The organism is Pseudomonas sp. P1_C12, from assembly GCF_056406435.1.
Window position 1 is genome coordinate 171,722 of record NZ_JBFUAE010000001.1, and the last position, 57,214, is coordinate 228,935.

General features: G+C 60.3%; 52 protein-coding genes (1 of these 52 only partly in view). 31 read left to right on the forward strand and 21 right to left on the reverse strand.

The window, feature by feature from the left end; translation table 11 throughout:
- The 4 genes from AC1D19_RS00780 to AC1D19_RS00795 form a co-directional block, all read right to left on the reverse strand.
- Positions 1–500: the 5' end (the start) of an acetyl-CoA C-acyltransferase gene (locus tag AC1D19_RS00780; protein WP_477754234.1), read on the reverse strand. 694 nt of this gene lie to the left of the window's left edge; the window shows 500 of its 1,194 coding nt (coding positions 1–500); it begins with the start codon at positions 498–500; its stop codon lies beyond the left edge, outside the window.
- Between the two features lie 12 nt (positions 501–512).
- Positions 513–1,274: an SDR family NAD(P)-dependent oxidoreductase gene (locus AC1D19_RS00785; protein WP_477762000.1), complete on the reverse strand. Its 762-nt coding sequence runs from the start codon at positions 1,272–1,274 to the stop codon at positions 513–515.
- A gap of 16 nt (positions 1,275–1,290) precedes the next feature.
- Positions 1,291–2,955 carry an AMP-binding protein gene (locus tag AC1D19_RS00790; RefSeq protein ID WP_477762001.1) on the reverse strand — a complete coding sequence of 555 codons (1,665 nt, stop codon included), beginning with the start codon at positions 2,953–2,955 and terminating at the stop codon, positions 1,291–1,293.
- A 137-nt stretch (positions 2,956–3,092) separates the two neighbouring features.
- The gene (locus AC1D19_RS00795; RefSeq protein ID WP_477754237.1) at positions 3,093–4,016 is read right to left on the reverse strand and encodes a carbon-nitrogen hydrolase family protein; all 924 of its coding nucleotides are present in this window, start codon (positions 4,014–4,016) and stop codon (positions 3,093–3,095) included.
- An 84-nt stretch (positions 4,017–4,100) separates the two neighbouring features.
- Between AC1D19_RS00795 and AC1D19_RS00800 the strand changes: the two genes are divergently transcribed.
- The gene (locus AC1D19_RS00800) at positions 4,101–5,009 is read left to right on the forward strand and encodes a LysR family transcriptional regulator (protein ID WP_477762002.1); all 909 of its coding nucleotides are present in this window, start codon (positions 4,101–4,103) and stop codon (positions 5,007–5,009) included.
- A gap of 99 nt (positions 5,010–5,108) precedes the next feature.
- On the opposite strand, the gene AC1D19_RS00805 is transcribed toward AC1D19_RS00800, so the two are convergent.
- Positions 5,109–5,360, reverse strand: coding sequence for a hypothetical protein (locus tag AC1D19_RS00805; protein ID WP_007983592.1), 252 nt, complete (start codon positions 5,358–5,360; stop codon positions 5,109–5,111).
- 164 nt (positions 5,361–5,524) lie between these two features.
- On the opposite strand from AC1D19_RS00805, the gene AC1D19_RS00810 reads away from it, so the two are divergent.
- Positions 5,525–5,842, forward strand: coding sequence for an ElaB/YgaM/YqjD family protein (locus tag AC1D19_RS00810; RefSeq protein ID WP_477754239.1), 318 nt, complete (start codon positions 5,525–5,527; stop codon positions 5,840–5,842).
- Positions 5,843–5,927: 85 nt separating this feature from the next.
- Here the strand turns inward: AC1D19_RS00810 and AC1D19_RS00815 are convergent, their stop codons facing one another.
- Positions 5,928–6,968, reverse strand: coding sequence for an Ldh family oxidoreductase (locus AC1D19_RS00815; RefSeq protein ID WP_477762003.1), 1,041 nt, complete (start codon positions 6,966–6,968; stop codon positions 5,928–5,930).
- A gap of 234 nt (positions 6,969–7,202) precedes the next feature.
- Between AC1D19_RS00815 and AC1D19_RS00820 the strand changes: the two genes are divergently transcribed.
- On the forward strand, positions 7,203–12,035 hold the full coding sequence (locus AC1D19_RS00820; RefSeq protein WP_477762004.1) for a dermonecrotic toxin domain-containing protein: 4,833 nt from the start codon (positions 7,203–7,205) through the stop codon (positions 12,033–12,035).
- Between the two features lie 217 nt (positions 12,036–12,252).
- Positions 12,253–13,254 (forward strand): FecR family protein, encoded by a 1,002-nt coding sequence (locus AC1D19_RS00825; RefSeq protein ID WP_477762005.1) that lies wholly within the window; start codon positions 12,253–12,255, stop codon positions 13,252–13,254.
- A 57-nt stretch (positions 13,255–13,311) separates the two neighbouring features.
- On the opposite strand, the gene pvdQ is transcribed toward AC1D19_RS00825, so the two are convergent.
- Positions 13,312–15,624 (reverse strand): bifunctional acylase PvdQ, encoded by a 2,313-nt coding sequence (gene pvdQ / locus AC1D19_RS00830; protein WP_477762006.1) that lies wholly within the window; start codon positions 15,622–15,624, stop codon positions 13,312–13,314.
- Between the two features lie 752 nt (positions 15,625–16,376).
- Here pvdQ and AC1D19_RS00835 point away from each other — a divergent pair.
- Positions 16,377–16,748, forward strand: a complete 372-nt coding sequence (locus AC1D19_RS00835) for a fe2+ zn2+ uptake regulation protein (protein ID WP_477762007.1) — start codon at positions 16,377–16,379, stop codon at positions 16,746–16,748.
- An 8-nt stretch (positions 16,749–16,756) separates the two neighbouring features.
- Here the strand turns inward: AC1D19_RS00835 and AC1D19_RS00840 are convergent, their stop codons facing one another.
- Positions 16,757–16,945, reverse strand: coding sequence for a hypothetical protein (locus AC1D19_RS00840; protein ID WP_477760646.1), 189 nt, complete (start codon positions 16,943–16,945; stop codon positions 16,757–16,759).
- 156 nt (positions 16,946–17,101) lie between these two features.
- Between AC1D19_RS00840 and AC1D19_RS00845 the strand changes: the two genes are divergently transcribed.
- A complete protein-coding gene (locus AC1D19_RS00845; RefSeq protein WP_477762008.1) occupies positions 17,102–17,239 on the forward strand; it encodes a hypothetical protein in 138 nt (45 codons plus the stop codon).
- A 7-nt stretch (positions 17,240–17,246) separates the two neighbouring features.
- On the opposite strand, the gene AC1D19_RS00850 is transcribed toward AC1D19_RS00845, so the two are convergent.
- Entirely contained in the window at positions 17,247–18,170 is a 924-nt protein-coding gene (locus AC1D19_RS00850; RefSeq protein WP_477762009.1) for a LysR family transcriptional regulator, read from the reverse strand.
- 117 nt (positions 18,171–18,287) lie between these two features.
- Between AC1D19_RS00850 and AC1D19_RS00855 the strand changes: the two genes are divergently transcribed.
- Positions 18,288–19,283 carry an aldo/keto reductase gene (locus AC1D19_RS00855; RefSeq protein WP_477762010.1) on the forward strand — a complete coding sequence of 332 codons (996 nt, stop codon included), beginning with the start codon at positions 18,288–18,290 and terminating at the stop codon, positions 19,281–19,283.
- 47 nt (positions 19,284–19,330) lie between these two features.
- Here the strand turns inward: AC1D19_RS00855 and AC1D19_RS00860 are convergent, their stop codons facing one another.
- Positions 19,331–19,861 (reverse strand): hypothetical protein, encoded by a 531-nt coding sequence (locus AC1D19_RS00860; protein ID WP_477756235.1) that lies wholly within the window; start codon positions 19,859–19,861, stop codon positions 19,331–19,333.
- 384 nt (positions 19,862–20,245) lie between these two features.
- Here AC1D19_RS00860 and AC1D19_RS00865 point away from each other — a divergent pair, with 384 nt between their 5' ends.
- The 7 genes from AC1D19_RS00865 (at position 20,246) to AC1D19_RS00895 (ending at position 25,408) form a co-directional block, all read left to right on the forward strand.
- On the forward strand, positions 20,246–20,692 hold the full coding sequence (locus tag AC1D19_RS00865) for a DUF411 domain-containing protein (RefSeq protein WP_477762011.1): 447 nt from the start codon (positions 20,246–20,248) through the stop codon (positions 20,690–20,692).
- Positions 20,692–21,126 carry a YqaA family protein gene (locus tag AC1D19_RS00870; protein ID WP_477762012.1) on the forward strand — a complete coding sequence of 145 codons (435 nt, stop codon included), beginning with the start codon at positions 20,692–20,694 and terminating at the stop codon, positions 21,124–21,126. Before AC1D19_RS00865 ends, AC1D19_RS00870 begins: the two co-directional genes overlap by 1 nt.
- Before the next feature lie 83 nt (positions 21,127–21,209).
- The gene (locus AC1D19_RS00875) at positions 21,210–22,235 is read left to right on the forward strand and encodes an alpha/beta fold hydrolase (RefSeq protein WP_477762013.1); all 1,026 of its coding nucleotides are present in this window, start codon (positions 21,210–21,212) and stop codon (positions 22,233–22,235) included.
- A 13-nt stretch (positions 22,236–22,248) separates the two neighbouring features.
- Positions 22,249–23,202, forward strand: a complete 954-nt coding sequence (locus tag AC1D19_RS00880; protein WP_477762014.1) for a D-2-hydroxyacid dehydrogenase family protein — start codon at positions 22,249–22,251, stop codon at positions 23,200–23,202.
- 353 nt (positions 23,203–23,555) lie between these two features.
- Positions 23,556–24,098 (forward strand): tetratricopeptide repeat protein, encoded by a 543-nt coding sequence (locus AC1D19_RS00885; protein ID WP_477762015.1) that lies wholly within the window; start codon positions 23,556–23,558, stop codon positions 24,096–24,098.
- Between the two features lie 66 nt (positions 24,099–24,164).
- A complete protein-coding gene (locus AC1D19_RS00890) occupies positions 24,165–24,647 on the forward strand; it encodes an RNA polymerase sigma factor (protein ID WP_477762336.1) in 483 nt (160 codons plus the stop codon).
- Entirely contained in the window at positions 24,647–25,408 is a 762-nt protein-coding gene (locus AC1D19_RS00895) for an anti-sigma factor (RefSeq protein ID WP_477762016.1), read from the forward strand. Before AC1D19_RS00890 ends, AC1D19_RS00895 begins: the two co-directional genes overlap by 1 nt.
- A gap of 45 nt (positions 25,409–25,453) precedes the next feature.
- Here the strand turns inward: AC1D19_RS00895 and AC1D19_RS00900 are convergent, their stop codons facing one another.
- The 3 genes from AC1D19_RS00900 to AC1D19_RS00910 form a co-directional block, all read right to left on the reverse strand.
- Complete coding sequence (locus tag AC1D19_RS00900) at positions 25,454–25,729, reverse strand: hypothetical protein (RefSeq protein WP_477762017.1); 276 nt, start codon at positions 25,727–25,729, stop codon at positions 25,454–25,456.
- A gap of 110 nt (positions 25,730–25,839) precedes the next feature.
- Positions 25,840–27,141 carry an ATP-binding protein gene (locus AC1D19_RS00905; protein WP_477762018.1) on the reverse strand — a complete coding sequence of 434 codons (1,302 nt, stop codon included), beginning with the start codon at positions 27,139–27,141 and terminating at the stop codon, positions 25,840–25,842.
- A gap of 4 nt (positions 27,142–27,145) precedes the next feature.
- Complete coding sequence (locus AC1D19_RS00910; protein WP_007970971.1) at positions 27,146–27,847, reverse strand: response regulator; 702 nt, start codon at positions 27,845–27,847, stop codon at positions 27,146–27,148.
- 293 nt (positions 27,848–28,140) lie between these two features.
- On the opposite strand from AC1D19_RS00910, the gene AC1D19_RS00915 reads away from it, so the two are divergent.
- The 10 genes from AC1D19_RS00915 to AC1D19_RS00960 all read left to right on the forward strand — a co-directional run bounded on the left by AC1D19_RS00915 (position 28,141) and on the right by AC1D19_RS00960 (position 40,290).
- Positions 28,141–29,298 carry an efflux RND transporter periplasmic adaptor subunit gene (locus AC1D19_RS00915; protein WP_477762019.1) on the forward strand — a complete coding sequence of 386 codons (1,158 nt, stop codon included), beginning with the start codon at positions 28,141–28,143 and terminating at the stop codon, positions 29,296–29,298.
- 15 nt (positions 29,299–29,313) lie between these two features.
- Positions 29,314–32,400, forward strand: coding sequence for a multidrug efflux RND transporter permease subunit (locus AC1D19_RS00920; RefSeq protein WP_477762020.1), 3,087 nt, complete (start codon positions 29,314–29,316; stop codon positions 32,398–32,400).
- A 179-nt stretch (positions 32,401–32,579) separates the two neighbouring features.
- Complete coding sequence (locus AC1D19_RS00925) at positions 32,580–33,221, forward strand: DUF1345 domain-containing protein (RefSeq protein ID WP_477762021.1); 642 nt, start codon at positions 32,580–32,582, stop codon at positions 33,219–33,221.
- Positions 33,222–33,297: 76 nt separating this feature from the next.
- On the forward strand, positions 33,298–34,137 hold the full coding sequence (locus AC1D19_RS00930; protein WP_477762022.1) for an AraC family transcriptional regulator: 840 nt from the start codon (positions 33,298–33,300) through the stop codon (positions 34,135–34,137).
- Positions 34,138–34,189: 52 nt separating this feature from the next.
- The gene (locus AC1D19_RS00935) at positions 34,190–34,798 is read left to right on the forward strand and encodes a LysE family translocator (RefSeq protein ID WP_477754678.1); all 609 of its coding nucleotides are present in this window, start codon (positions 34,190–34,192) and stop codon (positions 34,796–34,798) included.
- 140 nt (positions 34,799–34,938) lie between these two features.
- Complete coding sequence (locus AC1D19_RS00940) at positions 34,939–35,964, forward strand: LacI family DNA-binding transcriptional regulator (protein ID WP_477754677.1); 1,026 nt, start codon at positions 34,939–34,941, stop codon at positions 35,962–35,964.
- A gap of 163 nt (positions 35,965–36,127) precedes the next feature.
- Positions 36,128–36,910, forward strand: a complete 783-nt coding sequence (locus tag AC1D19_RS00945; protein WP_477754676.1) for a sugar phosphate isomerase/epimerase family protein — start codon at positions 36,128–36,130, stop codon at positions 36,908–36,910.
- Positions 36,903–37,889, forward strand: a complete 987-nt coding sequence (locus AC1D19_RS00950) for a sugar kinase (protein ID WP_477762023.1) — start codon at positions 36,903–36,905, stop codon at positions 37,887–37,889. Before AC1D19_RS00945 ends, AC1D19_RS00950 begins: the two co-directional genes overlap by 8 nt.
- Before the next feature lie 103 nt (positions 37,890–37,992).
- Complete coding sequence (locus AC1D19_RS00955; protein WP_477762024.1) at positions 37,993–39,291, forward strand: MFS transporter; 1,299 nt, start codon at positions 37,993–37,995, stop codon at positions 39,289–39,291.
- A 21-nt stretch (positions 39,292–39,312) separates the two neighbouring features.
- On the forward strand, positions 39,313–40,290 hold the full coding sequence (locus AC1D19_RS00960) for a 2-hydroxyacid dehydrogenase (RefSeq protein ID WP_477762337.1): 978 nt from the start codon (positions 39,313–39,315) through the stop codon (positions 40,288–40,290).
- A 116-nt stretch (positions 40,291–40,406) separates the two neighbouring features.
- Here AC1D19_RS00960 and AC1D19_RS00965 read toward each other — a convergent pair whose 3' ends face one another.
- The 3 genes from AC1D19_RS00965 to AC1D19_RS00975 all read right to left on the reverse strand — a co-directional run bounded on the left by AC1D19_RS00965 (position 40,407) and on the right by AC1D19_RS00975 (position 44,147).
- Positions 40,407–41,594 carry a pyridoxal phosphate-dependent aminotransferase gene (locus tag AC1D19_RS00965; RefSeq protein WP_477762025.1) on the reverse strand — a complete coding sequence of 396 codons (1,188 nt, stop codon included), beginning with the start codon at positions 41,592–41,594 and terminating at the stop codon, positions 40,407–40,409.
- A gap of 88 nt (positions 41,595–41,682) precedes the next feature.
- Positions 41,683–42,825 (reverse strand): glycerate kinase, encoded by a 1,143-nt coding sequence (locus tag AC1D19_RS00970; protein ID WP_477762026.1) that lies wholly within the window; start codon positions 42,823–42,825, stop codon positions 41,683–41,685.
- Positions 42,826–43,022: 197 nt separating this feature from the next.
- Positions 43,023–44,147, reverse strand: a complete 1,125-nt coding sequence (locus AC1D19_RS00975; RefSeq protein ID WP_477762027.1) for a sugar diacid recognition domain-containing protein — start codon at positions 44,145–44,147, stop codon at positions 43,023–43,025.
- 170 nt (positions 44,148–44,317) lie between these two features.
- On the opposite strand from AC1D19_RS00975, the gene AC1D19_RS00980 reads away from it, so the two are divergent.
- The 3 genes from AC1D19_RS00980 to rarD all read left to right on the forward strand — a co-directional run bounded on the left by AC1D19_RS00980 (position 44,318) and on the right by rarD (position 47,878).
- Entirely contained in the window at positions 44,318–45,628 is a 1,311-nt protein-coding gene (locus AC1D19_RS00980) for an MFS transporter (RefSeq protein WP_477760642.1), read from the forward strand.
- Between the two features lie 156 nt (positions 45,629–45,784).
- On the forward strand, positions 45,785–46,798 hold the full coding sequence (locus AC1D19_RS00985) for an aldo/keto reductase (protein WP_477762028.1): 1,014 nt from the start codon (positions 45,785–45,787) through the stop codon (positions 46,796–46,798).
- A gap of 192 nt (positions 46,799–46,990) precedes the next feature.
- Positions 46,991–47,878 (forward strand): EamA family transporter RarD, encoded by an 888-nt coding sequence (rarD, locus tag AC1D19_RS00990; protein ID WP_477762029.1) that lies wholly within the window; start codon positions 46,991–46,993, stop codon positions 47,876–47,878.
- 53 nt (positions 47,879–47,931) lie between these two features.
- On the opposite strand, the gene hppD is transcribed toward rarD, so the two are convergent.
- Together hppD and AC1D19_RS01000 are read right to left on the reverse strand one after the other, a co-directional pair.
- Positions 47,932–49,008 (reverse strand): 4-hydroxyphenylpyruvate dioxygenase, encoded by a 1,077-nt coding sequence (gene hppD / locus AC1D19_RS00995; protein WP_095966635.1) that lies wholly within the window; start codon positions 49,006–49,008, stop codon positions 47,932–47,934.
- Positions 49,009–49,259: 251 nt separating this feature from the next.
- The gene (locus AC1D19_RS01000) at positions 49,260–50,204 is read right to left on the reverse strand and encodes a DMT family transporter (RefSeq protein WP_477762030.1); all 945 of its coding nucleotides are present in this window, start codon (positions 50,202–50,204) and stop codon (positions 49,260–49,262) included.
- A 78-nt stretch (positions 50,205–50,282) separates the two neighbouring features.
- Here AC1D19_RS01000 and AC1D19_RS01005 point away from each other — a divergent pair, with 78 nt between their 5' ends.
- From AC1D19_RS01005 to AC1D19_RS01015, 3 genes are all read left to right on the forward strand, one after another.
- Positions 50,283–51,155 carry a LysR family transcriptional regulator gene (locus AC1D19_RS01005; protein ID WP_477762031.1) on the forward strand — a complete coding sequence of 291 codons (873 nt, stop codon included), beginning with the start codon at positions 50,283–50,285 and terminating at the stop codon, positions 51,153–51,155.
- Between the two features lie 112 nt (positions 51,156–51,267).
- Entirely contained in the window at positions 51,268–52,800 is a 1,533-nt protein-coding gene (locus AC1D19_RS01010; RefSeq protein WP_477762032.1) for an EAL domain-containing protein, read from the forward strand.
- A gap of 233 nt (positions 52,801–53,033) precedes the next feature.
- The gene (locus AC1D19_RS01015; protein WP_008075430.1) at positions 53,034–53,399 is read left to right on the forward strand and encodes a histone-like nucleoid-structuring protein, MvaT/MvaU family; all 366 of its coding nucleotides are present in this window, start codon (positions 53,034–53,036) and stop codon (positions 53,397–53,399) included.
- A 164-nt stretch (positions 53,400–53,563) separates the two neighbouring features.
- Here the strand turns inward: AC1D19_RS01015 and AC1D19_RS01020 are convergent, their stop codons facing one another.
- Positions 53,564–54,082 carry a DUF4946 domain-containing protein gene (locus AC1D19_RS01020; protein ID WP_477755299.1) on the reverse strand — a complete coding sequence of 173 codons (519 nt, stop codon included), beginning with the start codon at positions 54,080–54,082 and terminating at the stop codon, positions 53,564–53,566.
- A 144-nt stretch (positions 54,083–54,226) separates the two neighbouring features.
- Here AC1D19_RS01020 and gloA point away from each other — a divergent pair, with 144 nt between their 5' ends.
- Entirely contained in the window at positions 54,227–54,748 is a 522-nt protein-coding gene (gene gloA, locus AC1D19_RS01025; RefSeq protein WP_477762033.1) for a lactoylglutathione lyase, read from the forward strand.
- Between the two features lie 91 nt (positions 54,749–54,839).
- Here gloA and ahpF read toward each other — a convergent pair whose 3' ends face one another.
- A complete protein-coding gene (gene ahpF, locus AC1D19_RS01030) occupies positions 54,840–56,402 on the reverse strand; it encodes an alkyl hydroperoxide reductase subunit F (RefSeq protein WP_477762034.1) in 1,563 nt (520 codons plus the stop codon).
- A 127-nt stretch (positions 56,403–56,529) separates the two neighbouring features.
- Positions 56,530–57,093, reverse strand: a complete 564-nt coding sequence (gene ahpC, locus AC1D19_RS01035; protein WP_085725808.1) for an alkyl hydroperoxide reductase subunit C — start codon at positions 57,091–57,093, stop codon at positions 56,530–56,532.
- Positions 57,094–57,214: the final 121 nt, after the last annotated feature.

Here is a 57,214-nt window from a genome sequence, read left to right on the forward strand (position 1 = left end):
TCGGCGAAGGTGCCCATCAGGCGGCCCTTGTCGTAGGCGTCTTCGAGGCCGTCCAGGAACATCGAGTCCTGCACCCGGCCATGGCCCATGCGGTAGCCGGCACGGGCACGGTCCAGCAGGTAAGGCGCGTTGGACATGCTTTCCATGCCACCGGCGACCACGACGTCGGCACTGCCCGCCACCAGCATGTCATGGGCCAGAATCGCCGCTTCCATGCCGGAACCGCACATCTTGTTCAGGGTGGTGCAGCGGGTCGATTTATCCAGCCCCGCGCCCAGCGCCGCCTGACGCGCAGGGGCCTGGCCAAGGCCTGCCGGCAGCACGCAGCCGAACAACACTTCGTCGACGGAATCGCTGGCAACGCCAGCGCGTTCCACCGCTGCCTTGATGGCCGCCGCGCCGAGTTGCGGCGCGGTCAGGCTTTTCAGTTCGCCCTGGAAACCGCCCATCGGGGTACGGACGGCGCTGACGATTACAATCGGATCGTTGGAAATAGTCATGACAAATCCTCCTTACTTGGCGGCCATGCGCAAGGCACCGTCGAGACGGATCACCTCGCCGTTGAGCATGCTGTTTTCAATAATATGCTTGACCAGCCCGGCATACTCGCCCGGTTTGCCCAGGCGTGGCGGGAACGGCACGCCAGCGGCCAGGGAATCGCGGACTTCCTGGGTCATGCCGGCCATCATCGGTGTCTCGAAGATGCCGGGGGCGATCGTCATGACACGGATGCCAAAACGCGCCAGCTCACGGGCCGCCGGCAAGGTCAGACTGACAATCGCGCCCTTGGACGCCGAGTAAGCCGCCTGACCGATCTGACCGTCATAGGCCGCAGCAGACGCGGTGTTGATGATCACGCCGCGCTCGCCGTCGGCATCCGCTTCGGTCTCGGCAATCGCCGCTGCCGCCAGGCGCAGCATGTTGAAGCTGCCGATCAGGTTGACGTTGATCACCTGGCTGAAACTGGCCAGTGCGTGTGGACCGTTCTTGCCGAGAATCTTCTCGCCACGCACGATGCCGGCGCAATTGACCAGGCCATTAAGGCCGCCAAAGGCCTTGACCGTCGCCCGCACCGCAGCTTCGGCCGCCGCTTCGTCGCTGATGTCCGCCACCACGCTGTGCGCGCCAAGGCGCTGGGCCTGGGCTGCAACGGCCTCGGCGTTCATGTCCACCAGCATCACTTTCGCGCCAGCGGCGACCAGCACCTCGGCCGTCGCTGCACCGAGGCCGGAAGCGCCACCGGTGACGATAAAAATCTTGTTCTCGATCTGCATCATTGTTTCCCTGGATTCAAGCTGGAAGGTTCTTCGCCGCGGCCTCTTGAGCCTTGGCGATTTCCTGGTTGCGCAAGATAAAGCGCTGCAATTTGCCGCTTGGGGTTTTTGGCAACTCGCTGACAAATTCGATTTCACGGGGGTACGAGTGCGCCGCCAGACGCTTGCGCACGTGCTGGCGCAGCTCTTCAGCCAGCTCGGGGGCGGCGCGGTATTGCGGGCTGAGCACGACAAACGCCTTGACCAGTTCGGTGCGCTCCGGATCGGGCTTGCCGACCACGGCGGCCTCGACCACGGCCGGGTGTTCGATCAGTGCACTTTCCACGTCGAACGGACCGACCCGGTAGCCGGAGGTGGTGATCACGTCATCGCTGCGACCGACGAAGCTGATGCTGCCGTCCGGGTTCCACTCCACGGTATCGCCACTCAGGTAGTAGTCGCCGACGAAAGCCTTGGTCGGCGCGCCTTCGTAGCCGGCGAACCAGCACATCGGCGATTGGCTGCGGTCGATGGCGAGGATGCCCGGCTGGCCAACGCCGAGTTCCTGGTATTCGTCATCCAGCACTACGATACGGTGGCCCGGCGAGGCAAATCCGGCGGCGCCCATGTGAATCGGATGTTCCAGGCCGTGGTGGTTGCACAGCACCATGCCCAGTTCGGTCTGGCCGTAATGGTCGTGGATGACCACGCCGAGGTTGTCGGCGAACCAGCGGATCACTTCCGGGTTCAGCGGCTCGCCGGCGCTGCTGACGATACGCAGCTTGCCCTTGATCGATCTGGCGAATTCTTCGCCGCCGGCAATCAGCAAACGGTAGGCCGTCGGCGAACCGGTGAGGTTGGTAATCCCGTATTTGTTGATCACCCGGCAGGTGCTTTCGAGGGTGAACGGGCCATCGTAAAAAGTAATCGGATGACCCATGGACATTGGCCCTGTGACACCGAAATAAATGCCGTAGGCCCAACCCGGATCGGCGACGTTCCAGAACGCGTCTTCCGGGCGCAGATCCACCGCATCGCGGGTGTAGCTCTGGAACGCAACGATGGCTTTGAGGGGCACCGACAGCGCTTTCGACGGGCCGGTGGTGCCGGAGGTGAACATCAGCAGGAACGGATCTTCGCCGGTCAGCAGCACCGGTTCACAGTCGGCGGAATAATTGGCCAGTTCGGCCCAGAAACTGAAATCGCCACGCACCAGGCCCTGCCCTTTGGCGCCGGTGACGGTAACGATGGTCGGGCAATCGGCGACTTCGGCGAGTTTTGGCCGGTTCACCGCATCGGTCACCACCACCTTGGCGCCAGAGCAGCCCAGGCGGTGTTCGATGGCCTTGGGGCCGAACGCGGTAAACAGCGGTTGATACACCGCGCCGATGCGCCAGGCGGCGAACACGGTGATCAACAATTCGATATTGCGTGGCAACAGGCCGGCGACCTTGTCGCCTTTCTTCACGCCCTGGGCCAGCAGGTAGTTGGCGAAACGCGCGGCCTTGTCCTGCAAGTCGGTGAAGGTGTACGTCGCACCGGTGCCGTCGCGTCCTTCCCAGAACAGCGCGATGCGACCCGGCAAGGCGTGCCGGTCACAGCATTCGACACAGGCGTTGAGGGCCGCCAGATCACCTGCGAGTGCGGCATCGACGGTGTGCTGATAATTGAACTGAGAAGTAGCAGACAAGTAATCGCGCATTGCCAGAATCCCTCTGTGTTTTTATTAGGTTGGGGGGGAACCGTAATCAACAGGGAAATACTCGCTCTGCGCGGGGTGGCGGGCAATGGTCAAAGCTATCAAGTTGTCTGACTGCTTTGGCCAAAGCCCGCAGGGCATCAAGCGATGAAGCGCACTCCGGGTTTGGCGCGCTCGTCCACGGTCAGTTCGAACACATCCGGTCGGGCGTAGTGGCCAACCACGTCAAAGTCATAACGGGCGCGTACCAGGTCGTCGGTGTCGATTTGTGCAGTGAGCAGACCGGCGCTATCACGCAACGGTCCGGCGAGGATGTCGCCCATGGGACCGACGATCACGCTGCCGCCGGCGATCAACGGCCGATCCGCCGGCCAGTTGGCGATGTCCAGGCCCAGGGCCTGCGGCGATGCCTGGACCTGACAGGCACTGACCACGAAACAGCGTCCCTCATGGGCAATGTGGCGCATGCTGACCTGCCACATCTCCCGTTCGTCCACGGTCGGCGCGCCCCACACCTCCACGCCCTTGGCGTACATCGCCGTGCGCAGCAGCGGCATCATGTTTTCCCAGCACACCAGCGCACCGACGCGCCCGACCTGGCTGTCGATCACCGGCAAGGTCGAGCCATCGCCCTTGCCCCAGATCAGCCGTTCGGTGCCGGTGGGCATCAGTTTGCGGTGTTTGGCCACCAGCCCGGCCTGCGGATCGAGGTACAGCGCGGTGCAGTACAACGTGCTGCCCGCACGCTCGATCACGCCGATCACCAGATTGGCCCCGGTGCGCGCGGACAGCGCCGCCAGCGCCTCGGTTTCCGCGCCGGGTACGTCGATGGCATTGGCAAAATAGCGGGCAAAGGCTTCGCGACCTTCCGGCAGGCGATAGCCCAATTGCGTGCCAAAGCCCTCGCCTTTGGGATAACCACCCAGCAGCGCTTCGGGCATCACCACCAACCCGGCACCGGATTCGATGATCGCGTTTTCATAGGACAGGATCTGTTCCAGGGTGTCGGCCTTGCCACCGGGCATGGCGCCGATTTGCAGGGCTGCAACGATTGATTTGGGCATCTCGCAAACTCCATTCGCATCAGGGGTTGCTCATTCTCCGGCCTCACATGATCATCAATAAAGACCGATTCACTGCTGAATGATATGAGCCAAATGAATATCACCGACGTCGACCTCAACCTGCTCAAAGTCTTCGAAGCGCTGCACGAGGAGTCCAGCGCCAGCCGTGCCGCCTTGCGCCTGGGCGTGACGCAATCGGCAGTCAGCGCAGCCTTGCGTCGGTTGCGCGAGGTGTATGCCGATCAACTGTTCGTGCGCACCGGACGCGGCCTGGCCCCCTCGCTCAAGGCCAATCAGCTCAAACCGGTGGTCAGCGATGCCCTGAACAAATGCCGGCAGAGCCTGGCGATGGTCGATCCGGCCGCGCAACAGTACGAAGGTCGCTCGGTCACCGTGGGAATGTCAGATGATTTCGAGATTGCCTACGGCCGGCGGCTGATCGAAGAAGTTGCCCGCAGCGCGCCGAAATTGCGCCTGATTTTCCGTCAGACCCACAGCCAGATCGTCGCCCAGGCGTTGATGGAGCGCAGCATTGACCTGGCGATTACCGCGGGCGGGTTTGCCGAGCGGCTGCTCAGCCGTCAGGTGCTGGGGGAAGGTGGCTATCTGTGCCTGGTGGACCCGTCGAGCCTGGTCGAGAATCAGCAGAGCATTAGCCTTGAGGAGTTTGTGGCCCGCGAACACATTCTGGTGTCGTCCGGCGGTTTTATCGGGATTACCGATGAAGGATTGGCGGCGCTGGGGCTCAGTCGACGGGTGTGCGCCTCGACCACGCACTTTGCCGCGTTGCCGCATTTGCTCAAAGGCAGCCAGGCCGTGGCGACCATTCCGGCCCATGCCGCCCAAAGCATCGCAACGCTCAGCGGACTGGCGTTGCTGCCCTGCCCTTTGGCGTTGCCGCGTTACCCGATCGAGCTGGGCTGGCGCACCAGTACCCAGCTCGACCCGGTGGTGTTGAAAGTGCGCGAGGCGATTGTCGCGAGTTTCTCGTAGGAGCTGCGGCAGACTGCGATCTTTTGATGTTTTCTTTTCGGCGACTGCTGCGCAACAAGATCAAGCTCAAGATCAACAGATCGCAGCCTTCGGCAGCTCCTACTTGGCCGCCATCAAGCGATTGACTTCACTGCGCACCATGTTGGCGAATTCCGGAGGCGACATGCCGTCCAGTTCGGCGCGTACCCATTCGGCCCATTTGCCTTTGCGTTTGGCCCGTTCGCCGAACAACCGTGCGGCCTCGCCCTTGGCTTTGCCCAGGTTGTTTTGCCAGAGTTCGAACAGACGGGATTTCTCGTCTTCAAGCGCAGCGCGCTCGGCGAGGGGTTTGTCGGCCAGATTGAAGCTCATGGGAGTTTCCTGCTGCGTAAAATAGGCGACATCTTACACTGTAGGACGAAATGTCCTGCGCCGGTTTTTCAGCAAGATGGCCTCTCCGGGCAAAATAGCTGCAACTTTTCCGACGGCGACTGACTCCATTGTTCACTATCCACTTACCTGCAAGGAGTACTTCAATGGCCCGCAAAACCGCCGCGCAAGCCGCCGAAGATCAAATCAAGGATCAAGCGTTCAGCGAGCTTCAATCGCTGATCGAAGAGTCGGAAAAGCTGCTGAAAAGCAGCGCCTCGCTGGTCGGGGAAGAAGCGGAGACCCTTCGCGGACAAATCGCCCTGAAACTCCAGCAGGCCAGGGATTCGGTAAGCAGCGTACGCGACCGGACCCTGCCCGCGGTCGAGGCCACTGAAACCTATATCGGCGGGCATCCATGGCAAACCGTGGCGATTTCTGCCGGGTTTGGACTGGTGGTGGGGTTGTTGCTGGGCCGTCGCTAAGCACGGGCAAACACTGAACCCTGTGGGAGCGGGCTTGCTCCCACAGGGGTTGCGTTAATTAGACATTATTTGCCATTACCTCGGATCACTCCCTTGCCAGCTCCCGCAAGTTCGCCAGCGTCTGCGCATCCAGCTCAATGCCATTGACCTGTGATTTGGCGCGTTGATGGTGACGCCGGTCACCGGGCAAACGCTTCAAACCGACGCCGTGCATTTGCCGCACCAGTTCCTGGCTGCGCTCGGCAAAGCTTTGCCCCACCGCTTTGCCCGGGTCGATCACGATAAGCAATTGGCCAGTCCAGGGCGTCTTGGCGCCGGGATGGTTCTTCCAGTCGAATTCGAAGGAAAAATTGCCGCCGGTCAGTGCCGCCGCGAGCAACTCGACCATCATCGACAATGCCGAGCCCTTGTGCCCGCCAAAAGGCAGCAACGCACCGCCCTCAAGAATCGCTTTCGGGTCTGTGGTCGGCTGGCCGAGGCTGTCCACGCCCATCCCTGCCGGCAAGCGTTCGCCCTCGCGTGCGGCAATTTGCACATCGCCATGGGCAATGGCACTGGTGGCCAGGTCGAAGACAATCGGTGCGCCATCGGCCCGCGGCGCAGCGAAGGCAATCGGGTTGGTGCCGAACAGCGGCCGGTCGGCGCCGTGGGGCACCACGCAGGTCATGCTGTTGACCACGCTCAAGGCCACGAGGCCTTCATCGGCGAAGGGCTCGACATCCGGCCACAAGGCAGCGAAATGGTGCGAGTTACGGATTGCCAGCACCGCAATGCCGGCACTTCGGGCCTTTTGCACCAGTAGTCCACGTGCAGCCGCCAGGGCCGGTTGCGCAAAACCGTTAGCGGCATCGACCCGCACAAACCCTGAAGCCACATCTTCGACCACCGGAACGGCCTGGCCATTGACCCAGCCGCTTTGCAGCGTCGAAACATAACCCGGAATCCGGAATACCCCGTGACTGTGCGCGCCGTCGCGCTCGGCACCGGCGCAGTTTTGCGCAAGCACCCGGGCAACGTCGGCCGACGTGCCGTGACGCAGAAAAATCTTCTCCAGCAAAGCGCTCAGCGCTTCGAATGACAGGTGTGACGAGATCGCAGTAGACGTGTGATCGTGTGGCGCAGACATCTGAAGCTCCAGACTAATTATTGGAGGGAACAACAGCGTACAAAGACCCGCCGATTAACAACGCGCGGCGAGCGACCTGTCAACCTTTCGCTCAGGGTCAATTAGGTATATGCGTGTCACGAATGCCCACGGCCCGTGCGTTATCTATTTACCGCCTGCATCATCCCGCCGGCTTTTAGTCTCGAAACTCAATCCACAGGCGCCCTTGAATGGCACCTTGAACGAGACTCGACGATGCCTGCATCTTTAACTCCGCTGTTTTTCCCCGAGGCACTGTCGTCGCCCGGCCTCTGGAGAGAACTTGGCAAAACCCACGGGCTGACGCAAAAGGACTTCGAATGGTTCAGCCATATCGAACTGGCCAGCCAGGCCCTGCGCGATGAGCAGACGCCGCCCATGCTGGCGAAAAAAATCCTGCTGAAAATACCGGGACTGGAACATTTGGCGCTGGCCGGCAGTTTTTTGCTGACCGCGACACCCGATGACAACGGCGTGATTCTCTACACCCCGTACGCCGGGATACAGAAGTTCACTGACCGTTCGGCCATGACCGAACAGCTGGTGAAACAACTCAAAGTGGCCGACGAAGACGATAATCTGCTGGCCTTCATGGCGCTGTCTCAACGCAGGACGGTAGTGGACGCCGTGACCATCGAGCTGGACTTTCAAACCATCGAAGGCGACGTGTTCGAGGACCAGCGCAACACCCTCTCCAGCCGTCAGCAGATCAATGACCAGGCCCTGCTCGATGAGCTCAAAGCGCTGCCGTCCCTGACGTCGCTGCTCGAAGCATTGCTCAGTGAACAGCTGGCTACAGCTTTTCCAGGTCTGGACCAGCGTCAGACCCAGGTGAATTTCTACCTGGCGACAACGCAAGAAAGCGCTGGAGAAAGCCATCTGACGCGACGCTGGGTCAACTCCCTGTCCCTGAGTGACGCGATACTCCTGCACTATCGTCATCAGCGTTGGCCGTCCGGACAGTCCCATGAATTTTCCCATCCGAAAAAAACCTCGGCAAAAGCCGACCAGCCAATCTGGGAAGCCGCCGTCACTACGATCTCGCGCAAACTCGTCAGCCTGCTGGTCAGGCAGCTCGAAGGTTTCTGGGCTGCGGCGAGTGTCGATGGCGCATCGCGTCGCGCATTCTTCGGCCGGGCCATCGCCGATCAGGCACAAGTGCAACTGCTGCTCAAGCGCGAAGCCGGGATCATCACCCCGGAGCAAAGCCAGGATTTGCATGCGTTGATCTCGACGGCCAGCCGGGCGAACCAATCAATGACGGTCGAAACCGTGTGTCTGTGGGAGCACCGGGCCAACTATGTTGAGTTGGCCGGCTCACTGATGGTCAGCGCCAGCGATGCGTTTCTCTACACACCCACCCGAGGCCTGCAGGTGCTCAAGGACTATCAGGACTTGCGCGATACGGTGCTGAGCAAGTTCAGCGCGGCCGGGCACGAGGACGAGCTCTATGGCCTGCTGAGCCTGGACGAACGCCAGCGCTTCATCGGTTTTGACCGGCCGAATGTGACCGGGGAAGTGATTTCCGGCGCGATCTTCCACAAGCTCTTCGACGCGATCGTCAGCAAGCAACTGCAGAACATGGAATATGCCCTGCAGGTGTTCCGTCACAGTGACGGTACCGTGAACATCCACGCCCTGTTCGACAAGGCGCTGGATATCCGCTCGATGATCAGCGAGCGGCTGCTGACACTGGAGACCGACGGACGCTGGAGCACACGGCCCGTGTTAACCGGCGATCAGCATCCTTCCGCGGTGCTGGCGGATACCGCGGCAGCTTTCGCCAAGACCTTCAGCGACATCGAAACACTGATCAACGCAGATTTTTCGGCGCAACCGGTCGCTTCGCGGGCCTTGCAACGGGTTTATCTCGAAAACATGAAAACCCGCCTGGCCCATGCGCTTTCCGTCGGCATCCGGGGCGAGGCCAGTCTGCGCAGGCTCTGCGCGACACTGCGGGATGCGGACCGGGCCATTGTCGAAACGGTATTCAACCCGGATCAGGCAGACCGGCAGAGCCGTCTGTCACTCAAGGGCTTCCGGCCTGATGCCTATTCATTGACGCTGGAGTGCTCCGCTCAGCGCGATGTCCTGCCCCTGGTCCATTGTTTGCTCTTGACCGAGCGTGGCGGGCTCGACGCCTCGCATTCCGGCCGGACGATCCTGTGGACACCCGCCGAGGGCCTGGAAGTCTTTGACACCATCAGTCGTGCACGGCTGGAACTGAACCGCCGCCTGCTCGACCCACGACAACGCCTGGCGCTGCTGGACAACCTCACCCCCACCCAGCGCGTCTTTCACCAACGCTACTCACTGGGACCGCTGCGGCTGATTGAAGGATCTGTATTGGAGCGGGTCGCGCAATCGTCAATCGAGCACTTTCTGGCTCGCTGCGAACACGTAGGCACCTTCGATCTGAGCGAAACGAAGCAGAATAAAGCCCTGAAATCCCTGAGCACAACGGCCTTCAACGCCAACCTGCAAAGAGCCACCTCGATTGCCCGTGCGATCAGCCGGCAGCAGTCCCTGCCCGCCTGGCTTGGAATGGCTCCGCTGGAAGACCAGCGTCAGCACCTTGAATTGCTGGAGCAATACCGCAACAGCGTTGATGAGGACAAAGACTATTTGCACGGAATCAAACCCCTCAGGTCGTATGTGCATGAGACGTTGACGTCATTGCTCGGCAGCCGCTTCCCTGAAAAAACGCTGGACCCCGACAACATCGAAATCACCCCCCACCTGGCCCTGGTCGGCCCCGCAAGGGGCCTCACTGAGTTCGCCCTGAACCATGTCAACATCGCACAGGGCACCGGGTTCAAAGTCAGCTCGGCAACCCTTCAAGCCCTGCCCGCTGGGTTGGACCAGGCGGCTGTCCGTCAATTGTTGCTGTCATTGAACATCGCGCAAAACTACGCCAGACAGGTCACCGACAACTTGTCGAATCAAGCAGCTGACGTCGAAAACCGAATGCTGCGTTTCGTCAAACAACTGCCCTGGCAACTACTGCAACACGCCCACGAACTTAAGCTGCGGCAACGGCTGTCCGGTAGTGCTTTCGATTTGCTTCGCCAGGTACTGGACATGCCGGACGCCATCGCCCGGGCTATTGTTCAGGGAGCACATGCGATTGTCCGGCCACTGGAACTGATCAAGACAACCGGCGCCGCCGCCGTCAAAGCGCTGGGCCTTTACCTGATCGGCCCTGGCGGTGGCAACACAGGCCCACAAATTCTCTATGCCCCCTACCATCCCGGAGGCTCGCCGTTTGTAGAGTTTGAAAATGAGGCCAGCGTTGTCTCGGCGTTCAACACGCCGGGACTCTTGCAGGAAATGTTGATACGTCGCCTGCCAGACAGTGAGCAGACAGTGTTTCGCAACCTGTTCGAATCCACCATTGGCCAGTTGAGCGAAATGACGCTTGCGTCCAACCCCATCGGCGGCAACGTACTCACCCGTTTTTTCCATGACAACACCCAACTGCTGACACGATTGCTCGGCAGCCAGTCGCATGTTTCAGGCCAGTCGGACTGGGAGGCTGCCAAACACCTGTTCAGCTCCGGAATCAATCTCTTTTCGGGGCTGTTACCGGGCAAACTCGCGTATCTGCAGTTTCTGTGGAATGCCTACAAGGACGCGCGAAACTCGGCCGAAGCGCTGCAGGACCATCACTGGAAAACTGCATTGCTGGATTTTATTGCCGGTGCGGTGCAGATCGTGACGTTGGGCCGGTTATCGCTTGAAGGATGGGCCGACAGCGCCCAGGCAACCGGTGAAGCCATCGCTCAACCGATTGCCACCCCCGTGATTGCGCAAGCCTGGTCGCAGGTCCGTTCGACAGCACCGTTGCGTACACGACTGCAACCGTTCGAAACCACCGTCGAACTGAAGAACCTGACGAAAAACCGCACTGACGGCACCTATCTCGAAGCGGCCAGCCGGAAAACCTTCGCCGCCATTGCCGGCAAGGTGTACGGCGTGAACAAGACCGGAGCGGTTTGGCGAATGGTCAAAGGCGAAGAAGAAGGCCCCGTGTTACTGACGACGCCTGACAAGCAACTGGTGACCGACCCGGACACCCACACCGTCCATTTCGGCAAAGCCCTCTCGAAAATGCACAATCAGTTTGCCAACGCCTATGTTGCCAGGCAGGTGCTGAACATCGAGGCCCGGGGGATGGAGGAAATCCGCGCGAAACATCCCGAAAAAGCCCGCATGATCGTGCAGGCCATCGACGTGGCTCGCTATTACGCGTTCAACAGCCTGCACAACCTGGTGCAACTGCGCAAACTCGTCCCGGGCACACGGCTTGATACCTTCCTCAAACAGTTCTTTGATGTTGGCCAGGTCGACAACGCACTGATCGACAAAATCAAACAGGCCATCGTTCCCGTCTGCAACGCGCTGGTCGATCCCGATGAAGACTGGATGAACTCGCAACGTTTTATCGTGGGTTCAAGCCGGAACCCGAAGGACAGCCTCGTCGCGTTTGTCCTGGACAAGGATCAACAGCGCAATGTGCATTTCACGGAAAGATTCTTCGATCAACAACTCGACTGGTACAAATCCTGTTTGACACAACCCTTCGACGTCGACGGCCACAGCCAGGCCGCGACGCTGATACACGAGTTCGCTCATTTGTTTTCCGGGGCCGTGGACATTGCATACCTTGAGGCCAGGCGACCGTTCAGCGATCTGGTGGCATCGATCACCGCCTATGGCGCAGACATGAAACAGTCTCAGATGGACTTCCAGCGAGTAGCCTTGTCGATGGAAACACCCAAGGAAGAATTGTTCGCACGCTGGAACAGTGGGCTGCAAACGTGGATCAGCCTGGATTCGATTCCGGATTCTTATCACGTCGGCAAGGCCATTCTGCGGCTGACGGGCAGCAAGACCATGGAGAAGGCACGGGAAGCTTTTTTGAACGGGCAGGATTCGAAGATCCGAACCGACGTCATTTTGCACAATGCCGACTCGATCGCCTTTCTGATCTGCCAAATGGGTCGACAACTGGACCCGGTGCCGGTCACTTCGACCACTGATACCTGATCCCGACGTAATAACGCGCAGATCTCCGGGTCTGCGCTCCACAGCGGGAATTATTTTGATCTTTTATTCACCCGTCCTATGGATACTGCTACCCAAGCAGCAAGTGTTCCAGAGGCGAGGCGTTGAAAAAAAACTACACATTGATGGTTAAATGCCATGACTGATGTTCTCGCAGACTTCCCCCCAAGGTTAGAATGCACGAAATCAGGATGAGCCAATGACCGACCACACGCTCTCGGAAGCCGAATACGACGCCATCACCGATGCCGCTGCGCATTGGTGTATGCGTTTGCACGCCAATGACTGCACCGAGCAAGAGCGCCAGGCGTTCGAGCAATGGCGTGATGCGCATCCGCTCCACGCCTTCGAGTACGAAGCGATGCTGGAGATCTGGGATGTCGCTGGCGACCTGCCGCGTCCCGAGCCCGTCGTGCCTCTGGTTCGCACTCAACCGGAAAACCCGTGGCGGCGCCTGGGTATTGCCGCGGCGATATGCGCACTGGCACTGCCTTTGGCCGGTTATGGCGGCTGGCACCTGGGCTGGGTACCGAACGCGTACCAGCATTTCGAAGCGACCGACAATGTTCGCACGGTCACCTTGAAGGACGGCAGCCAAGTGGAACTGAACCTGGGCAGCGAGCTGACCTACAGCAACTACAAGGATCAACGGCAAGTCACGCTGAAAAAAGGCGAAGCCTTTTTCAATGTCAGCCATGACACCCGTCACCCGTTTGTGGTCAAGGCCGCCGAAGGCCGGATTCGCGTGACCGGCACCCAATTCAACGTCTGGATGTATGAAGACCAGGTCAAGGTCAATCTGATCGAAGGCTCGGTACTGGTCAGCAGCAACGCCGGCCAGCCCGGTGACGGCTTGCGCCTCGACCCGGCGATGCAGGCCGGTTATCGCCACGGCGACTTCATTCCCCGCGTCAGCCAGACCTATGACAATGACAGTTCGCTGGCCTGGCGCCAGGGCAAACTGGTACTCGACGATCTGGCACTGAGCGATGCACTGCCCTTGATCAATCGCTACCTGGACAAACCGTTGATGGTCGCTGACAACAGCACCGGCTCGATCCATATCGGCGGCATCTACAACATCAGAGAGATCAACGGCCTGGTGAAGTCCTTGCCGCGGGTCCTGCCGGTCTACCTGACCCGTAACCAGAACGGCAATCTGGTGGTCAACGCGATTCCGCAAACATCCCCGAAAAGCTGAAAAGGCCGCCACCCTTGCGGGGTGCGGCCTTCAGCGTTCATGCAATGCTCCACGACCTTACTGCGCAGTCACCTTTGCATCCTGCTGACGAATCGTCTGCACCTGATAGTTCGGATCGGACAGGATCTGTTGCTCGGTAAAGGGCAGCACGCTCCATTGCTTCTTGGAAAAGGCCTGCGTCTGGTCCCGTGAAAACTTCGAGGCCGGGTCACTGGACAGCGAGAACGCGAGGAGCCCTTTGGCCTGTGGTCCGTTTTCGTCAAAGGTCACCACTTGCAGGTAACTGGTGCCGCTGACCACTTCGCGCTTGCCATCGCTGCGCGGCACGCTCTGGATGGCGTTATAGACGCCCAGCGTCCCCGGTCCGCCGTGGATTGGCGTCTGTTTCCCGCCGCTGCTGACCACCTGGATATCGCCCCAACGGCTGTCCGGCTTGAGACCTGACGCCTTGACCTGTTCAGCCGAAGCCAGCATCGCTGCCCGTAGCGCCATCGCTACGTCCGGGTGATCGACCGCGAGTCCACGCGGAGTCTGTTGCGGGTCCGGAGGATCGAACGCCACGCGCCATACGTCCGGCACTTGTTCCAAAGACTCCATGACATTCTGGAAATGCACAAAGCCCAGACCACTGTTGAGGTTGGCCTTGCGGTCCCATGCCTTGAGGCTGGCGCACAGTGGCGTCAGCGTTTTTGCATCGGCACCGAGATCCGCCTCGCAGAATTGCAGCAGGTCCGGCATCACTTGATTCGCCTGATAAACCTGATCGTCCATGACCATGTGTTGTAAATCCGCCGCCCCGACCTGGATCAAGGTACTCAAACGCTCCAGGGCAAAACGTGATCGCAAACTCAATGGCTGGCCATCCTGGCTGATCAGCGGCGAATAGCCGGTCAGCGGTTGCGCCGGGTTGGCCATCCAGGCCGAATCGTTGGAGTGTTGGACAAAATCCTTGCGCAGCAATTGCGGTAACTTGTCCGCCGCATAGATACCCTGTTGTGGCGCCTGCGGGTCGATGTCCCAGGCACAGGCGCTGTTGGAACCGTCAAGGATGATCATCTGCAGGCCGATCCGCGGATCGCTGCACTGCGCCAGCTTGTCGACACTGACGTTGGGCACCACCGAGAGGTTCATGTACAGCGTCTGCCCCTGATCGTCGGCCGCCAGCGTGTTGACCCACGGAATGCCCTGGATCTTGTGCACCGAGGCCTGGAAGTCCTTGAGGTTTTCGGCGCGGTTCATCGCATGCCACTGCTGCAGGACGCGGTCGTTATCCAGATTGGCATCACGCAGGCTGAAGGCGTACTGATGATCCCAATCCAGTTTTCCCGGCCATTGCACCACCGGACCGAACTTCGAGCTGTAGACCACCCGGGAAATCGCCTGGACCTGCCCGTCCGCCTGCCTGACGTTGACGGTCAGGGTCTGCCTGTCCATCGGCAAGGACTGGCCGTCGAGCAGGTACCGGGTCGAATCCTTGGGATCCAGTTGCAGGCGGTACAGCGTGAAGTGTTTGGACGAATCCACGGTGTGGGTCCAGGCCAGATGTTGATTGAAACCGATGTTGATCACCGGCAGGCCGGGCAATGCCGCGCCCATCACGTCCAGCTTGCCGGGAATGGTCAGGTGCATCTGATAAAAACGCATGCCGCCCACCCACGGAAAGTGCGGATTGGCCAGCAACATGCCGCGACCGTTAAAAGAACGCTCGCTGCCGACCGCGACGGCGTTGCTGCCCCGGTCCAGGGCAAAGCGCTGCATCCGCGTCGCGGCCACCTGGAACGCCGGCTGCGCGTTTGCCGCCTGGGCCACGGCTTTGGGTGGCGTGGCACCGGCCAGGGCTTCGGCAAACTGGCCGACGCCGCCTTTGACCAACAGGCGCCGGGTCAGCTTGACCAGATCCATTGCCGTGATGTCGCGCACCCAATCGCCCTGGCACTGCGGCGGCAAACCCTGGGCGCGACGTTCGCTCAAGGCGCGGTTGTACCCCGCCACATAGCCTTCAATCAGCTCACGCACTGGCGGGGTCTGGGCCTGCCAGAAACCGGCGACCGCCTGCGGAGTGTTCAGCCAGGTGAAAAACACATCGCTGACCAGGTTCTCACGCTCCTCAACGGTGAACTGATCCGGCCCGAAATACCGCGAACGTTCGCCGTTCACCGTGGTGATCTCGTTGGCCAGCAGGCACAGATTGTCCTGGGCGTAGGCATAGCCGATGCCGTAGCCGAGCCCGCGTTCGTTGTCGGCGCGGATGTGCGGCACGCCGAAACTGGTGCGGCGAATGTCCGCGCTCGCCCCAAGGCTCAGCCCCAGGCTCAAACCCAGAGTCACACCCGCCAGGCGCAACCTGGTTAACTGGCTGGAAATAATCACGCTCGCTCCTGATCGAAAAAAAGATGGCTACAGCTGCGCATACCCACTCGCACCGTGCCTCCCTGTAGGGACGAAGCTCACATCAAAAATTTAGGTTCTTCACGGAATCCCGGAGAACACATATAACGAAATATCTGTAGGGGCTGCCTTCGGCAGCTCCTACAGGGGAACGCGTGCAACACCAAACAACGAGGTCGAGCGTTAGCTCGCCTCGCGGTGCTGTTGCGGTGCACGCCCCCTCGAGAGGCCGAGCGCAGGTTCTGCGCAGTGGACAACCCGGCATGGATGCCGGGTTAGCCGCCCCCGGCCATGGATGGCCGATGGCGGCGGGCCCACGGAGCAGGACCGGAGCGAGGGCATGCCGAGCCTGGGCGAGGCACCGAACGTCAGGGGCAAGAGCCCTTGGTTACTTGGGGCCGGGCGGCGTTCCGCTTTTCCAAGTGACCCGCCGTAAAGGCGGAACCATAAGTGGCCGTTACCGCAGCAATGAATATGTACACCAGGAAGAAAATGGCCGGCCGTCAGTTGCCATCGCTGGCAAGCCAGCTCCTACAGGTATCGGTATTCCCCGGGATTGCGTGAAGAACCAAAATTTAGGATTTTACCGCGCATCGGCGCGTGGACTGACAGGTTGATCACACGATGGCGACAAATTTTCTACATTTGAGCCTTCATGATTTGCGCTGCTCATGCGTCTAGTCTTGCAAGAGCGCCCACTTTTTCCTGATCAGGCTCTGAAAAGGAGTTTTGCAATGTACAACTCGCAACTGCCAATGGACGGTAGCAATGCGCCAAAGGGTACTTCCATGGGAGTCAGCGTATTCGAGCCGCGTACCGATCGTCACCGCAACGAACGGATCAGGATCCTGCTCAAAAGCTTTGGCCTGCGCACCAGCCTGATCCGTCTGAAAGTCATCGATGCCCTGCTGACGGCCGCCGAAAGCGACCGCAGCCTTGGCGTGCGCGGCGTGCACAGCCAATTGCTGGACCTGGACATTCCCTTGTCGTTTCTCAGCGTGCGTGAAGTGCTCAAGCGCTTGTGCAGCGAAGGCGTGATTGTCCTCAATCCCGACAAAAGCTACAGCCTGCATCCCCAGGCTGCTGCCATTCTGCGCAACCAGTGATTGAATGATCAGGGCTTGACCTTGCGGCGCATCACGCCATTGACGACCACCACGACCACCGCCACGCCTATGGCGATGTACTGGAACATTTTTTCGCTGATGACGCCGGTGTTCTGCAACCAGGAAAGGCCAAACATGATCCCCAGCACCACCAGGGAGATCAGAATCGAGTATTTCAAACGTTGCGACTGAGTCATTGCGGGTTCCTGAATCTGAAAATGTATCCGGTTTGTATCGATACGCATGCCAAGTGCCTACCCTGTTTCGGGGATAAACAACTACAAGCGGGGTCTCATGTTACAGCCGATGAAGAGTTTTAGCTTCATAACGGCAATAACCATGAGGACTTTCACATGTTGCGTCGAATCACATTGCTGATGCCTCTGCTGGCCATCCTGAGCTTGAGCGGTTGCATTGTTTTCCCCCACGGGGGCTGGCACCACGATCACCACGACGACCATGGCGGACCGGGTTACTACCAACATCGTTAACAGCTATTCAACCTCCTGAATCCTTTCGATAGAAGTCATTGCCGGGCTGGGCACACAGCTCAACCAGCCAATCGACAAACACACGTACCCGCCGGGATAACTGGCGGTGCGGCGGATAAAGCGCCGTCATCGGCATGCCCGGCGGCGGCACTTCCCCAAGCACTTCACGCAATCGCCCCTCCTGCAGTTGCCGGGCGACGTGATAGTACGGCGTCTGCACCAGCCCATATCCGGCCTCGCACGCTGCCAGATAACCATCGGCACTGTTGACCGCCACCTGCTTGGGCAGATCGACCGAATGCACCTGGCCATCCACGACAAACTCCAGCCCATAGCGTTTTGCGTTGCCGGAGATGTACTCGACCATCCGGTGCCCGTCCAGGTCGTTCAAGGTATGGGGCGTTCCGTGCCGCTGCAGGTAGTCAGGACTGGCACAGGTCACCTGATCCATCATCACCAGCGGCCGTGCCACCAGCGAATCGTCCAGCGGCGAGCCTGCGCGCAACACACAATCGACACCTTCGCGAATCAGGTCCACCGGCCGGTCATTCAAACCTATTTCCAGCTCGATCAAGGGATAGCGGGCCGTGAATTGCGGCAGCGCCGGAATCACCACCAGGCGCCCCACTCCCGCCGGCATGTCCACCCGCAACAAGCCCTTTGGATTGTGGCGCGCCGCGCTGAACACCGCTTCGGTCTCTTCAAGATCCGCCAGCAAGCGCACGCAACGCGGGTAATAGGCCGCACCGTCGAGCGTCAGGCTGATCTGCCGCGTGGTGCGTTGCAGCAGTTGCACCCCCAGATGTGCCTCCAGTTGCTTGATCAGGATGGTCACCGAGGCCCGGGGCAATTGCAGGCTGTCGGCGGCCTTGGCAAAGCCACCGAGTTCGACGATTCGGGTAAAGACGCGCATGGCGTTGAAACGGTCCATTGCTGGTTCCACCGACAGATTGTTTAGATTTAACGAACAGTGATAGCCGTTTTAGCCGGTTTATCTTGTTTCTGTCGAGGCGAACAATAGCGACTCACTTCACAGGGAGCTGATTTCATGCACACACGTCAATTGGGAAAAAACGGTCCGCAGGTGTCGGCCATCGGCCTGGGCTGCATGGGCATGACCGACTTCTACACCACCGGCACGGACACCCGCGAAGCCACGGCCACCCTGCATCGCGCGCTGGAACTGGGCGTCAACCTGCTCGATACCGCCGATATGTACGGCCCGCACACCAATGAAGAACTGATTGGCAAGGCCATTGCCGGCAAGCGCGATCAGGTGTTCCTGGCCAGCAAGTTCGGTATCGTCCGCGATCCGGCCAACCCCACCGCCCGGGGCGTCAACGGTCGGCCGGAATACATTCGCCAGTCCGTCGACGGCAGCTTGAAGCGTCTCGGCGTGGACACTCTGGACCTGTATTACCAGCACCGAATCGACCCACAGGTGGCTATCGAGGAAACCGTCGGCGCCATGGCCGAACTGGTCAGTGCCGGCAAGGTGCGTTACCTGGGATTGAGCGAGGCATCGGTGGCGACCCTGGAACGGGCACACAAGGTTCATCCGATCAGTGCGTTGCAAAGTGAATATTCATTGTGGAGCCGTGACCAGGAAGAAAACGGTTGCCTGGCGGCCTGCCAGCGTCTGGGCGTCGCCTTTGTGCCTTATAGCCCGTTGGGCCGAGGGTTTCTGACCGGCGCATTGAAAAGCCCGGATGATTTCGCGGCGGACGACTACCGTCGCTTCAGCCCGCGCTTCCAGGGCGAAAACTTCACGAAAAACCTGCTACTGGTGCAGCAAGTGCAGGCGCTGGCGGCGGAAAAAGGCGTGACGGCGGGCCAACTGGCGCTGGCATGGGTGCTGGCCCAAGGCGACTACCTGATTCCGATTCCGGGCACCAAACAACGTAAATACCTGGAAGAAAACGTGGCCGCACTGCAGGTGACGCTAAGCGCCGAAGAACTGCAAGCGCTGGAGGCGGTCTTTGCAGCGAATGCCACCGCAGGCCTGCGTTATCCGGAAGAAGTCATGAAACTGCTCGACCGCTAAGGGTTGCCGGCCCGCTCGATGAACCGGGCGGGCCGGGCAACATGGCGTCAGGCCTCTTCCGAGAGAACACTGCCGGGCCTCACCATGGGGCCGTTGTTCTTGCCGTAGGTTTCCAGGTTTTGCAGCACGTAGATCGCTTTTTTGAACTCGGGAACCAGGTAGTTGGCGTACTTGTTACCCTTGAGATTGTTATTCTGGATGTTCTCCAGTTGCGTGGCGAAATATTCCAGTGCATTGAACTTCGCATCAGGGTCCTTGATGCCAAACCGGTCGAACTTGTCACCGGCATTGCTCAGCGTGACCGCCGTCACATCACTGATCAGGCCGCGCTCTTTCAGAAAGACACTGAGACTGCCCATGGACTTGACTGAAATATCAGTAGGATCAAAACCCTTCATCTGCTTGCGCAATTTCATCTTGTCCATCTTGACTGTATCCAGCTCGACTGGATTGTTGCCCACCAGGTCAAGCATCTGCCTGACCTTGACGCTCTGGGGAACAGGCTTTGATCTGCTGGCGGTATCTCGCACCAACAGGCCCGCTTTCGCAGTCCAGGCGCCGGTATAACCGATAGTCATTGAAAACTCCTTGCTTGACCAAGTTAGGAGGTCAGGAGTATCGGCCGGAGCACTTGAGGCCACCAAACTTTAATTCGGAGTTTTAACAATTATCGTACAATTCAGATACATGCTGTAAAACTTCTTGTTTATTGGGTATTAGCACCTTGAAGAATGGTCCTTCAGACTTTTCTTACATGGCGACTAGTTGGTTTTCATCAACACCGATACTTACCCTCGGCATTTCAACCTGACGATTTTGTAATGCGCCCCTCATCTGCCTGACAGCGATGATCTACCATCATCTAACAGCGGATCTTTGTAGCAATTAGAAACACTCCTTGAATACCCGCCCAATAAAAAGGGTCAAAATGCGTTTTTTTGCCCGTTAACCGAGACGAACCCATGCGAAACCCTCTGCGTCTGATCGCCCTGAGCGCCCTGTTCATGTCCTCCCTGGCCCAGGCCGCCGACCTCATCCCGATTGAGGTTCATCGCGACGCCAACTGTGGCTGCTGCAAAAAATGGATCACTCATCTGCAGGCCAATGGCTTCAAGGTCGAAGACCACGTCGAAGCCAACATGAGTGAGTTCAAGCAACAGCATGGTGTGCCGCCGCGCCTGGCGTCGTGCCACACCGCGTTGATCAACGGCAAATTCGTCGAAGGTCATGTCCCGGCCGACCAGGTCCTGGCCCTGAGCAAGCGCGACGATCTGTTGGGCGTCGCCGCCCCCGGCATGCCCATGGGTTCGCCCGGCATGGAAATGGACGGCATGAGCGATGCCTATCAGGTCATTGGCCTGAAAAAGGATGGCACTGACGTGGTGGTTGCGGATTACCCCGCCCATTGATGTCCAGCGCGTACCTCGGGCTGTTTTTCGCGGCATTCGGTGCCGCCACGCTGCTGCCGTTGCAATCCGAAGCCGTGCTGGTGGGACTGTTGCTCAGCGATCGGTATTGGCTCTGGGCACTGCTGGCAGTGGCAACGTGCGGCAACGTTCTGGGGTCGCTGCTTAACTGGTGGCTGGGGCGCGGGATCGAGCGGTTCCGCGACCGGCGCTGGTTTCCGGTAGGCCCCCGACACCTGGAAAAAGCCCGGCTGCATTACCAACGCTACGGCCATTGGTCATTGCTGCTCAGCTGGTTGCCGGTGATCGGCGATCCGCTGACGCTGGTCGCCGGGGTCATGCGCGAGCCGCTGGGACGCTTCCTGCTGATCGTCACCCTGGCCAAAGGCGCCCGCTACGGCGTACTGGCCGTGGCGACTTTGGGCTGGATGGGTTGAACCATCAAGGGCGGCGATTGCCTGTGTTTAATGTGGCCCTAATCGAGTCGACCCAGCATGCGGATTTTCCATGGAGCTCTCCCATGTCGCGCGCCCTCACCCGCTGGTTACCCGGCCTGTTGCTGACCGCCGCCCTGCCCGCCATAGCCCACGCCGAAGGACCGGCATACGGCCCCCAATTGCAAGGTTTCGACTACCCCTACACCCTCAAGCACTTCGCCTTTGAATCCCAGGGTCAATCCCTGCAAATGGGTTACATGGATGTTGCCGCCCACGGCAAGGCCAATGGTCGCAGCGTGGTGCTGATGCACGGCAAGAATTTCTGCGGCGCCACCTGGGACACCTCGATCAAAGCCCTCAGCGACGCCGGTTATCGGGTCATCGCCCCGGACCAGATCGGCTTCTGCACCTCCAGCAAACCGGCGCACTATCAGTACAGTTTCCAGCAACTGGCGACGAACACCCAGCAATTGCTCAAGGCGCTGGGCATCCAGAAAGTCACCCTGCTGGGGCATTCCACCGGCGGCATGCTTGCCACTCGCTATGCCTTGCAATACCCCGAACAGGTCGAGCAACTGGCGCTGGTCAACCCCATTGGCCTGGAAGACTGGAAAGCCCTCGGTGTGCCCTATCGCACCGTGGACCAATGGTACGAACGCGAACTCAAACTCAGCGCCGACGGGATCCGAACCTACGAGCGCACCACCTATTACGGCGGCCGCTGGAAGCCGGAATTCGATCGCTGGGTCGACATGCTCGCCGGCCTGAACAAAGGCCCGGGGCATATGCAAGTCGCGTGGAACTCGGCGCTGATCTACGACATGATCTTCACCCAACCGGTGTACTACGAATTCAAGGACCTGAAAGTGCCGACCCTGCTGTTGATCGGAACGTCCGACACTACCGCCATCGGCAGTGACATCGCCTCCCCCGAAATCAAGGCGAAGCTCGGGCACTACGAGGTCCTCGGCAAACAGGTGGCCAAGCTGATTCCCCAGTCCACGCTGGTCGAATTCCCTGGCATGGGCCACGCGCCACAGATGGAAGAACCGGCACAATTCCACCAGGCCCTGCTCGCCTGGCTGAACAAGACCAACCCCGTGCGTTGAAGAGGAAAGGCTGATGCCTGTGCAGATTGCAGTGCTTGATGATTGGCAGGATGTGGCGCGGGATGTGGTGGACTGGTCGGCGCTGGACAGCGTCGGCCAGGTGAGTTTTCTCCATGATTACCCCTCCGATAACCCAGCCCTGGCCGAGCGCCTCGCCGGGTTCGAGGTGATCTGCGTGATGCGCGAGCGCACCCGTTTCGATGAAGACCTGCTGCGCCGCCTGCCGAAGCTCAAACTGCTGGTGACCGGCGGCATGCGCAACGCCGCCCTGGACCTGAAAGCCGCTGCCGCGCTGGGCATACAGGTCAGCGGCAGCGACAGCTACAAACACGCCGCACCGGAGCTGACCTGGGCGCTGATCATGGCCGCAACCCGCAATCTGGTGGTCGAAGCCAATGCCCTGCGTGCCGGCCAATGGCAACAAGGCCTGGGAGGCGACCTGCATGGCAAGACGCTGGCCATCCTCGGCCTGGGCAGCATCGGCCAGCGCGTCGCGCAGTTCGGTCAGGTGTTCGGCATGCGCGTGATCGCCTGGAGTGAAAACCTCACGGCCGAACGAGCAGCACAAGTCGGTGTGACCCATGTCAGCAAGCAGGAATTGTTCGAACAGGCCGACGTGCTGTCGGTGCACCTGGTGCTCAGCGACCGCAGTCGGGGCCTGGTGGACGCGCAAGCATTGGGCTGGATGAAACCCACGGCGCTGCTGGTGAACACCGCTCGCGGACCGATTGTCGATGAAGCGGCACTGATCAAGGCGCTGCAGAAACAACGGCTGGCCGGTGCCGCTCTGGACGTCTTCGAGCAGGAGCCGCTCCCTGCGCACCATCCGTTCCGGACCCTGGACAACGTGCTGGCAACACCCCATGTCGGGTACGTGAGCCAACAGAACTATCAGCTGTTTTTCTCGCAAATGATCGAGGACATTCAAGCCTGGGCGGCGGGCACACCGATTCGTCCGCTGGGTTGATAGCTCGTCATCATGCTTCGTTGGAGCACCGCCCAGATCTTCTATTCGACGAAATTCGTATGTGGGAGCGAGCCTGCTCGCTCCCACAGGGATCTTCAGCGCACATAAAGCTGTGTAAGGCACAAAACCATGCCTGCGCCCCGATATGAGCTTTCCTTGAAAACAACGCAAGATCGCAGTGAATAATTGTTCATGCTGCGGTGTTCTCATGACATCAACCATGAGCATGAGCATGAGATTGCCGGGGCAGTCAGGCCCCTTCAATTGTTCAAGCCGTTGGCTGGCTCAACCTTGCGCTGCCTCTGGCGGGGCGCGACCTGATCTGAAACGCCTGAACCTGTGGAGCAAAGCCCATGAATATTCGTTTTGCCGTTCTGATGACCCCGCTGTTGCTGACCGTTGCGTTGTCCGGCTCCCTCGTCCTGGCCAACGGTGGTGGCGGCGGTGACGACATGCCCACCAGACCCACCTGCCCGAAAGGTCAAGTGCTGGATACCCGATCGAATCGGTGCGTCAGGCAGACCAGCAACCTGGTGCCGGACGAAGACCGCACCAACTATGCCTGGCAACTGGCCAAGGACGGACGTTACGAAGAAGCCCTGGCCCTGCTCGACACGCTGAAACAGCCAAATACAGCAAAAGCACTGAACTATCGCGGCTACGCCACGCGTAAACTGGGACGCACCGACGAAGGCATCGGCTATTACCTGCAATCGGTGAAGCTCGACCCGCAATACGCGCAAGTCCGCGAATACCTCGGCGAGGCCTATGTGATCAAAGGCCGGCTGGATCTCGCGCAGGAACAACTGCAGCAGATCAAATCCATTTGCGGCAGCACTCAATGCGAGGAGTACCAGGACCTGGCCGAAGCCATCAACGACTCATCGAAAACCTGAAAACCTGAGCGGACGGAGGTCGCCATCGCCAGCGATCAGACAATACGAACGGAACTGAACCAGCATCTGGCGCGTTTATGGCGCTACGGCCTGCTGTTGTCCCGTCAACGGCATGTTGCCGATGACCTAGTGCAGGCCACCTGCGTGCGGGCGTTGGAGCGGGCCGGGCAATTCGTGGCGGGAACGCGCATGGACCGCTGGCTGCTGAGCATTCTGCATTCGATCTGGCTCAACGAAATCCGCGCCCAGCGGGTGCGTCAGGGTCAGGGTCAGGTGGATGCCGATGAGGCCTTGTCGTTCGATGGTGAATCCGTGGCCCAGACCCATGTGTTGGCGGCACAGGTCATCCGTCGCGTCGATGCGTTGCCCGAGACCCAGCGCGAAACAGTGTTTCTCGCCTACGTCGAGGGCTTGTCCTACCGCGAAGTCGCCGACGTGCTGCAAGTGCCCATCGGCACGGTGATGAGTCGCCTGGCCGCCGCTCGGGCGAAACTGGCCGAATATCCACCGTTGCACACGGTGCCGCACCCTTACCGAGGAGAACATTGATGAGCGCGAGAACCTCGGACGAACAACTGGTGGCTTACCTCGACAACCAACTCGATGCCGAGCAGCGCTCGCACATCGACGCGGCCATCATCGCCGACCCGATGCTCGGCCTGCGCCTGCAATGGCTGGATCGCAGCAGCCTGTCGTTCAAGGACGCCTACGATGAATTGGCCCGGCAGGCGCCGGTGGATCGTCTGCAAGCCATGCTCGCGACGCTGTCCTCGCCCGTCCGCCCCGGGCTCAACCGGCGCTGGTTCCTTGCCGCCGCGGCCGCACTGTTGGCCGGCGGCGTGCTGGCGGACCGGTTGTTCCTCGGCTGGCAAGCGAGCCAGCAGACCCACAACTGGCGCGGCCTGGTGGCCGATTACATGGCGCTCTACGTGCCGGAAACCCTGGATCATTTACCCGCTGATGAAGCCGCGCAACGGGCACAACTGCGGACCATCGATGCGCGTCTGGGCCTGGACCTCGCGCCGGCAAAACTGAGCCTGCCCCGTGCCGAGTTCAAGCGCGCGCAAATCCTCGAGTACGACGGTGTGCCCATCGCCCAGATCACCTACCTCGATCCGGCGCACGGCCCCATGGCGCTGTGCGTCACCCGCTCCAACAGCGGCAGCCGCCATTTCGCCCGGGAACAGCGGCGCGAGCTGAACATCGTGTATTGGGCTGACATGGAACACGCCTGGATGCTGATCGGGCATCAACCGATGACGGATCTGGAGGAGATGGCGAAGTTGTTGCGCAGTCGGTTGAGCGCTTGAAGCACAGACAATGGCTTGCGGGATCGAAAAAGACCCCGCAAGCCATCAAGTTGTCCAGATATCGACGCCCGCCCTCTCAAGGTCGTGTGCCCTCGGCAGTTCTCCGTCAGCCCCCTTCGTCATCGTATATTTCACTGCATCGCCAACAAGAAAACAGGCGCGACCCTCTGCGGTGATGTTGGGTCCAATCCTGATCGCCAATCTGCTATAGCCGCCATCGGGCAGGACCATCGCGAATTTTGTCGACACACTCTCGACTTTGACGTCCCGGATTGCACTGATCGTGCCTCGCCCGCTGATTTTTATTGTTGGCGCGTTCATTCTTCTCCTCCAGCCTACCACCTTCTCTTGAGGTCGCAGACCAATGAAACGCGCAAGCGCAGCGTCTTGCTACTGTCAAACCTGACAGATGTTGCTGCCGCTCGTCGTAATCAAGCCGAAATCGGCAACCACAAACGAAACCGCGCCCCGCCCAGCGGCGAGGCTTCCACCGTCAGCGTGCCACCCTGCGCCTCCAGTGCGCGGCGGCTGATCGCCAGCCCCAGACCAAATCCGCCAGTGGCGCGGTCGCGGCTGCGGTCGAGGCGGTAGAACGGTTCGAAGATCCGCTCACGCTCGTCATCCGGAATGCCGATGCCGTCATCGTCGACCCAGATCTCACAGCCGCCGGCATACACCTGCACACCGATCTGGATTCGTTTTTCGCAATAGCGCATGGCGTTGCGCAGCAGGTTTTGCAGGGCACGGGCGGTCAGGCGCGGGTCCAGGCTGAAGCGTTCGAGCTGGCCGTGCAGCAGCACGTCGATGACGATTTCCGGGGATTCCAGCTCTTCATCGACGCTACCAAGGATGCTGTCGATGAACTCATCCAGCGACACTTCGACCTGCTCCGGCAGTTGCGCCGGGTTTTGCAGGCGACTGTAGGACAGCAACTCCAGCACCAATTCATCGAGTTCCCGAATGTGCGCCACCAGGCTTTGCAGGCGCTCGCGGCTGGCCGCCGGCAAGTCGTCGGACAGCGCCAGCGCCAGGCCGAAATCCAGGCGGGTCAATGGCGTACGCAACTCGTGGGACACCGCATTGAGCAAGTCCCGCTGCTGGTTGAGCAGGTTCTCGATGTCGCCGGCCATGGTGTCGAACACACTGGCCAGGCTGCCGATGTTGGAACTAGGGGAGATTTGCGTGCGCTCGCCCAGGTGGCCCTTGCCAAAGCGCTCGGCCGCACCCTTGAGGCGCTCCAGGTCACGCCAGTGCGGGCGCAGCCACAGCAACAGGCAGGCGAGCATGGTCGCGCCGATCAGTACGTTGATGCTCCAGTACAACAGGTTGACGTCCAGCGGGTCCGGCGGCACCACCATTTGCACCACGGTGCGCTCGTTCAGCGGTGCGACCGCCAGCGTGCGCCAGCCCCAGTCTCCGACGCGCACGACGTTCTCGCCGCGGCGCAAGCGCTGCTGTTCATCAGGCGTCAGGCTGCTGTCGTCATTGCCACTGAGCACGATGTGCAGTGGATTGAAGTCCTTGTCCATTTCAGCCGCCAGGGCTGTCCACTGCTCGGCCGGTGCTGCGTGAAACTGTTTGACGATCAGCGTTTGCAACCCGCGGGAGTAATCGAGGTTGTAGGTGACAAAGCGCTCGTGGAACACCTTGACCACCAGATCCGGCACCAGATAGATCGCCGCACTGAATGAAACGATGGTCACCAGGTACAAACGAAAGAGGATTCTGAACATCGGCTCAGCATTCCCATTCGGAACGGCTGAACAAGTACCCCTTGCCCCACACGGTCTTGATCTTGCGCGCCTCGCCGGCGTGGTCGTCGAATTTGCGCCGCAACTTGGAAATCGCTACGTCCACCGAACGGTCGGTGCCGTTGAACTCGATGCCGCGCAGGCGTTGCAGGATCTGGTCGCGACTCAACACCTCACCGGCATGCCGGGCCAGCACCACCAGCAGGTTGTACTCACCGCTGGACAGGTCCACCAATTGCTCGCGCCAGGTCACGGTGCGTTCGGACAAATCGATGCACAGGTTGCCCATCAGAATGCGGTCATTGGCGGTCTGCGGCTCGCTGAGGCTGCTGCGGCGCAACAAGGTTCGCACCCGGGCCAGCAGCACCCGCGGCTCACAGGGTTTGGTGACGTAGTCGTCGGCCCCCATTTCCAGGCCCAGGACCTGGTCGTGGCTGTCGTCGCGGGCGGTGAGCATCAGGATCGGCAGGGTCGCCGAATCGGCGCGCAGCAGGCGACAGACTTGCAAGCCGTCAAGGCCAGGCAGCATCAGGTCGAGGATCACCAGGTCCGGCGGATTGAGCCGCGCACGTTCGCGCACATGGTCACCACGACCGATCACGCTGACGGAATAACCGTTGCGCTCCAGGTAGCTGGCAATCAGTTCGGCGAGGGCGGTGTCGTCTTCGACCAGGAGGATGTTGGGCATGGGGTGTTTCCAGAAAGAGCCGTGGCACCTGTTCCGGCCTCTTCGCGGGCAAGCCCGCTCCCACAGGGATTTGAGGTGAACACAAAGGATATGAACACCACCGACCACTGTGGGAGCGGGCTTGCCCGCGAAGGCGGCCTGACAGGTGCAATAAAATTCAAGGACTGAAGGATATACGCCCTCACTCGTCTCTGAGTAAAACCCTTACACAATTTCACACAGCACCAACAAAGCTTCACCGCTACCCTCGCCTGCGCCCAGTAGGATGCTGGGAGTCTTTATTGGGGTATTACATGTCAAAGAATCTGCTTGCCAGGCTCAGTCTGATTGCTCTGGCGTTGACACTGGGTGCGTGCGACAAGGCCTCGAACGCCGAGGAACAGGCGCCGCTGGCCACGGTTCGCATCGAGACCATCGAAGCGCAACCACTGACCATCAGCAGCGAACTGAGCGGACGGATTGCCGCACCGCGCATGGCCGAAGTGCGTGCCCGCGTGGCGGGCGTGGTCCTGCAGCGGACCTTCCGTGAAGGCAGTGACGTGAAACAGGGCGATGTGTTGTTCCGCATCGACCCGGCGCCATTCAAGGCTGACCTGGACAGCGCCGAAGCGGCGTTGCGCAAGGCCGAGGCCAACGCGTTCCAGGCCAGATTGCAGGAACAGCGCTACGCCCAGTTGATCGACGACAAGGCCATCAGCGGTCAGGACTACGACAACGCCCGGGCCAACGCACGGCAGACCGCCGCCGACGTCGCCGCCAACAAGGCGGCGGTGGAGCGCGCCCGGTTGAACCTCGGTTATGCCACAGTCACGGCGCCGATTTCCGGGCGTATCGGTCGCGCGCTGGTCACCGAAGGCGCGCTGGTCGGGCAGAACGAAACCACGCCGCTGGCGCTGATTCAGCAACTGAACCCGATTCACGCCGACCTGACCCAGTCCACCCGTGAACTCAACGAGCTGCGCCGCGCCTTCCGTTCCGGCCAGTTGCAGCAGGTCGGCCAGGACCAGGCCAAGGCCACGCTGATTCAGGATGACGGCAGCCTCTACCCGCTGCCGGGCAAAATGCTGTTCAGCGACATCAGCGTCGACCCGGGCACCGGCCAGATCATTCTGCGCAGTGAGTTCCCCAACCCCGACCTTGACTTGTTGCCCGGCAGTTTCGTGCGCGTACGCCTGGAACAAGCGGTCAACCGGCAGGGCATCAGCGTGCCGCAACGGGCCATCCAGCGCGACAGCGCCGGCATCGCTCAGGTGCTGCTGCTCGACGGCGAACAGCGGGTCGGCCAGCAACCGGTCGAACTGGGCGCCGTGCAGAACGATCGCTGGATCGTCACCGGCGGCCTGAAAGCAGGCGACCGCATCGTCATCGAGGGCCTGCAGCACGCCCGCGTCGGCGAGAAAGTGCAGATCGACGACACCCCTCTTCCACTTGCCCAGGTGACTGGTCAGTAAGCAGGACGCTTTTTTATGCCGCAGTTCTTTATCGACCGCCCGGTGTTCGCCTGGGTGGTTGCCCTGTTCATCCTGCTGGCCGGTGCGCTGGCCATTCCACAACTGCCGGTGGCGCAATACCCCGATGTCGCACCGCCACAAATCGAAATCTACGCCGTGTACCCGGGCGCTTCGGCGCAAACCGTGGACGAGAGCGTGGTCAGCCTGATCGAGGAAGAGCTCAACGGCGCCGATCACCTGTTGTATTTCGAATCCCAGAGCAGCCTCGGCAGCGCGACCATCAAGGCCACCTTCCAGCCGGGCACCAACCCGGAATTGGCTCAGGTCGATGTGCAGAACCGCCTGAAAGCCGTGGAGTCACGCCTGCCGCAAGCGGTGATCCAGCAAGGTTTGCAGGTGGAGAAAGTCTCCTCCGGTTTCCTGCTGTTGATCACCCTCACCTCCAGCGACGGCAAACTCGACGACGTGGCGCTCAGCGATTACCTGGCGCGCAACGTGATGAACGAGGTCAAGCGTCTGGACGGCGTCGGCAAGGCGCAGCTGTACGGCGCCGAACGGGCGATGCGGATCTGGATCGACCCGCAGAAACTGCTCGCCTTCAACCTGACACCGGCGGACGTCAACACCGCCATCGTCGCGCAAAACGCCCAGGTGTCGGCGGGCAGCATCGGCGATCTGCCGACCCGCACCACCCAGGAAATCACCGCAACCATTCTGGTCAAGGGTCAGTTGTCGACCCCCGAAGAGTTTGCCGACATCGTCCTCAAGGCCAATGCGGACGGCTCGACCGTGCGCATCAGCGATGTGGCGCGGGTCGAGATCGGTAGCCAGGAATATCAGTTTTCCACGCGCCTGAACGGCAAGCCGTCCACCGCCGTCGCCGTGCAGTTGTCGCCCGGTGCCAACGCCCTGAACACCGCGACCCTGGTGCGGGCGAAGATGGATGAGCTGTCGCGCTACTTCCCGGCGAACGTCGAATACAAGATCCCGTACGACACCTCGCCCTTCGTCAAAGTCTCGATCACCAAGGTCGTCTACACCCTCGGCGAGGCGATGTTGCTGGTGTTCGCGGTGATGTTCCTGTTCCTGCAAAACATCCGCTACACACTGATTCCGACGTTGGTAGTGCCGGTGGCGCTGATGGGCACCTTTGCAACGATGCTGGCGCTTGGATTTTCGATCAACGTGCTGACCATGTTCGGCATGGTGCTGGCCATCGGCATTCTGGTGGACGATGCCATCGTGGTGGTGGAGAACGTCGAGCGGATCATGACCACCGAGGGCTTGTCACCCAAGGAAGCCACGCGCAAGGCCATGCGGCAGATCACCGGGGCCATCATCGGCATCACCCTGGTGCTGGTCGCGGTGTTCATTCCGATGGCGTTCATGCAGGGCTCGGTCGGAGTGATCTACCAGCAGTTCTCGCTGTCGATGGCCACGTCCATCCTGTTCTCGGCGTTCCTCGCCCTGACCTTGACCCCGGCCCTGTGCGCGACGTTGCTCAAGCCGATTGCCAAAGGCGAACACCACGAAAAGACCGGCTTCTTTGGCTGGTTCAACCGCCGCTTCGAGCAACTGACCGAACGCTATCAGGGCTGGGTGGCCTACGCGTTGAAACGCACCGGGCGCTACCTGCTGATCTACGGCGTGCTGCTGATCGGTCTGGGCCTGGCCTTCAGTCGCTTGCCCTCCTCGTTCCTGCCGGTGGAAGACCAGGGTTACACCATCACCGACATCCAGTTGCCACCGGGCGCGAGCAAGAACCGCACGGTACAGGTGGCCGAACAGGTTGAAGCGCACAACGCCGGGGAACAGGGCATTCGTGACAGCGTGGTGATTCTCGGATTCAGCTTCTCCGGCAGCGGGCAAAATGCGGCGCTGGCGTTCAGCACGCTCAAAGACTGGTCCGAGCGTGGCAGCGACGATTCGGCCAGCTCGATTGCCGACCGGGCCAACGTTGCCCTCAGCCAGATCAAGGACGCGGTGACATTTGCCGTACTGCCACCGCCCGTGGATGGCCTGGGTACATCCAGCGGATTCGAATTTCGCCTGCAGGATCGCGGCGGCCTCGGTCATGAGAAGTTGATGAAGGCTCGCACCGACCTACTCGCGGCGGCCGAAAAAAGCCCGATTCTGATGAACGTGCGCGAAAGCGCCCTGGCCGAGGCACCGCAGGTGCAACTGATCGTCGACCGCAAGCAGGCCAACGCGCTGGGTGTGTCCTTTGCCGACGTCGGCAACGTGCTGTCCACGGCCGTGGGCTCGGCCTACATCAACGACTTTCCCAATCAGGGGCGGATGCAGCGCGTCGTGGTGCAGGCCGAGGGCGACCAGCGCAGTCAGGTGGCTGACCTGCTGAAGATTCACGTGCGTAACACCCACGAAAAAATGGTGCCGTTGTCGGCCTTCGTGCAGGCCAAGTGGACTCAGGGCCCGGCGCAGTTGACCCGCTACAACGGCTACCCGGCGATCAGCATTTCCGGTGAACCGACCCCGGGCCACAGCACCGGTGAGGCCATGGCCGAGATCGAGCGGCTGGTGGCGCAAGGTCCGGCGGGCCTGGGCCAGGAATGGACCGGGTTGTCGTTGCAGGAACGGTTGTCCGGCAGCCAGGCACCGATCCTGCTTGGGCTGTCGCTGTTGATCGTGTTCCTGTGCCTGGCGGCGTTGTACGAGAGCTGGTCGATCCCGACCTCGGTGCTGCTGGTGGTGCCGCTGGGTGTGCTCGGCGCGGTGCTCGCGGTAACCTTGCGCGGGATGCCCAACGATGTGTTCTTCAAGGTCGGGCTGATCACCATCATCGGCCTGTCGGCAAAGAACGCGATCCTGATCATCGAGTTCGCCAAGAGCCTGTACGACGAAGGCCACGACCTGATCGATGCAACCCTGCAAGCGGCACGCCTGCGGTTGCGGCCGATTGTCATGACCTCACTGGCGTTCATTCTTGGCGTGGTGCCGCTGGCGTTGGCCACCGGCGCCAGTTCGGCGAGCCAGCAAGCCATCGGCACCGGGGTGATCGGCGGGATGATCACGGCGACCCTGGCCGTGGTGTTCGTGCCGGTGTTTTTTGTGGTGGTGATGAAGTTGGTGCGCAAGCGCTAACCCACACACCCGCATTGTAGGAGCTGGCTTGCCAGCGAAGACGGTGTGTCAGTCAACAGGGATGTTGAATGAGATGGCCTCTTCGCTGGCAAGCCAGCTCCTACAAGGGGCTTCATTGATTTCAAGAATGTGGTCACCTGGGCTAAGGTGTTGGCAAAGCCCCAACCCGTCGAGCCTCCATGATCTTCCTCGCGCGCACCCACCCTCGCCTGTCCGCCGCCATCCTGCTGGGCATCGCGGTGGGCTTTCTGGCTCCGGCCGATTCGCCAATCAGCAAGATCCTCATCGGCTGGAATGCCGGCGTCTGGATCTACCTGCTGCTGATGTTCTGGCTCACCGTGCGTTCGAAAGCGCCTGATGTGAAACGCATCGCCGAAATCGAAGACGAAAACGCCGGGATGGTGCTCGCGCTGGTATGCATTGCGGCACTGGCCAGCCTGGCGACCATCACCTTCGAACTGGCCGGCAGCAAAGACCTGGAAACCACGCGCAAGCTGATGCATTACGGTTTCACCGCCCTGACCGTCATCGGTTCATGGCTGCTGATCGGGGTCATCTTCAGCCTGCATTACGCCAGGCTGTATTACATCTGGGACGGCAAGGAACCGGCGCTGCGTTTTGCCGAAGGGCTGACGACCCCCAACTACTGGGACTTCCTGTACTTCTCGTTCACCATCGGCGTGGCGGTGCAAACCTCGGATGTCGGCGTCGCCACCCGGGGCATGCGCAAGATCGTGCTGGCGCAGTCGTTGATCGGTTTTCTGTTCAATACCGCCATTCTCGGGTTCACGATCAACATCGCCGCCGGCCTGTTCGGCTGATGACTGCACAAACGTTCTAGGCATGACCCTCGGCCGAGGCGTTAAATAGCCCGGAAAACCGTTTCGCAGGTACCCCATGAGCGCTCACAACTGGATCGACCTGGCCCAGGATGCCGACACCGGCATCGAGACCCTGCGCGCGCATTTCGAAGGCCACGCCTACGACCCGCACTGGCACGACAGTTATCTGGTGGGCGTCACCGAACAAGGGGTCCAGCAATTCAATTGCCGACGGGCCAGGCACCAGAGCACGCCGGGCAAGGTGTTTCTGCTCGAGCCCGGTGACATCCATGACGGTGAAGCGCCGACCGCCGACGGTTTCACCTACCGCATGCTGTACCTCGACCCGCAGTGGTTGCAGCGCGAACTCAGCGCCGTGTTCGACCATGCCCCCGACAACAGCCAGCTGAGCTTCGCCGCCACCCTGGCCAGCGATGCGCGCCTGGCCCAGGCCACCAGCCTGGCGTTTGAAACCCTGCATCGCGGTGAACTGAAGATCGTCCGCCAGTCCGCCCTCGACGGTTTGCTCGAACGCCTGACCAGCCATTTGCACTGGCGCGCCCGCGATGGCCAGGACCCGCGTCTGCCGCGAGTGGCACAGAAAGCCCGGGAATACCTGCATGCCAACGCGCAATACGACATCGGCCTCGATCAACTGGCCGCCGTCACAGGCGTCGATCGCTTTCGCCTGACCCGCGCGTTCAAGGCTGCCTATGGCATGGCGCCCCACGCGTATCTGGTGCAACTCCGCCTGGCCACCGCCCGCCGCCTGCTGGCCCGTGGCGAACAACCGGCGGCGGTGGCAATGGCGCTGGGCTTTGCCGATCAGAGCCATCTGGGGCGCTGGTTCATGCGCGCCTACGGCCTGACGCCGGCGCTGTACCGCAAGCGCTGCTCAAATCTTCCAGACAGATAAGCCCGGGATTGTGAAGATCGACTTCACTGATCTTCACCGGAGTTAGCCCGCGATGCTGCCCTCGTTCCCGACTTTGTTGCCTTTCCTGCTGTTTGCCTTCGTAGCCTCGATCACCCCCGGCCCGACCAATATTCTGGTGCTGAGCAACAGCGCTCGATACGGGTGGGTCGCGGCTGTGCCGATCATCGTCGGCGCCTGTGCCAGCGCGGCGACCCTTGTGTGGCTGGTGGGTACGGGGGTCGGGTCATCATTGACTGCGTGGCCCGTGGTGCAAAACGTCATGCAATGGGCCGGTGTGGCGTGGCTGAGCTATCTGGCCTGGCAGATTTACAGCGCCCCGACAACGGCCATTGCCGCCAGCCATAGCCAGGCGCGCCTCGGATGGAGGGGGGCCGCCAGCCTGCAACTGATCAACCCGAAAACCTGGATGATGGCGCTGGCGGTGGTCAGTGTATTTGCCGGGGCTGGCGATCATCACGCCGTGCAAGTGATGTATTTGTCGCTGGTGTTTTTTCTGGTTTCCCTGCCATGCCTCGCGGTCTGGGCGCTGCTCGGTGCCGGTTCAAGCCGCTGGTTGCGCTCACCCCGTGCCATGCAACGCTTCAATCGCTGCATGGGCCTGTTATTGCTGGGTTCTGCGTGGTTGAGCGTGTTGGCCTGAGCGCCACTTGTCGGTGATTGTTCGACAAAAAACCATCCGGGGCTTGACGGCGAATTGACTTTTGGTGTCTTCTGAAACCGGTTTCAGTGCGATCTCACGAAGCACTCGACCTTATAAATCCAATAAGAAGGTTTCAGACCGTGAATGATTTCTCCGCCGCCCAGCGCAGCCGCGTGACCATGCTCGACGTGGCCGAACACGCCAAGGTCTCCAAGGCCAGCGTTTCGCGGTTCATTGGCGATGATCGCGCTCTGCTCTCCGATGCCATTGCCCAGCGCATCGAACAGGCAATTGCCGAACTCGGCTATCGCCCGAACCAGATGGCCCGCGGCCTGAAACGCGGGCGCACCCGCCTGATTGGCATGCTGGTGGCCGACATCCGCAACCCTTATTCAATTGCCGTGATGCACGGGGTGGAAACCGCCTGCCGTCAGCACGGCTATAGCCTGGTGGTGTGCAACACCGACCGCGACGACGAGCAGGAGCGCCAGCACCTGGCCCTGCTGCGCTCGTACAACATCGAAGGCCTGATCGTGAACACCCTCGGTCATCACCGTGATCAATTGCACGAACTGCACCGGGAAATGCCCCTGGTACTGGTGGATCGCAAGGTCGAGCACCTCGAAAGCGATATGGTCGGGCTGAACAACCCTGCGGCGGTCGAGATGGCCCTCGCCCATCTTCAAGAGCGCGGTTATCGCGATGTGTTGCTGGTCACCGAGCCGTTCGACGGCACCAGTTCGCGAATCGAGCGGGTCACCAGCTTCAAGGCGCAAATAGAGCAACGCCCGGCGCTTCGCGGCACGCACATCGAAACCGGCAGCGAACTGACCGCCCAACTGAAAACCTTCCTCGACACGCCTGGCCCCGGCCCGAAAGCGCTGTTCTGCGCCAACGGGATCGCGGCGCTGGCCAGCACCCATGCGTTGCGTGAACTCCAGTGCAACCTGTTCGATGATGTGGGGTTGATCGCCCTCGATGACCTGGATTGGTACCCGTTGGTGGGCAGCGGCATTACCGCCCTCGCTCAGCCGACCACCGAGATGGGCGCCAGCGCGTTTGAGTGTCTGCTCAAGCGGCTGCGCGGGGATGACGGGGCGGTGCGGACGCTGGATTTTTCGGCGCGGCTGGTTGTTAGAGGGTCGACCCTTGGAAATTTTCGTTGAATGTTCCGGCGCCATCGCGAGCAGGCTCGCTCCTACAATGGGCCAGTATTCACAAATCTACTGTAGGAGCGGGCTTGCCCGCGAAGGGGCCCCGAAGAACAGCACAAATTCACAGCCATTTTTTTTGAACAAAAATGAAACCGGTTTCAGAGGTATAAAAACAATGAACAGACCAGCCGTTTCCATCAGCCTTTCCAGCTACGGTGCCGACCTTGTGCGTCAACGCGGCCAGGGCAGCTTCATCGAGATTCTCGCCGCCGCCGGCGCCACGCGCATTGAGTGGCGTGAAGAATTACTGACCATCGAGGACCCCGCTCAACTGGCCGATGCCACTCAAGCAGAAGGCCTGCAGAGCGTGTATTCATCACCAATGGAGCTATGGCTGGCCGGACAATCCAGGCCCAACCCCGAACTGATCACGGCCCTGCAACGCGCCCAGGCGTTCGGCGCCAAATGGCTGAAAGTGTCGTTGGGTTATTTCACCGACAACAGCGATCTGCAAACCCTCGCCCGGGTGCTGGGCGAGAGCGCCGTGCAGTTGCTGGTGGAAAACGACCAGACCCTGCACGGCGGCCGCATTGAACCCTTCCAGCGTTTTTTCGCGGACGTCGAGCAGCACGAGCTGCCGATCAAAATGACCTTCGATATCGGCAATTGGCACTGGCAGGACCAGTCCGCCGCCAGCGCCGCGCGGTTGCTCGGTCGTCACGTCGGTTATGTGCACTGCAAAGCGGTCACGCGTCGTGCCGACGGCAAACTGGTGGCCATCGCGCCCGCCGTCAGTGACTTGCAACAGTGGGAACACCTGCTGCAGCACATGGCCCAGGGCGTTATGCGGGCCGCGGAATATCCGCTGCAAGGCGATGACCTGGTGCAACTGACCACCGAGCACGTCGCTGCCCTCGCCCACCTCGGCCAATCGCAGCTGGAGAGTGCTCATGTCTGAGATCGATATTCTGTCCTTCGGCGAGACAATGGCGATGTTCGTCGCCGAGCAGGCGGGTGATCTGGCCAGCGTCGGCGCTTTTCACAAACGCATTGCCGGGGCTGACAGCAATGTCGCCATTGGCCTTTCCCGACTGGGCTTCAACGTGGCATGGCTGAGCCGTGTCGGTGCCGACTCGCTGGGCCGGTTCGTGGTCGACACCCTGGAAAAAGAAGGCCTGGATTGCCGCCACGTCGATATCGACACCGCCCACCCGACCGGTTTTCAACTCAAGTCCCGCACCGACGATGGCAGCGATCCGGTGGTCGAGTACTTCCGCCGTGGTTCGGCGGCCAGTCACCTGTCGCCGCACTCGATCGTGCCCCAATTGCTCAAGGCCCGACACCTGCACGCCACCGGCATTCCCCCGGCGCTGTCGGAGTCGGCGCGGCAGATGTCGTTCGAATTGATGACCCGCATGCGCGAGGCCGGGTGCAGTGTGTCCTTCGACCCGAACCTGCGCCCGAGCCTGTGGGCCAGCGAGCAACAAATGATCACCGAGATCAACCGCCTCGCTGCCCTCGCCCATTGGGTGCTGCCGGGGTTGAGCGAAGGTCGCTTGCTGACCGGTTTCGAAGATCCGGCCGACATCGCCGCCTTCTACCTTGACCAAGGCGCCGAAGCCGTGGCGATCAAACTTGGCCCGCACGGTGCTTACTACCGCACACAATTTGATCAAGGTTTCGTGGCTGGGGTGCCGGTGGAAACTGTGGTCGATACGGTGGGTGCCGGCGATGGGTTTGCCGTCGGCATGATCAGCGCGCTGTTGGAAAACCAAAGCGTTGTCGAGGCCGTGCAACGCGCCAACTGGATTGGCAGCCGTGCGGTGCAGAGCCGGGGGGATATGGAGGGGTTGCCGATCCGATCCGAAATGGTCAGCGAATTTGAGGCCGCCATCGCGAGCAAGCTCGCTCCTACAGAGGATTTGTGTCGAACGTAGATCCAACGTAGGAGCGAGCCTGCTCGCGATGAGGCCAGCACAGTCACTGAAGATTCAAACCGTTACCTGCTGCGACAAAAACAACAAGCTCAGGAGCACCACCATGAAAACCGCAACGCTCGCCACCCGCCGCTGGTGGTACATCATGCCCATCGTGTTCATCACCTATAGCCTGGCGTATCTGGATCGCGCCAACTATGGGTTCGCCGCCGCGTCCGGCATGGCGTCGGACCTGATGATCACACCAGGCCTGTCGTCGATGCTCGGCGCGCTGTTCTTCCTCGGCTACTTTTTCTTCCAGGTACCCGGCGCGATCTATGCGCAGAAACACAGCGTGAAGAAGCTGATTTTCGTCAGTCTGATCCTCTGGGGCGGCCTGGCGACGTTGACCGGGATCGTCTCCAACGCCTACTGGCTGATCGTCATCCGCTTCATGCTCGGCGTGGTCGAAGCCGCAGTGATGCCGGCGATGCTGATCTATCTGTGCCACTGGTTCACCCGCGCCGAACGCTCGCGGGCCAACACCTTCCTGATCCTCGGCAACCCGGTGACCATGCTCTGGATGTCGGTGGTCTCGGGCTATCTGGTGCAGCACTACAGCTGGCGCTGGATGTTCATCGTCGAAGGTTTGCCAGCGGTATTGTGGGCATTCATCTGGTGGCGTCTGGCCGATGATCGTCCGTCACAAGCCAAGTGGCTCAACGACCAGGAAAAGCAGGATCTGGAAAGCGCACTGGCCGCCGAACAGGTCGGCATCAAGGCCGTGAAGAACTACGCCGAAGCGTTCCGCTCACCCAAAGTGATCATCCTGGCCCTGCAGTTTTTCTGCTGGAGCATTGGCGTGTACGGTTTCGTGTTGTGGCTGCCATCGATCCTCAAGGCCGGCGCGCAAATGGACATGATTCAGGCCGGCTGGCTGTCGGCGCTGCCGTACCTGGCGGCGGTGATCGGCATGCTGCTGGTGTCCTGGGGTTCGGACAAGCTGCAAAAACGTAAACGTTTCGTCTGGCCGCCACTGCTGATTGCCTCGATTGCCTTCTATGGTTCCTACGCCTTGGGTGCCGAACACTTCTGGTGGTCCTACACCCTGCTGGTGATTGCCGGCGCCTGCATGTACGCGCCTTACGGACCGTTCTTCGCAATCATTCCGGAGATCCTCCCGGCCAACGTCGCGGGCGGCGCCATGGCGCTGATCAACAGCATGGGCGCCCTCGGTTCCTTTGGCGGTTCCTATCTGGTCGGTTACCTGAACAGCTCCACCGGCTCGCCCGGCGCGTCGTACCTGCTGATGAGCGGCGCCTTGATGCTCTCGGTGGTGCTGACCATTTTCCTCAAGCCCGGCGCCAGCGATCGGGAGCGGCCCACGGCTACCGTAGCCCGCACCGCCACAGCCCATTCCTGAATTGATGTCGAGATGAACACCATGAAAAAGCAGGTCGTCCTGTACAAGAAACTCTCGCCGCTGCTGATGGCTCGCCTGCACGAGCAGACCGAAGTGACGCTGATCGACAACCTCGACAGCGCAGGCCTGGCCAAGCTGCGCGATGCCCTGCCCCGCGCCCACGGTTTGCTGGGTGCCAGCCTGAAACTGGATGCCGAACTGCTCGATCTGGCACCCAACCTTCAAGCCATTGCCAGCGTCTCGGTGGGTGTCGATAACTACGACATCGACTACCTGAGCGAGCGGCGCATCCTGCTCAGCAACACGCCGGATGTATTGACAGAAACCACCGCCGACACTGGTTTCGCGCTGATCCTGGCAACGGCCCGGCGCGTAGTGGAATTGGCAAACATGATTCGCGAAGGCAATTGGACCCGCAACATCGGCCCCACGCATTTCGGCAGCGACGTGCACGGTAAAACCCTGGGCATCATTGGCATGGGGCGCATTGGCGAGGCGCTGGCCCAGCGCGGGCATTTCGGGTTTGGCATGCCGGTGATTTATCACAGCCAGTCACCGAAACCAGCGGTGGAACAGCGGTTCAATGCGCACTATCGAAGCCTGCCGGAGCTATTGCAACAGGCCGATTTCGTTTGCCTGACGTTGCCGCTGACCGCGCAAACCGAAGGGCTGATTGGCGCAGAACAGTTCGCCCTGATGCGTCCCGAGACCATCTTCATCAATATTTCACGGGGTAAAGTGGTGGACGAAGCAGCACTGATTGAAGCCTTGCGTGCGGGCCGGATTCGCGCGGCGGGGCTGGACGTATTCGAACGCGAACCATTGAATCAGGACTCGCCGTTGTTGCAGTTGAACAACGTGGTGGCGACACCGCACATCGGCTCGGCCACCCATGAAACACGGGAGGCCATGGCCAGATGCGCGGTGGACAACCTGTTGGCGGCGCTGGCGGGTGAACGGCCTGTGAACTTGGTGAATCCTGGGGTTTGGAAAAGCTGAAGATCAAAAGATCGCAGCCTGCGGCAGTTCCTACATGGACCGGGTTCACTGCAGTTTTGTGGATGGACATCAATCCTGTAGGAGCTGCCGCAGGCTGCGATCTTTTGCTGTGGCGATCAGGCCCGCCGCGCCTCCAGCAAATTCGTCGCACACAAAGCAATCCGCCGGCATGCATCAGCCAGCTTCATCTGATCCACTACCAACCCGATCCGGATATGCCCCGCCGCACTCGGCCCGAACGCTTCTCCGGCCAGCACCGAGACGCCATAGCCCTCCAGCAATCGCTCGGCGAAGCGCTGGGCCGACAACCCGGTCTGGCGTACATCGACCATCACGAACATCCCGCCATCCGGGCGAATCGGCCTGAGGCCCGGACATTGGCCCAGACTTGCGCACACCAGGTCACGGCGCTGGCGATACTCTTCGCGCATCATCGCCACTTCCGGCAAGTCTTCATCCAGCGCCAATTGCGCAGCGTTCTGCACGAAATCCGGAATGCCGAACAACATGCTCAGCGACAAATTGACCAGGTGCCCGGCCATGGGTTTCGGCCCGATCACCCAGCCCACCCGCCAGCCGCTCATGGCGTGGGACTTGGACAGGCTGTTGATCGTCGCCGTCCGTTCGGCCATGCCCGGCAGGCTCGCGGGGCTGATGTGCTCGCCCTCGTACAGCAGATCGCTGTAGACCTCATCGCTGATCAGCCACAAATCATGACGAATGCACAACGCTGCCAGCTCCTGCCAGATCGGCAACGACAGACTGGCGCCGGATGGATTGTTCGGACTGTTGAGCAGGATGGCGCGTGTTTTTGGCGTGATCCGTGCCGCGACATCCGCCGGGTCGACGCGAAACCCGTTCTGCGGACGCACTGGCACCGGGACCACCGTTGCCGCACAAGCGCCGATCACGCCTTCATAGGTGACGTACATCGGTTCGGCGACAATCACTTCATCGCCCGGATCGAGCAGGCATTGCGCCACCGAATACACCGCGCACTGCGCGCCCGGAAAGACGATCACATGCTCGCTATCCACCGGCTGACCGCTGCGTTGCCGATGTCGGCGGGCAATGCTGTCGCGCAGCCCCCGACTGCCGCGCACTTCAGGATAGTGCGTATCACCGGCCAACAGGCTGGCGATGGCCGCCTGGACGATGGGTTGTGGCGTATCGAAGTCCGGGTCGCCAATTGACAGCAGCAGGACATCGACGCCCTGTTCGCGCAATTGCAGCGCTCGATCGTGAATCTGCCAGGCCGCCGCTCCGTCACCGGCGATTCGTTGGGTCAAGGCTGAATAGCGCATGTCTGTCTCCTGTCGCGCGGGTGCTCCCAGCCACAACCCTATCTCAAATCACGAAGCGCGCCACCATGGCGTTCAAAACATGGATGAGTCAGTGCTTGCGAACGGCCATCCGCCATACGCGAGCGATATCGGTCGCCCGCTCACGCAGCAAGCGCGGCGCCTCGGCACAGGCCTGGTCCAGGGTCATCGGCCCGCTCGCCAGGGCAAACGCAGCATCGATGCCGTGCTCATAGAGCGCCTGATAACCGTCGCCCAGAGTGCCGGCGATGACGATGACCGGCACGCCTTGCTGGCTGGCGACACGCGCCACACCAAACGGCGTCTTGCCGCGCAGGGTTTGCGCATCGAAACGCCCTTCCCCGGTGATCACCAGATCGGCACCTGCAACCGCCTCGGCCAGGCCCACGAGTTCGGCGACCACCTCGACCCCGGCCTTGAACTGCGCGCCCAGAAACGCTTTGGCGGCAAACCCCAGGCCACCCGCCGCGCCACTGCCCGGCTCGTCCCGAACGTCGATGTTCAAGGCTGTCGCGCAATGGTCGGCAAAGTGCCCCAGCGCCAGGTCCAGTTGCTCGACCTGCGCCGGCGAGGCACCTTTTTGCGGGCCGAAAATCGCCGAAGCGCCGTGGGGGCCGCACAACGGGTTGTTGACGTCGGCGGCAATGTCGAAGCGTACCTGTGCCAGACGCGGATCCATGTCGCTCAGGTCGACGCGGGCCAATTGCGCAAGGGCGAGGCCGCCCGGTGACAACGTCTGCCCCCGGGCGTCCAGCAGTTTCACACCCAGGGCCTGCATGGCACCGGCACCGCCGTCATTGGTCGCACTGCCGCCAATCGCCAGGATCACCCGTTGCGCACCGGCATCCAGTGCGGCGCGGATCAATTGCCCGGTACCGAAGGTGCTACTGATGCACGCATCCCGTTGCGCCACCGGGACCAACTGCAAACCGCTGGCCTCGGCCATTTCGATGATCGCGGTGTGGCTCTGCGGCAACCAGCCCCAGGCGGCATCCACCGTTGTTCCCAGTGGCCCGCGAACCACGGTGCGGCGCTGTTCGCCTTCACATGCGGCAAGAATCGACTCGACAGTCCCTTCCCCGCCGTCGGCCATCGGGCATTTGATCAGCTGGGCATCAGGCCAGACTTGCGCCAATCCCAATGCAATGGCGTCGACCACGCCTTGAGCGCTGAGGCTGTCCTTGAACGAATCGGGGGCGATCACGATTTTCATGGGAATTCTCCAGTTCCAATGTCCACATGCTGCCAGCCGCCTTGAACAATAACGCCGGTCCGCTGCACAAGCGGCGATGAGGATTATTGTTCATTTCCACAAAACCGGCATTCACACCTCCCCTGTAGGAGCTGCCGAAGGCTGCGATCTTTTGATCCTGCTTTTTAAAATCAAAAGATCGCAGCCTTCGGCAGCTCCTACAGGGGGCCTGCGTCGGTTTGCGGGAGGAGTTGCACGCCCAGATACAACGCCAGCATGCCGTCCAGGCGCAACGGATCAACCCCGCTCAGTTCGGCAATCCGCTCCATCCGGTAACGCAGGCTGTTGCGATGGATGCCCAACGCATCGGCGCAAGCCTGGCTCTGGCCATCGTGTTCGCACCAGCTGCGCAGGGTCGCGAGCAACTGACCGTTACTGTCCTTGGCAATGACCTTGCGCAGTGGGTTGAGCAGTTCGTCGAGGGCGTCGTCGTTGCGATGGCGCCAGAGCATCACCGGCAGCCGATAGCGGTTCAGCGTCAGCAATCGGGAGCGCGGCAGCACTTCGCGTCCATAGGCCAGCAAGTCACCGACCCGACGATAGCAGCGGCGCAACCCTGCCAGACCGTCGGCTTGCCCACCCACGGCGATACGCAGGATGTTCCAGCCAAGGCCATCGAGCTTGTCCAGCAAGCGCGCGTTCTCGACCGACTGGCTGGCCGGCCGGCACCAGAGCAATGAAGTTTTGGCCGAGCTCACGCACCAACTGTCGGGGTGACGGCTGGTCAACCAGGCACTGAGTGCCTCGACGGTTTGCCCTGGAGCGTGTTCCAGGCCGAGCTCGAACAAGTACGGCACCCGGGTCATTTGTGGCTTGAGGCCCAACTGCTGCGCTTCATCGACCAGTCGCGGAGCATCCCCGGCTTCGCTCAGCAGCAGCGCCAGCAGATCATCGCAGCGCTGGCGCCGCCATTGCTGTTCGGCCTGCTGGTTACGCTGGCCCACCAGCATCTCGGCGGTCATGCGCACCAGCTCGGCGTAGGTGCGCAGTTGCTCGGGTTCGCCGGTGATGCCCAGCACGCCGATCAGGCGCTGGTCCAGCATCAGCGGCAGGTTGATGCCCGGCTGCACGCCCTTGAGATGAATCGCCGTCTGCGCATCGATCTCCACCACGCGACCGTTGGCCAGCACCAGTTGCGCGCCTTCATGCCGGGTGTTGACCCGCTCCGGCTCGCCGCTGCCCAGGATCAAGCCCTGGCTGTCCATGACGTTGACGTTGTACGGCAGGATAGCCATCGCCCGGTCGACGATGTCCTGGGCCAGGTCGTGATCGAGTTCGAACATGCAAGTGATCCTTGAAGACGGTGATGGAACGGGTTGTTCACCCGCACAGGCCTTGGTTGCAAACCCTGTGCTCAGGCACAAAGACAGCCACCCTGAGGGTGGTCGAGACTCTCTTGGCGATCAACGTTACCCTTTGCATCGCAAAAAATCATAATAAAGAGAGAGCCGCCATGACACAGAGCGCCGTAGCGTCCGACGCCATCGCTGACGACAAAAACGCCGTCTACAAGCGCATCACCCTGCGTTTGATCCCCTTCATTTTCATCTGCTACCTGTTCAACTACCTCGACCGGGTCAACGTTGGGTTTGCCAAACTGCAGATGCTCGACGCGCTGAAGTTCAGCGAGACCGTGTACGGTCTCGGCGCAGGCATTTTCTTTATCGGTTACGTGCTGTGCGGTGTGCCAAGCAACCTGGCGCTGACCAAATTCGGCCCGCGGCGCTGGATTGCGCTGATGATGATCACCTGGGGAAGCCTGTCGACCTGCCTGCTGTTCGTCACCACGCCGACCGAGTTCTATACCCTGCGCCTGTTCACCGGCGCGGCCGAAGCCGGGTTCTTCCCGGGCGTAGTGCTGTATCTCTCGCAGTGGTTCCCGACCTTCCGCCGTGGCCGCATCATGGCGCTGTTCATGTCGGCGATCCCGGTATCCGGCCTGCTCGGCAGTCCGTTCTCCGGCTGGATTCTCAACCACTTCGGCGCCGGCCAGGGCGGTCTGGCCGGCTGGCAGTGGATGTTCCTGCTGCAAGGCATTCCGACCGTGATCCTCGGTGCACTGGCTTATTTCATGCTCAGCGACAGCTACGCCAACGCCAAGTGGCTGACCCCGTTCGAGCGTTCGGTACTGGAAGCCGACCACGCTATCGATCTGGCCAACAAACCGAAAAGCACGTCCGATTCGCTGCTGGCGGTATTCAAGAACCCGGCGATCTGGGCCTTCGGCCTGATCTACTTCTGCATCCAGAGTGGCGTCTACGCGATCAACTTCTGGTTGCCGTCGATCATCAAGAACCTGGGCTTCAGCGACAACCTGGTAATCGGTTGGTTGAGCGCGATTCCGTACCTGCTGGCCGCCGTTTTCATGCTGATGGTCGGCCGTTCGGCGGACCTGCGCAAAGAACGCCGCTGGCATTTGGTAGTGCCGATGTTGATGGCCGCGCTGGGACTGCTGATTGCGGTGAACTTCGCCGCCAACCCGGCCATCGCGATTCTCGGTCTGACCATCGCCACCATGGGCGCCCTCACCGGCCTGCCGATGTTCTGGCCGGTGCCGACGGCCCTGCTCAGTGCCGGCGCCGCGGCTGGCGGCCTGGCGCTGATCAACTCGATGGGACAGATGGCCGGCTTCCTCAGCCCGTACCTGGTGGGTTGGGTCAAGGACAGCACCGGTTCGACCGATGCGGCGCTATATCTGCTGGCGGGCGTGATTGTCTGCGGCAGTCTGTTGGCGTTGCGCATGACCCGCACGCTGCGCGCCTAAGCAGCGAAGATCAAAAGATCGCAGCCTGCGGCAGCTCCTACACAGCAATGACATGCAGCCTGTAGGAGCAGCCGCAGGCTGCGATCTTTTTCGTTTGCCATGTCCAACAATTTTGGTATCTGATTGAGCCTTTCCCACTGGTAAAAGGATTTGCTCATGAGCTACCGCACGCTGGGTCATTCGGGTCTGCAAGTGTCCACCCTGACCCTGGGCACCATGATGTTCGGCGAACAGACCAACGCCGAAGATTCCCTGCGAATCATCGACAAGGCCTGGGACCAGGGCATCAATTTCATCGACACCGCCGACGTCTACACCAACGGCCGTTCCGAAGAGATCGTCGGCGAAGCCATCGCCAGCCGCCGCCATGAATGGGTGCTGGCGACCAAGGTCGGCTTCGGCCCCGTGGACGGCGTCCCCAACCGCAGCGGCCTGAGCCGAAAACACCTGTTCAACGGCATCGATGCCAGCCTGACGCGCCTGGGCACCGATTACCTCGACATCTATTACCTGCATCGCGAAGACCACAACACGCCGCTGGAAGTCACGATCTCGGCCATCGGCGACTTGATTCGCCAAGGCAAAATCCGCTATTGGGGCCTGTCGAACTACCGTGGCTGGCGCATCGCCGAAGTCATTCGCGTGGCCGACAAACTTGGCGTTGACCGGCCGGTGATCAGCCAGCCACTGTACAACATCGTCAACCGCCAGGCTGAATCCGAGCAGATCACGGCGGCGCAAAACTACGGTCTGGGCGTGGTGCCTTACAGCCCGCTGGCGCGCGGGGTGCTCAGCGGCAAATACGCGCCTGATGTGAAACCGGACGCCGACAGCCGTGCCGGACGTCAGGATAAACGCATCCTGGAAACAGAATGGCGCGTCGAATCCCTGCGTATCGCTCAGCAAATCCAGCAATACACCCAGGAACGCGGCGTCGGCATCGTCGAGTTCGCGATTGCCTGGGTGCTGAACAACAGCGCCGTGACCTCGGCCATTGTCGGGCCGCGTACCGAAGCGCAGTGGGACGCCTACACTAAGGCGCAAGCGGTGAAGATCACGGCCGAGGATGAGGCGTTCATCGATTCGCTGGTGACGCCGGGGCATGCGTCGACACCGGGGTTCAATGATATGAGCCATTTTGTGTCGGGGCGTACACCGCACACCAACTGATAAAACCGCACCCTCCGTAGGAGCTGGCTTGCCAGCGAAGGCGCCATCTCAGACAACCCTTCGCTGACTGGAAGACCGCTTTCACTGGCAAGCCAGCTCCTACGGAGGCGAGTGTTGATCAGTTGGTCAGTAATCACCGCAAAAACCACGTATCCTCCGCCCCCGTTTCACCTTCAACCTTGCGAGGACAGCTTGTCTAAAGGTATCGCTCTATCGGTTTCAGCCTCGGTGCTGTTTGCCGTCATGTATTACTACACGTCGCTGCTCACCCCCTTGAGCGGCGTGGAAATCTTCGGTTGGCGCATGCTGCTGACCGTCCCGTGCATGACCGTGTTCATGGCGGTGTCCGGGGAGTGGAAGCGCGTGCTGGAGATCGTTCGACGCGCCATTGCCAACCCGAAACTGATGGGCGCGCTGATCGCCTCCTCTGCCCTGCTCGGCGTGCAATTGTGGCTGTTCATGTGGGCGCCGCTGAACGGCTACAGCCTCGACGTGTCACTCGGCTATTTCCTGTTGCCGCTGACCATGGTCTTGACCGGGCGGATCGCCTACGGCGAACGCCTGTCCTACCTGCAAAAAGTTGCCGTGGTATTCGCCTGCCTGGGCGTGATCAACGAGGTATATCGGGTCGGTGGTTTTTCCTGGGCGACCTTGCTGGTCTGCATTGGCTATCCGACCTACTTCATCCTGCGCAAACGGCTGGCGGCGGACAACCTCGGCGGGTTATGGCTGGACATGGCATTGACGCTGCCGGTGGCGTTCTGGTTCGTTCAGAGCGGCGCGCAAGGTTTCGGTGTGTTTGACCAGCATCCCTGGTTGTCGCTGTTGATCCCGCTGCTCGGCGTGATCAGCGCGTCGGCGCTGGTGGTCTACATCATTGCCAGTCGCCTGCTGCCGTTCAGCCTGTTCGGCCTGTTGAGCTACGTCGAACCGGTGTTGCTGCTGGGCGTGGCGCTGCTGTTGGGAGAGAGCATCAAGGCCGGCGAATGGCTGACCTACATCCCGATCTGGATGGCCGTGCTGGTGCTGGTGTTTGAAGGGTTCAAGCATCTGACGCGGCACAGGCGCAAACCGATGTAGCTGAAAGAAAAAAGCCCGATCATCTGATCGGGCTTTTTTACAACCGCTACGGTTTAGTCCGTGGAGAGAACACCACGACGCACCTGGTCACGCTCGATGGATTCGAACAGTGCCTTGAAGTTGCCTTCGCCGAAACCATCGTCGCCCTTGCGCTGGATGAATTCGAAGAACACCGGCCCCATCAGGGTTTCCGAGAAGATCTGCAACAGCAGGCGCTTGTCGCCCGACTCGGACGAACCGTCCAGCAAAATGCCCCGCGCTTGCAGTTCACCGACCGGCTCGCCGTGGTTCGGCAGACGGCCTTCGAGCATCTCGTAGTAGGTCTCCGGCGGCGCGGTCATGAAGCGCATGCCGATGCTTTTCAGGTGGTCCCAGGTCTTGATCAAGTCATCGGACAGGAACGCAACGTGCTGGATGCCTTCGCCGTTGAACTGCATCAGGAACTCTTCGATCTGCCCGGCGCCCTTGGACGATTCTTCGTTCAACGGAATGCGGATCATGCCATCGGGTGCGGTCATGGCCTTGGAGGTCAGGCCGGTGTATTCACCCTTGATGTCGAAGTAACGGATTTCGCGGAAGTTGAACAGCTTCTCGTAGAAGTTGGCCCAGTAGGCCATGCGACCGCGATACACGTTGTGGGTCAGGTGATCGATGATTTTCAGGCCGGCGCCAACCGGGTGACGGTCCACGCCTTCGATGAACACGAAATCGATGTCGTAGATCGAACTGCCCTCGCCGAAACGGTCGATCAGGTACAGCGGCGCGCCACCGATGCCTTTGATCGCCGGCAGGTTCAGCTCCATCGGGCCGGTTTCAATGTGGATCGGCTGGGCGCCGAGTTCCAGGGCGCGCTTGTAGGCCTTTTGCGAATCCTTGACGCGAAACGCCATGCCGCACACCGACGGACCGTGCTCGGCCGCGAAGTACGAGGCCACGCTGTGGGGTTCGTTGTTGAGGATCAGGTTGATCGCGCCCTGGCGATACAGGTGCACGTCCTTGGAACGGTGGGTCGCCACCTTGGTGAAGCCCATGATCTCGAAGATCGGCTCCAGGGTGTTCGGGGTCGGCGATGCGAGCTCGATGAATTCAAAGCCCATCAGGCCCATTGGGTTTTCGTATAGATCTGCCATGGTCGGCGCCTCATCATTTTTTTATCAATTAACAAAGGTTAGTTGTAAGCAATGCTGAGACTGGCGGGTGGCGCACAGGAGATGCCCCGCACACTGCGGGCGAGAAAGTCACCGTAGATCAGTTGAAACCCGAATATCTTCATTGTCGACCCAAGGCTCTTGCGGGCGAGGCTTCTGCTGCCAGAAGACGATTATTATTGTATGCGTAAACCGATTCTACACAGCGTAAATCAATTTGTCCGCCTTCTGTATCAAATCCCCTTTTTCCCTGCTCGTGCAAGGGGTTTATTGCACAGGAAAATCCCCGCCAGAATCAGCCCGCCGCCCAGACACATGGCCAGCGTCAGCGGCTCACCCAGCAGCAGCGCGCCAAGGACTACCGCCGTCAGTGGGTTCAAGGCAATGAACACCCCGGAACGCGTCGCGCCGATTTTGCGGATGCCTTCGTAATAGCCGATATAGGCCAGCGCCGAACCCAGCACGCCCAGGTACAAAAGGCTCAACCATTGCTGCGCACCCAGCTGGCTGATCGCGGCGACACTCACCTCGCCGCGGACGATGCTAGTCATCCAGAGCATGCCGGTGCCGAGCAAAATCGAATAGGTCACTGTTTGCACCGGTCCCAGGGTCTGGTTCAGCTCTCTGGAGAACAGCGAGTAGACTCCCCAGCCGAGGACACAGCCAAAAATCAGCAGATCGCCGAGCCAGGCGTCGGCACCGCCGGCCAATAATTGCGGGTTGCGACTGATGATCACCATGCTGGCGCCCGCCATGCAGATCGCAATACCCACGACTTTTGCCTTGTTCAAACGCTCCTTGAACAGCAGCCAGGAGGCCAGCCCGATCACGGCCGGATTCAGTGCCACGATCAAGGATGCCCGTGAAGCATTGATGTAGTGCAGGCCGTAAAAGAAGCACAGGTTGTAAAAAAAAATCCCGAAAAAGCCAAGCAAAAGCAATTGCAGCCATTGCCGGGCGCTAGGCCGAACCATCGGTATCCGCGCCATGCGCACAAACATCAGCAACGCCACGCTGGCCAGTAGAAACCGCAGGCTGGCCGCCAGCAGTGGGTTGAGGCTATCGGCCAGATAGCGTCCGGCAACGAAGGTGCCACCCCACACCATGGTGACCGCCGCCAGTTTCAGATACACCGGCAGATCCGAGGGTTTTGACAGCGCTTGCTCGCAGATCGTCATTAGATTCCAGGACCGGATATTGGAGAGATGACGTATCATTTGACTAATACCCAGTCATCGTAAAATGAGCAAACACTCATGACCCTCACTCAACTGGAGATTTTCTCCCTCGTGGCCGAACTCCAAGGCTTCACGGCAGCAGCCAATCGCCTGGGTATTTCCCAATCGGCGGTGTCCCATGCCTTGAAGTCCCTGGAACTGGAGTTGGGTGTCGAGCTGTTGCGCCGCCATCAATCCCGGGTCGAGTTGAGCGACATTGGCCAGCAGTTGTTGCTGCGCGCCCGAACGATGCTCGGCCTGGCCAACACCCTGCGCCAGGAAGCGGCCGACGCGAGGGGCATGAAACGCGGCACGCTGCGCATCGGCTCCTTCGGCCCGACCTCATCGATCAAATTGCTGCCGTTGATTCTGCAGCAGTACCGCGCCGCCCATCCCGGCATAGAGGTGCATACCGACGAAGGCCCCGACCGCCAGGTGCTCCAGTGGCTAGAGGAACGACGGATCGACATCGGCTTTGTTGTGTTGCCCGAGGAGCGTTTCGACACGGTCGCGTTGATCGAAGACCAGATGGTCGCGCTACTGCCCGCCGACCACCCGCTGGCGGTTCACGACAGCCTGAACCTGAAGGACCTGTGCGATTTCCCGTTTGTGCTGACCGAGGCCGGTTCTTCGGAGCTGGTTTCACGCCTGTTCACGGCGGCCCGACTGACGCCCAACATCCGTTATCGCTGCTCGCAGTTGATGAGTACCCTGGATGTCGTCGCTCGTGGCGACGGGGTGACGGTAGTTGCCGAAGGTTCATTGCCCAATCAAATTGACCGCCGCTGTGTGAAAAAACCGCTGTCGCCGGCGGTATTGCGCCAGGTCGGCCTGGCGGTGCTCGATCGACGCCAGGCATCACCCGCGACACTGGCCTTCATCAAGCTGGCCGAAAGCCTTGACTTGCGTTGAGCGGCATAACCGCCAAGGGCCAACTATCATGGACCGCACCCGAACTCTCCATGGGAGGCGTTTTGCCCTGCCAGCGTTTGAGAGCCTTACTTCTTCGTGACAGGATTCGCGAATGCCGCTGAAAGCCAAAACCCGCAGTCGCAGCACAAAAATGGCTGTCACCCTGATCAGTGGATTGCTCCCGGTGCTGCTGGGGGCCGCAATTCTTTACATGCAAGCAGGGCGTGCGCTCAAACAAGGCGCCGAACAAACCGCCGAAGAAGCGATTCGCCAGTTCGACTTGATGCTCGACAACAGCGCCCAGGCCGCTCGCGAACTGCTGCCACTGGCGGGCCAAAGTTGCGGTGACGTCAGTCTGGCCCTGCGCGAGCAGGTCACTCGCCGCCCATTCGTGAGTTCAACCAATCTGGTGTGGAACAACAACCTCTATTGCAGCTCTCTGTTCGGCGACTACCAGGAGAAGGTCAACCCCGGTGACTACACCCAGGGCGCCTTATGGCTCATGAACGGCAATCCGGCAACGCCCGACACCGCCTTGCTGGTGTACCGCCTGAGCGAAGGAAAAAAAGGTGCACTGACGACCCTCTATGGTCATCACTTGAGTCATATTCTGCGTTTGATCGGCCGCAAGACCTTGCTCTTGCTGCAAGTAGGCCCGGACTGGATAGCCGCCGACGGCAAGGTTCACAGGGGCGCCGCGCCTGACCTGCCCGTTGCGCAAAGTCGATTGGCCTCCCGGCACTATGCGTTTGCCGTGGAAGCCGGCTTTCCCAAAGGCGAAACCTGGCGATACATGAGCAGTGAATATCCACCACTGTTCAGCTTGCTGATTTTCTTCGGCGTGATTGCCGGGTCAATCGGTCACTTCCTGCAAAAACGCTCATCGGCACCCACCCAGGAAATGCAGCGGGCACTGGAAGCTCAAGAGTTCATTCCGTATTTCCAGCCCGTGGTGCATGGCGACAGCAAAAACTGGTCCGGCGCGGAAGTGCTGATGCGCTGGAAACATCCGAAGGAAGGTCTGGTGCGTCCGGACCTGTTCATCCCGTTTGCCGAGCACTCCGGGCTGATCGTACCAATGACCCGCTCGCTGATGCGACAAACCGCCGCCCTGCTCGCCCCGCACTCCGCCAGATTCAACAAGCCGTTTCACATTGGCATCAATATCACCGCCAGCCATTGTCAGGACCTGGAGCTGGTCAAGGATTGTCGCGAGTTTCTCGATGCGTTCGAGCCGGGCTCGATCCATCTGGTGCTGGAACTGACCGAACGTGAACTGATCGTGCCCACGGCCATCACCCTGCAACTATTGGAGCAACTTCGCGAACTAGGCGTGAAAATCGCCATCGACGACTTCGGCACGGGCCACTCGAGCCTTGGCTACCTGCGGCAGTTCAATGTGGACTTCCTGAAAATCGACCAGAGCTTTGTCGCCATGATCGGCATCGACACACTCTCCAGCCACATCCTGGACAGCATCATCGAGCTGGCGGCCAAGCTCGACCTTGCCCTGGTGGCCGAAGGTGTCGAAACCCGTGAACAGAGTGATTACCTGAGCGCTCATCAGGTCAACTTCCTGCAAGGTTATCTGTTCGGCAAACCCATGCCCGGCGCGGAGTTCATTAGTGCATTAAGCAACCATTAACTAGCGGATTTAACCGATAAAACAACGACCACACGCACCAGTTTGAATCAAAACACTACTGCCGCTACATGAAAAAAAAGACAGGATTTACTCTTGGCCAATTAACTACTACAATTTTACATGCCTGTGCTAAATTGGCAGGTGAGCCACTATCACCGAGTCGCTTCAAGGCTCTTGGCTTATAGCTTTGTTTGCGGTTGGTATCAGCCAAACACACTATTGGAGTAAAGATATTGTCCAGACTCGCTGAATTCCGTGCAGCCGAAAAGGCTCTTCAAGAACAGCTCAAGCAGCTGGAGTCCTTGAAGAACGATGCCGGGCTCAAGAAAGAAATTGAATTCGAAGAAAAGCTCCAGGGCTTGATGAAAACCTATGGCAAGAGCCTGCGCGACATCATCGCCATTCTCGACCCCAACCCGGCAAAATCCGGCCTGCAGCAGGCAGCAGCACCTAAAACCCGCCGCGCCCGTGTGGTCAAGGTTTATCAGAACCCGCACACCGGCGAGCTGATTGAAACCAAGGGCGGCAACCACCGCGGCCTGAAAGCCTGGAAAGAACAGTACGGTGCAGCCACCGTTGATTCGTGGCTGCGCGGCTAACTCTCGCGGCGACAAAAAAGCCCTGCTCATGCAGGGCTTTTTTTATGGGCTATCTAAATGCCCGGTGCGGACACCAGCCAACTACCTGACTGCCACCAACTTTGTGCTTAATCCATTTGGATATCTAAAATTTTCTTCATGCATCGAAAAAGCACTGTCGCTTACTAAAGTTTCAAGCTGTTTCGGGCAGCGTCTATTTCATCCTGGCTCGCCTTATAAGCCTCAGCCTGCCCGGCGTAGGAAAGAACATAGGCCTTATCGGCATCCACCGCGGCCACCAATGTTTGAGAAAGCACATGCCTGCCGTTTTGCGTGATGGTGCAGGTTGTTTCCAACGCGGCCAATCGACTCAACGTAGTCGAATGAATGCGCGTGCAAACACTTTGATACCCGCCCTGAAAGAAGTCTTTTTGAACCGACTTGCGCATCTCCAGCAATACGCCTTCGAGGTTTACCTGGTGATCGCTTTGCACCGGGCTCATGGTCAGTTCCATTACCATGAGCGGCGATCCATTCTGATCATTTTTTACCGCCCGCTGGCGACTGACCCCAGACGCCGATTCAGGCACGACTTCGACCTGCCAGCCTTCCGGCCAGGTCACTACTGGCGCATCGGCGCGGGCAACGCCAGCCAGCGAAAGCACGCTTAGCAAGATGAACAGCACGTTACGGAATCGAATCATTGCAATGGGCACTCACGGATCAAGCCGTAAAGTCTGGGCCCAGGCCGGCTGTCAGGCAATAGCCGACTGTTTGGGTTTGGTGATGTCCGAGCCCTTGCGTATCATTGTCGCCATTCGTTAGCCCACATATTTCCCGGAGGGCCCATGAGCCTGCACGAATTGAACACCTTCCCCGGCGTCACCGCCCAACCGGACGCCGCCACGCAGAAGTTTGTCTTCAACCACACCATGCTGCGGGTCAAGGACATCACCAAGTCCCTGGATTTCTACACACGCATTCTGGGCTTTACGCTGGTGGAAAAACGCGACTTCCCGGAAGCCGAGTTCAGTCTGTATTTCCTGGCGCTGGTCGACAAAAACCAGATCCCGGCCGATGCCGTCGCGCGCACCGAGTGGATGAAATCGATCCCCGGCATCCTGGAGCTGACCCACAACCATGGCACCGAGAACGATCCGGATTTCGCCTACCATAATGGCAACACCGACCCCCGCGGTTTCGGCCATATCTGCATCTCGGTACCGGACATCGTCGCCGCGTGCGAGCGCTTTGAAGAACTGGGCTGCGATTTCCAGAAACGCTTGAGCGATGGTCGTATGAAGAGCCTGGCGTTCATCAAGGACCCGGACGCCTACTGGGTCGAGATCATTCAGCCGGCACCGCTGTAAAGCAAAAACAAAAGATCGCAGGCTGCGATCTTTTGATCCATAAAAAACCCCATGATCACTCATGGGTTTTTTTTATTTTCAGCGCCAGGATTTATGCCGGGGCGGAAGTGCGGATCAAGTGATCGAAGGCACTCAGGGAAGCCTTGGCGCCCTCGCCCACTGCGATCACGATTTGCTTGTATGGCACGGTGGTCACATCGCCGGCGGCGAACACACCCCGCACCGACGTTTCACCGCGGGCATCGACGATGATCTCGCCACGGGGTGACAACTCAATGGTGCCTTTGAGCCAATCGGTGTTGGGCAGCAGACCGATCTGCACAAAGATTCCTTCCAGTTCCACACTGCGCAACTCGTCGCTCTGACGATCCTTGTAGCGCAGGCCGTTGACCTTCTGACCGTCGCCGGTGACTTCAGTGGTTTGAGCACTGGTGATCACGGTGACGTTCGGCAGGCTGTGCAACTTGCGCTGCAACACCGCATCGGCACGCAACTGCACATCGAACTCCAGCAGCGTGACATGGGACACGATACCAGCCAGGTCGATGGCCGCTTCGACGCCGGAGTTGCCGCCGCCAATCACTGCCACGCGCTTGCCCTTGAACAGCGGACCGTCGCAGTGCGGGCAGTACGCCACGCCTTTGTTGCGGTATTGCTGCTCGCCCGGCACGTTCATTTCACGCCACCGTGCGCCGGTTGCGAGGATCACGGTCTTGGCCTTTAGCTTCGCGCCGCTGGCGAAGTGGACTTCGTGCAACTCACCTTCTTTGCCAGTGATCAATTTGTCTGCACGTTGCAGATTCATGATGTCCACGTCGTACTGCTTGACGTGCTCTTCCAGCGCCACGGCCAGTTTCGGCCCTTCGGTTTCCTGCACGGAAATGAAGTTTTCGATGGCCATGGTGTCGAGCACCTGCCCACCAAAACGTTCGGCCGCGACACCGGTGCGAATGCCTTTACGGGCCGCGTAGATTGCCGCCGAGGCGCCGGCCGGGCCACCGCCGACCACCAGCACATCAAAGGCATCCTTGGCACTGATTTTCTCGGCCTGGCGTTCGATGCCGCTGGTGTCGATTTTGGCGAGGATTTCTTCCAGGCCCATGCGGCCCTGGCCGAAGTTCACACCATTGAGGTAGATACTTGGCACCGCCATGATCTGGCGCTCATCAACTTCAGCCTGGAACAGCGCGCCGTCGATGGCGACGTGGCGAATGTTCGGGTTCAGTACCGCCATCAGGTTCAGCGCCTGGACCACGTCCGGGCAGTTCTGGCAGGACAGCGAGAAGTAGGTCTCGAAATTGAACTCGCCTTTGAGCGAACGAATCTGTTCGATCACTTCGGCACTGGCTTTGGGCGGGTGACCGCCGACTTGCAGCAAGGCCAGCACCAAGGAGGTGAATTCATGGCCCATCGGGATGCCGGCGAAACGCAGGCTGATATCGGCCCCGGGGCGATTGATCGAGAACGACGGCTTGCGTGCATCATCACCGTTGTCGAGCAAAGTAATCCGGGTGGAAAGACTGGCAACGTCTTTCAACAGTTCGAGCATTTCCTGGGATTTCGCACCGTCGTCGAGGGATGCAACGATCTCGATCGGCTGGGTGACCCGTTCCAGGTACGATTTCAACTGGGCTTTAAGATTGGTGTCCAACATACGGGCGATTTCCTTGAATTCTTGAGACAAAAAAACGCCCGAGCGAATCTCGCCCGGGCGTTTTTATTGGGCGGTGCAGCTTGCTTAGAAGGTGCGGAAGTCCGCCCTGATGAAGCGCGTCACAGACTTAGATCTTGCCGACCAGGTCCAGGGACGGTGCCAGAGTGGCCTCACCTTCTTTCCACTTGGCTGGGCAAACCTGGCCTGGGTGAGCAGCGACGTACTGGGCTGCCTTGATCTTGCGCAGCAGCTCGGAAGCGTCACGACCTACACCGCCATCGTTCAGTTCAACGATCTTGATCTGGCCTTCAGGGTTGATCACGAAGGTGCCACGGTCAGCCAGACCGGCTTCTTCGATCAGCACGTCGAAGTTGCGGGAGATGACGTGGGTCGGGTCGCCGATCATGGTGTACTGGATCTTGCCGATGGCTGGCGAAGTGTTGTGCCAGGCAGCGTGGGCAAAATGGGTGTCGGTAGAAACGCTGTAGATCTCGACGCCCAGCTTCTGGAACGCGTCGTAGTTGTCGGCCAGGTCTTCCAGCTCGGTCGGGCAGACGAAGGTGAAGTCGGCCGGGTAGAAGAACACCACAGACCACTTTCCTTTCAGGTCAGCGTCCGAGACTTTCACGAAGTCGCCATTTTTGAATGCGTCAGCTTTGAACGGTTTAACTTGGCTGTTGATGATAGGCATCGTTGACTCTCCGTCAGGGGTTAAGAAGTTGATGGAGAGAACTTTACCCACTCGACGAACGGAAGGCTCATTGGCAAACCTGATGCTGCTGATTGGCTTTCGCTATTAGCCAGCTGTATTA

Coding starts and splice junctions, on each gene's coding strand:
- AC1D19_RS00835 (WP_477762007.1), top strand. CDS start 16,377: ATGTACAACTCGCAACTGCCAATGGACGGTAGCAATGCGCCAAAGGGT.
- AC1D19_RS00955 (WP_477762024.1), top strand. CDS start 37,993: ATGAAAACCGCAACGCTCGCCACCCGCCGCTGGTGGTACATCATGCCC.
- AC1D19_RS00885 (WP_477762015.1), top strand. CDS start 23,556: ATGAATATTCGTTTTGCCGTTCTGATGACCCCGCTGTTGCTGACCGTT.
- AC1D19_RS01010 (WP_477762032.1), top strand. CDS start 51,268: ATGCCGCTGAAAGCCAAAACCCGCAGTCGCAGCACAAAAATGGCTGTC.
- AC1D19_RS00975 (WP_477762027.1), bottom strand. CDS start 44,147: ATGTTCGAACTCGATCACGACCTGGCCCAGGACATCGTCGACCGGGCG.
- AC1D19_RS00905 (WP_477762018.1), bottom strand. CDS start 27,141: ATGTTCAGAATCCTCTTTCGTTTGTACCTGGTGACCATCGTTTCATTC.
- gloA (WP_477762033.1), top strand. CDS start 54,227: ATGAGCCTGCACGAATTGAACACCTTCCCCGGCGTCACCGCCCAACCG.
- AC1D19_RS00880 (WP_477762014.1), top strand. CDS start 22,249: ATGCCTGTGCAGATTGCAGTGCTTGATGATTGGCAGGATGTGGCGCGG.
- AC1D19_RS00980 (WP_477760642.1), top strand. CDS start 44,318: ATGACACAGAGCGCCGTAGCGTCCGACGCCATCGCTGACGACAAAAAC.
- AC1D19_RS00815 (WP_477762003.1), bottom strand. CDS start 6,968: ATGTCTGCGCCACACGATCACACGTCTACTGCGATCTCGTCACACCTG.
- AC1D19_RS00925 (WP_477762021.1), top strand. CDS start 32,580: ATGATCTTCCTCGCGCGCACCCACCCTCGCCTGTCCGCCGCCATCCTG.
- AC1D19_RS00795 (WP_477754237.1), bottom strand. CDS start 4,016: ATGCCCAAATCAATCGTTGCAGCCCTGCAAATCGGCGCCATGCCCGGT.
- AC1D19_RS00960 (WP_477762337.1), top strand. CDS start 39,313: ATGAAAAAGCAGGTCGTCCTGTACAAGAAACTCTCGCCGCTGCTGATG.
- AC1D19_RS00870 (WP_477762012.1), top strand. CDS start 20,692: ATGTCCAGCGCGTACCTCGGGCTGTTTTTCGCGGCATTCGGTGCCGCC.
- AC1D19_RS00845 (WP_477762008.1), top strand. CDS start 17,102: ATGTTGCGTCGAATCACATTGCTGATGCCTCTGCTGGCCATCCTGAGC.
- ahpC (WP_085725808.1), bottom strand. CDS start 57,093: ATGCCTATCATCAACAGCCAAGTTAAACCGTTCAAAGCTGACGCATTC.
- AC1D19_RS00875 (WP_477762013.1), top strand. CDS start 21,210: ATGTCGCGCGCCCTCACCCGCTGGTTACCCGGCCTGTTGCTGACCGCC.
- AC1D19_RS01005 (WP_477762031.1), top strand. CDS start 50,283: ATGACCCTCACTCAACTGGAGATTTTCTCCCTCGTGGCCGAACTCCAA.
- AC1D19_RS00810 (WP_477754239.1), top strand. CDS start 5,525: ATGGCCCGCAAAACCGCCGCGCAAGCCGCCGAAGATCAAATCAAGGAT.
- AC1D19_RS01020 (WP_477755299.1), bottom strand. CDS start 54,082: ATGATTCGATTCCGTAACGTGCTGTTCATCTTGCTAAGCGTGCTTTCG.
- AC1D19_RS00915 (WP_477762019.1), top strand. CDS start 28,141: ATGTCAAAGAATCTGCTTGCCAGGCTCAGTCTGATTGCTCTGGCGTTG.
- AC1D19_RS00895 (WP_477762016.1), top strand. CDS start 24,647: ATGAGCGCGAGAACCTCGGACGAACAACTGGTGGCTTACCTCGACAAC.
- AC1D19_RS00965 (WP_477762025.1), bottom strand. CDS start 41,594: ATGCGCTATTCAGCCTTGACCCAACGAATCGCCGGTGACGGAGCGGCG.
- AC1D19_RS00930 (WP_477762022.1), top strand. CDS start 33,298: ATGAGCGCTCACAACTGGATCGACCTGGCCCAGGATGCCGACACCGGC.
- AC1D19_RS00970 (WP_477762026.1), bottom strand. CDS start 42,825: ATGAAAATCGTGATCGCCCCCGATTCGTTCAAGGACAGCCTCAGCGCT.
- AC1D19_RS00855 (WP_477762010.1), top strand. CDS start 18,288: ATGCACACACGTCAATTGGGAAAAAACGGTCCGCAGGTGTCGGCCATC.
- hppD (WP_095966635.1), bottom strand. CDS start 49,008: ATGGCAGATCTATACGAAAACCCAATGGGCCTGATGGGCTTTGAATTC.
- AC1D19_RS00860 (WP_477756235.1), bottom strand. CDS start 19,861: ATGACTATCGGTTATACCGGCGCCTGGACTGCGAAAGCGGGCCTGTTG.
- AC1D19_RS00840 (WP_477760646.1), bottom strand. CDS start 16,945: ATGACTCAGTCGCAACGTTTGAAATACTCGATTCTGATCTCCCTGGTG.
- AC1D19_RS00935 (WP_477754678.1), top strand. CDS start 34,190: ATGCTGCCCTCGTTCCCGACTTTGTTGCCTTTCCTGCTGTTTGCCTTC.
- AC1D19_RS00825 (WP_477762005.1), top strand. CDS start 12,253: ATGACCGACCACACGCTCTCGGAAGCCGAATACGACGCCATCACCGAT.
- AC1D19_RS00910 (WP_007970971.1), bottom strand. CDS start 27,847: ATGCCCAACATCCTCCTGGTCGAAGACGACACCGCCCTCGCCGAACTG.
- AC1D19_RS00800 (WP_477762002.1), top strand. CDS start 4,101: ATGAGCCAAATGAATATCACCGACGTCGACCTCAACCTGCTCAAAGTC.
- AC1D19_RS00790 (WP_477762001.1), bottom strand. CDS start 2,955: ATGCGCGATTACTTGTCTGCTACTTCTCAGTTCAATTATCAGCACACC.
- AC1D19_RS00950 (WP_477762023.1), top strand. CDS start 36,903: ATGTCTGAGATCGATATTCTGTCCTTCGGCGAGACAATGGCGATGTTC.
- AC1D19_RS00850 (WP_477762009.1), bottom strand. CDS start 18,170: ATGGACCGTTTCAACGCCATGCGCGTCTTTACCCGAATCGTCGAACTC.
- AC1D19_RS00820 (WP_477762004.1), top strand. CDS start 7,203: ATGCCTGCATCTTTAACTCCGCTGTTTTTCCCCGAGGCACTGTCGTCG.
- AC1D19_RS00900 (WP_477762017.1), bottom strand. CDS start 25,729: ATGAACGCGCCAACAATAAAAATCAGCGGGCGAGGCACGATCAGTGCA.
- AC1D19_RS00865 (WP_477762011.1), top strand. CDS start 20,246: ATGCGAAACCCTCTGCGTCTGATCGCCCTGAGCGCCCTGTTCATGTCC.
- AC1D19_RS00785 (WP_477762000.1), bottom strand. CDS start 1,274: ATGCAGATCGAGAACAAGATTTTTATCGTCACCGGTGGCGCTTCCGGC.
- ahpF (WP_477762034.1), bottom strand. CDS start 56,402: ATGTTGGACACCAATCTTAAAGCCCAGTTGAAATCGTACCTGGAACGG.
- AC1D19_RS00945 (WP_477754676.1), top strand. CDS start 36,128: ATGAACAGACCAGCCGTTTCCATCAGCCTTTCCAGCTACGGTGCCGAC.
- AC1D19_RS01000 (WP_477762030.1), bottom strand. CDS start 50,204: ATGACGATCTGCGAGCAAGCGCTGTCAAAACCCTCGGATCTGCCGGTG.
- AC1D19_RS00920 (WP_477762020.1), top strand. CDS start 29,314: ATGCCGCAGTTCTTTATCGACCGCCCGGTGTTCGCCTGGGTGGTTGCC.
- AC1D19_RS00805 (WP_007983592.1), bottom strand. CDS start 5,360: ATGAGCTTCAATCTGGCCGACAAACCCCTCGCCGAGCGCGCTGCGCTT.
- AC1D19_RS00985 (WP_477762028.1), top strand. CDS start 45,785: ATGAGCTACCGCACGCTGGGTCATTCGGGTCTGCAAGTGTCCACCCTG.